At 67.8% G+C, this 56162-nt stretch carries 56 protein-coding genes (2 of these 56 cut by a window edge); 21 read left to right on the top strand and 35 right to left on the bottom strand.

Annotated features, from left to right (window positions below; all coding sequences use genetic code 11):
• Positions 1 to 783 carry the 5' portion of a radical SAM protein gene (locus Q0309_RS16420; protein WP_299443693.1) on the bottom strand. The gene continues 111 nt to the left of window position 1, outside the view, so only the first 783 of its 894 coding nucleotides appear in the window; the start codon lies at positions 781 to 783; its stop codon lies beyond the left edge, outside the window.
• Between the two features lie 28 nt (positions 784 to 811).
• Positions 812 to 1315: a cupin domain-containing protein gene (locus Q0309_RS16415; protein WP_299443690.1), complete on the bottom strand. Its 504-nt coding sequence runs from the start codon at positions 1313 to 1315 to the stop codon at positions 812 to 814.
• Between the two features lie 159 nt (positions 1316 to 1474).
• Between Q0309_RS16415 and Q0309_RS16410 the strand changes: the two genes are divergently transcribed.
• Positions 1475 to 1909, top strand: a complete 435-nt coding sequence (locus tag Q0309_RS16410) for a hypothetical protein (RefSeq protein WP_299443687.1) — start codon at positions 1475 to 1477, stop codon at positions 1907 to 1909.
• On the opposite strand, the gene Q0309_RS16405 is transcribed toward Q0309_RS16410, so the two are convergent.
• Positions 1910 to 3097: a bifunctional 2-C-methyl-D-erythritol 4-phosphate cytidylyltransferase/2-C-methyl-D-erythritol 2,4-cyclodiphosphate synthase gene (locus tag Q0309_RS16405; RefSeq protein WP_299443684.1), complete on the bottom strand. Its 1188-nt coding sequence runs from the start codon at positions 3095 to 3097 to the stop codon at positions 1910 to 1912.
• A gap of 158 nt (positions 3098 to 3255) precedes the next feature.
• Here Q0309_RS16405 and ccsA point away from each other — a divergent pair, with 158 nt between their 5' ends.
• From ccsA to Q0309_RS16340, 13 genes are all read left to right on the top strand, one after another.
• Positions 3256 to 4056, top strand: coding sequence for a cytochrome c biogenesis protein CcsA (gene ccsA / locus Q0309_RS16400; RefSeq protein WP_299443681.1), 801 nt, complete (start codon positions 3256 to 3258; stop codon positions 4054 to 4056).
• Between the two features lie 170 nt (positions 4057 to 4226).
• The gene (gene dusB / locus Q0309_RS16395; protein ID WP_299443677.1) at positions 4227 to 5249 is read left to right on the top strand and encodes a tRNA dihydrouridine synthase DusB; all 1023 of its coding nucleotides are present in this window, start codon (positions 4227 to 4229) and stop codon (positions 5247 to 5249) included.
• A complete protein-coding gene (locus tag Q0309_RS16390; protein ID WP_299443673.1) occupies positions 5246 to 6403 on the top strand; it encodes an ATP-binding protein in 1158 nt (385 codons plus the stop codon). The genes dusB and Q0309_RS16390 overlap by 4 nt, the downstream gene beginning before the upstream one ends.
• Positions 6400 to 7905 carry a nitrogen regulation protein NR(I) gene (gene ntrC, locus Q0309_RS16385; protein WP_299443670.1) on the top strand — a complete coding sequence of 502 codons (1506 nt, stop codon included), beginning with the start codon at positions 6400 to 6402 and terminating at the stop codon, positions 7903 to 7905. The genes Q0309_RS16390 and ntrC overlap by 4 nt, the downstream gene beginning before the upstream one ends.
• 164 nt (positions 7906 to 8069) lie before the next feature.
• Complete coding sequence (locus Q0309_RS16380; protein WP_299443821.1) at positions 8070 to 10328, top strand: PAS domain-containing sensor histidine kinase; 2259 nt, start codon at positions 8070 to 8072, stop codon at positions 10326 to 10328.
• 2 nt (positions 10329 to 10330) lie between these two features.
• The gene (locus Q0309_RS16375) at positions 10331 to 11797 is read left to right on the top strand and encodes a sigma-54 dependent transcriptional regulator (protein ID WP_299443668.1); all 1467 of its coding nucleotides are present in this window, start codon (positions 10331 to 10333) and stop codon (positions 11795 to 11797) included.
• A gap of 27 nt (positions 11798 to 11824) precedes the next feature.
• Positions 11825 to 13201: a Trk system potassium transporter TrkA gene (gene trkA / locus Q0309_RS16370; protein ID WP_299443665.1), complete on the top strand. Its 1377-nt coding sequence runs from the start codon at positions 11825 to 11827 to the stop codon at positions 13199 to 13201.
• A gap of 102 nt (positions 13202 to 13303) precedes the next feature.
• On the top strand, positions 13304 to 14182 hold the full coding sequence (locus Q0309_RS16365; RefSeq protein WP_299443662.1) for a D-amino-acid transaminase: 879 nt from the start codon (positions 13304 to 13306) through the stop codon (positions 14180 to 14182).
• Positions 14179 to 14889, top strand: coding sequence for an HAD family hydrolase (locus tag Q0309_RS16360; protein WP_299443659.1), 711 nt, complete (start codon positions 14179 to 14181; stop codon positions 14887 to 14889). The genes Q0309_RS16365 and Q0309_RS16360 overlap by 4 nt, the downstream gene beginning before the upstream one ends.
• A 155-nt stretch (positions 14890 to 15044) precedes the next feature.
• Positions 15045 to 15299, top strand: a complete 255-nt coding sequence (hfq, locus tag Q0309_RS16355; protein ID WP_299443656.1) for an RNA chaperone Hfq — start codon at positions 15045 to 15047, stop codon at positions 15297 to 15299.
• Positions 15300 to 15352: 53 nt separating this feature from the next.
• Positions 15353 to 16669 (top strand): GTPase HflX, encoded by a 1317-nt coding sequence (hflX, locus tag Q0309_RS16350; protein ID WP_299443818.1) that lies wholly within the window; start codon positions 15353 to 15355, stop codon positions 16667 to 16669.
• 65 nt (positions 16670 to 16734) lie between these two features.
• Positions 16735 to 17004, top strand: coding sequence for a hypothetical protein (locus tag Q0309_RS16345; RefSeq protein WP_299443653.1), 270 nt, complete (start codon positions 16735 to 16737; stop codon positions 17002 to 17004).
• A 48-nt stretch (positions 17005 to 17052) separates the two neighbouring features.
• Entirely contained in the window at positions 17053 to 17841 is a 789-nt protein-coding gene (locus Q0309_RS16340) for an inositol monophosphatase family protein (RefSeq protein ID WP_299443651.1), read from the top strand.
• A 225-nt stretch (positions 17842 to 18066) separates the two neighbouring features.
• Here the strand turns inward: Q0309_RS16340 and phnE (Q0309_RS16335) are convergent, their stop codons facing one another.
• From phnE (Q0309_RS16335) to phnC, 4 genes are all read right to left on the bottom strand, one after another.
• Complete coding sequence (phnE, locus tag Q0309_RS16335; protein ID WP_299443649.1) at positions 18067 to 19431, bottom strand: phosphonate ABC transporter, permease protein PhnE; 1365 nt, start codon at positions 19429 to 19431, stop codon at positions 18067 to 18069.
• On the bottom strand, positions 19428 to 20297 hold the full coding sequence (gene phnE, locus Q0309_RS16330) for a phosphonate ABC transporter, permease protein PhnE (RefSeq protein ID WP_299443647.1): 870 nt from the start codon (positions 20295 to 20297) through the stop codon (positions 19428 to 19430). The genes phnE (Q0309_RS16335) and phnE (Q0309_RS16330) overlap by 4 nt, the downstream gene beginning before the upstream one ends.
• 87 nt (positions 20298 to 20384) lie before the next feature.
• A complete protein-coding gene (gene phnD, locus Q0309_RS16325; RefSeq protein ID WP_299443645.1) occupies positions 20385 to 21311 on the bottom strand; it encodes a phosphonate ABC transporter substrate-binding protein in 927 nt (308 codons plus the stop codon).
• 73 nt (positions 21312 to 21384) lie between these two features.
• Entirely contained in the window at positions 21385 to 22218 is an 834-nt protein-coding gene (gene phnC / locus Q0309_RS16320) for a phosphonate ABC transporter ATP-binding protein (RefSeq protein WP_299443643.1), read from the bottom strand.
• 362 nt (positions 22219 to 22580) lie between these two features.
• Here phnC and Q0309_RS16315 point away from each other — a divergent pair, with 362 nt between their 5' ends.
• Complete coding sequence (locus Q0309_RS16315; protein WP_299443640.1) at positions 22581 to 23201, top strand: DapH/DapD/GlmU-related protein; 621 nt, start codon at positions 22581 to 22583, stop codon at positions 23199 to 23201.
• Here the strand turns inward: Q0309_RS16315 and Q0309_RS16310 are convergent, their stop codons facing one another.
• The 5 genes from Q0309_RS16310 to phnX all read right to left on the bottom strand — a co-directional run bounded on the left by Q0309_RS16310 (position 23202) and on the right by phnX (position 28434).
• Complete coding sequence (locus Q0309_RS16310; RefSeq protein ID WP_299443637.1) at positions 23202 to 23909, bottom strand: polysaccharide deacetylase family protein; 708 nt, start codon at positions 23907 to 23909, stop codon at positions 23202 to 23204.
• Positions 23906 to 25060 carry a glycosyltransferase gene (locus Q0309_RS16305; RefSeq protein WP_299443633.1) on the bottom strand — a complete coding sequence of 385 codons (1155 nt, stop codon included), beginning with the start codon at positions 25058 to 25060 and terminating at the stop codon, positions 23906 to 23908. Before Q0309_RS16305 ends, Q0309_RS16310 begins: the two co-directional genes overlap by 4 nt.
• On the bottom strand, positions 25057 to 26268 hold the full coding sequence (locus tag Q0309_RS16300) for a sulfotransferase (RefSeq protein ID WP_299443630.1): 1212 nt from the start codon (positions 26266 to 26268) through the stop codon (positions 25057 to 25059). The genes Q0309_RS16305 and Q0309_RS16300 overlap by 4 nt, the downstream gene beginning before the upstream one ends.
• Positions 26269 to 26356: 88 nt before the next feature.
• A complete protein-coding gene (locus tag Q0309_RS16295; protein WP_299443627.1) occupies positions 26357 to 27598 on the bottom strand; it encodes an FAD-dependent oxidoreductase in 1242 nt (413 codons plus the stop codon).
• Complete coding sequence (gene phnX / locus Q0309_RS16290) at positions 27595 to 28434, bottom strand: phosphonoacetaldehyde hydrolase (RefSeq protein WP_299443624.1); 840 nt, start codon at positions 28432 to 28434, stop codon at positions 27595 to 27597. The genes Q0309_RS16295 and phnX overlap by 4 nt, the downstream gene beginning before the upstream one ends.
• Before the next feature lie 325 nt (positions 28435 to 28759).
• On the opposite strand from phnX, the gene Q0309_RS16285 reads away from it, so the two are divergent.
• Entirely contained in the window at positions 28760 to 29665 is a 906-nt protein-coding gene (locus tag Q0309_RS16285) for a LysR substrate-binding domain-containing protein (protein WP_299443621.1), read from the top strand.
• Positions 29666 to 29803: 138 nt separating this feature from the next.
• Here the strand turns inward: Q0309_RS16285 and Q0309_RS16280 are convergent, their stop codons facing one another.
• The 18 genes from Q0309_RS16280 to Q0309_RS16195 all read right to left on the bottom strand — a co-directional run bounded on the left by Q0309_RS16280 (position 29804) and on the right by Q0309_RS16195 (position 47971).
• On the bottom strand, positions 29804 to 30601 hold the full coding sequence (locus Q0309_RS16280; RefSeq protein ID WP_299443619.1) for an MBL fold metallo-hydrolase: 798 nt from the start codon (positions 30599 to 30601) through the stop codon (positions 29804 to 29806).
• An 8-nt stretch (positions 30602 to 30609) separates the two neighbouring features.
• Positions 30610 to 31410 carry a TatD family hydrolase gene (locus Q0309_RS16275; protein ID WP_299443616.1) on the bottom strand — a complete coding sequence of 267 codons (801 nt, stop codon included), beginning with the start codon at positions 31408 to 31410 and terminating at the stop codon, positions 30610 to 30612.
• Positions 31411 to 31413: 3 nt separating this feature from the next.
• Entirely contained in the window at positions 31414 to 32970 is a 1557-nt protein-coding gene (metG, locus tag Q0309_RS16270) for a methionine--tRNA ligase (protein ID WP_299443613.1), read from the bottom strand.
• 49 nt (positions 32971 to 33019) lie between these two features.
• Entirely contained in the window at positions 33020 to 34231 is a 1212-nt protein-coding gene (locus Q0309_RS16265; RefSeq protein WP_299443610.1) for a DNA polymerase III subunit delta', read from the bottom strand.
• A gap of 39 nt (positions 34232 to 34270) precedes the next feature.
• Positions 34271 to 34942 (bottom strand): dTMP kinase, encoded by a 672-nt coding sequence (tmk, locus tag Q0309_RS16260; RefSeq protein WP_299443607.1) that lies wholly within the window; start codon positions 34940 to 34942, stop codon positions 34271 to 34273.
• Positions 34943 to 34975: 33 nt separating this feature from the next.
• The gene (locus Q0309_RS16255) at positions 34976 to 36145 is read right to left on the bottom strand and encodes a D-alanyl-D-alanine carboxypeptidase family protein (RefSeq protein ID WP_366940648.1); all 1170 of its coding nucleotides are present in this window, start codon (positions 36143 to 36145) and stop codon (positions 34976 to 34978) included.
• Between the two features lie 123 nt (positions 36146 to 36268).
• Positions 36269 to 37090: a septal ring lytic transglycosylase RlpA family protein gene (locus Q0309_RS16250; protein WP_299443604.1), complete on the bottom strand. Its 822-nt coding sequence runs from the start codon at positions 37088 to 37090 to the stop codon at positions 36269 to 36271.
• Between the two features lie 147 nt (positions 37091 to 37237).
• Entirely contained in the window at positions 37238 to 38548 is a 1311-nt protein-coding gene (locus tag Q0309_RS16245; protein WP_299443601.1) for a lytic murein transglycosylase, read from the bottom strand.
• A gap of 172 nt (positions 38549 to 38720) precedes the next feature.
• Positions 38721 to 39941 (bottom strand): hypothetical protein, encoded by a 1221-nt coding sequence (locus Q0309_RS16240; protein ID WP_299443598.1) that lies wholly within the window; start codon positions 39939 to 39941, stop codon positions 38721 to 38723.
• A 147-nt stretch (positions 39942 to 40088) separates the two neighbouring features.
• Positions 40089 to 41888 (bottom strand): single-stranded-DNA-specific exonuclease RecJ, encoded by a 1800-nt coding sequence (recJ, locus tag Q0309_RS16235; RefSeq protein WP_299443595.1) that lies wholly within the window; start codon positions 41886 to 41888, stop codon positions 40089 to 40091.
• Entirely contained in the window at positions 41885 to 42910 is a 1026-nt protein-coding gene (gene glpX / locus Q0309_RS16230; protein WP_299443592.1) for a class II fructose-bisphosphatase, read from the bottom strand. Before glpX ends, recJ begins: the two co-directional genes overlap by 4 nt.
• Positions 42911 to 42991: 81 nt before the next feature.
• A complete protein-coding gene (locus Q0309_RS16225; protein ID WP_299443588.1) occupies positions 42992 to 44284 on the bottom strand; it encodes a homoserine dehydrogenase in 1293 nt (430 codons plus the stop codon).
• 5 nt (positions 44285 to 44289) lie between these two features.
• Positions 44290 to 45513: an LL-diaminopimelate aminotransferase gene (locus Q0309_RS16220; protein WP_299443585.1), complete on the bottom strand. Its 1224-nt coding sequence runs from the start codon at positions 45511 to 45513 to the stop codon at positions 44290 to 44292.
• Positions 45514 to 45625: 112 nt separating this feature from the next.
• Positions 45626 to 46024, bottom strand: a complete 399-nt coding sequence (locus Q0309_RS16215; RefSeq protein ID WP_299443582.1) for a VOC family protein — start codon at positions 46022 to 46024, stop codon at positions 45626 to 45628.
• An 84-nt stretch (positions 46025 to 46108) separates the two neighbouring features.
• A complete protein-coding gene (locus Q0309_RS16210) occupies positions 46109 to 46267 on the bottom strand; it encodes an entericidin A/B family lipoprotein (RefSeq protein WP_299443579.1) in 159 nt (52 codons plus the stop codon).
• 77 nt (positions 46268 to 46344) lie between these two features.
• Positions 46345 to 46863, bottom strand: coding sequence for a 30S ribosomal protein S9 (rpsI, locus tag Q0309_RS16205; RefSeq protein WP_299443576.1), 519 nt, complete (start codon positions 46861 to 46863; stop codon positions 46345 to 46347).
• A gap of 3 nt (positions 46864 to 46866) precedes the next feature.
• Positions 46867 to 47331: a 50S ribosomal protein L13 gene (gene rplM, locus Q0309_RS16200; protein WP_299443572.1), complete on the bottom strand. Its 465-nt coding sequence runs from the start codon at positions 47329 to 47331 to the stop codon at positions 46867 to 46869.
• Positions 47332 to 47482: 151 nt separating this feature from the next.
• Positions 47483 to 47971 carry a PaaI family thioesterase gene (locus Q0309_RS16195; protein WP_299443569.1) on the bottom strand — a complete coding sequence of 163 codons (489 nt, stop codon included), beginning with the start codon at positions 47969 to 47971 and terminating at the stop codon, positions 47483 to 47485.
• Positions 47972 to 48100: 129 nt separating this feature from the next.
• Here Q0309_RS16195 and Q0309_RS16190 point away from each other — a divergent pair, with 129 nt between their 5' ends.
• Together Q0309_RS16190 and Q0309_RS16185 are read left to right on the top strand one after the other, a co-directional pair.
• The gene (locus Q0309_RS16190; RefSeq protein WP_299443566.1) at positions 48101 to 48718 is read left to right on the top strand and encodes a hypothetical protein; all 618 of its coding nucleotides are present in this window, start codon (positions 48101 to 48103) and stop codon (positions 48716 to 48718) included.
• A 73-nt stretch (positions 48719 to 48791) separates the two neighbouring features.
• Positions 48792 to 49604 (top strand): enoyl-CoA hydratase, encoded by an 813-nt coding sequence (locus Q0309_RS16185; RefSeq protein WP_299443563.1) that lies wholly within the window; start codon positions 48792 to 48794, stop codon positions 49602 to 49604.
• 7 nt (positions 49605 to 49611) lie between these two features.
• Here the strand turns inward: Q0309_RS16185 and Q0309_RS16180 are convergent, their stop codons facing one another.
• Positions 49612 to 50049 carry a hypothetical protein gene (locus tag Q0309_RS16180; protein ID WP_299443560.1) on the bottom strand — a complete coding sequence of 146 codons (438 nt, stop codon included), beginning with the start codon at positions 50047 to 50049 and terminating at the stop codon, positions 49612 to 49614.
• Positions 50050 to 50507: 458 nt separating this feature from the next.
• Between Q0309_RS16180 and Q0309_RS16175 the strand changes: the two genes are divergently transcribed.
• On the top strand, positions 50508 to 51134 hold the full coding sequence (locus Q0309_RS16175; RefSeq protein WP_299443557.1) for a CHAP domain-containing protein: 627 nt from the start codon (positions 50508 to 50510) through the stop codon (positions 51132 to 51134).
• A gap of 9 nt (positions 51135 to 51143) precedes the next feature.
• On the opposite strand, the gene Q0309_RS16170 is transcribed toward Q0309_RS16175, so the two are convergent.
• From Q0309_RS16170 to yajC, 4 genes are all read right to left on the bottom strand, one after another.
• On the bottom strand, positions 51144 to 51506 hold the full coding sequence (locus Q0309_RS16170) for an MTH938/NDUFAF3 family protein (protein ID WP_299443554.1): 363 nt from the start codon (positions 51504 to 51506) through the stop codon (positions 51144 to 51146).
• 76 nt (positions 51507 to 51582) lie between these two features.
• Positions 51583 to 52680 (bottom strand): protein translocase subunit SecF, encoded by a 1098-nt coding sequence (secF, locus tag Q0309_RS16165; RefSeq protein WP_299443551.1) that lies wholly within the window; start codon positions 52678 to 52680, stop codon positions 51583 to 51585.
• Between the two features lie 12 nt (positions 52681 to 52692).
• The gene (gene secD / locus Q0309_RS16160) at positions 52693 to 54255 is read right to left on the bottom strand and encodes a protein translocase subunit SecD (RefSeq protein ID WP_299443548.1); all 1563 of its coding nucleotides are present in this window, start codon (positions 54253 to 54255) and stop codon (positions 52693 to 52695) included.
• Between the two features lie 143 nt (positions 54256 to 54398).
• Positions 54399 to 54896, bottom strand: a complete 498-nt coding sequence (gene yajC / locus Q0309_RS16155; protein ID WP_366940647.1) for a preprotein translocase subunit YajC — start codon at positions 54894 to 54896, stop codon at positions 54399 to 54401.
• 332 nt (positions 54897 to 55228) lie between these two features.
• On the opposite strand from yajC, the gene Q0309_RS16150 reads away from it, so the two are divergent.
• Both Q0309_RS16150 and Q0309_RS16145 read left to right on the top strand, forming a co-directional pair.
• A complete protein-coding gene (locus Q0309_RS16150) occupies positions 55229 to 55894 on the top strand; it encodes a hypothetical protein (RefSeq protein ID WP_299443545.1) in 666 nt (221 codons plus the stop codon).
• Positions 55895 to 56011: 117 nt separating this feature from the next.
• On the top strand, positions 56012 to 56162 hold the 5' portion of the coding sequence (locus Q0309_RS16145) for an ATP-binding protein (protein ID WP_299443542.1). Its footprint extends 716 nt past the window's final position; the window shows 151 of its 867 coding nt (coding positions 1-151); its start codon is at positions 56012 to 56014; its stop codon lies off the right edge, out of view.

Raw genomic sequence — 56162 nt, 5'->3', positions numbered from 1 at the left:
GGCGAGGGCGTTCGAGGCGTGGTTGGAGCGGAAGATCACCGGCGCCGGCGGGTGCAGATGCTCCAGGAACAGCCGTTGTTCGGCCAGGATGGCGGCATCGTCCTGAAAAGTGAAGGACGCGCCGTCGCGCGTCATCTGCTCCAGGAACGGCCCGTGGCGTTCGGGCTCAAGGTAGAGCTGTAGCGTGGACAGGTAGGCCGGTGGCGCTTGGTTGATCAGCGCCGCCGTGGCGGTGATGTGGTCCTCCCAGCCCTCGGCGCCGGCCAGCCCCAGGATCACGGTGGCCGAGACCTTCAGTCCGGCCGCCCGAGCCTTGTTCAACGACGTGACCATGCCGTTGACCGAGGCCCCTTTGGTAATGCGCCGCAACACCGCCGGCGATCCGGACTCGACCCCCAGGTACACCAGGCTCAGCCGCGCGGCCTTCAGGCGCTCCAGGTCCTCGGGGGATTTCTTCAACAGGTTGGCCGGCGTGGCATAGGCCGACACCCGGGCCAGGTTCGGGAACCGCGCCATCAGGCGCCCCAGAATGGCCAGCAGATGGTCGGTCGGCAGCACCAGGGCATCGCCATCGGCCAGGAAAATCCGGTGTGCCGCCGGCCAGGCGCGGGCGGCCGCGTCGATGTCGGCGAATACATCATCGAGGGGGCGGGGCCGATAGACCTTGCTCCGGTACATCGAACAAAAGGCGCAGCGGTTGAAACTGCACCCCAGGGTGGCCTGGATGATGAGGTTGTTGCCTTCCGACGGCGGCCGATAGAGCGGCATGTCATAGGCGAACATGGGCGGTCCCTCCGACTCCGGTTCCGGCTCACGCGGTCAGTATGGTGATCAGATCGGTCTCGGCGGGCCAGCCCGCAAGCAGGGTCGCACGATCGCCGTGGTCGTAGTCGGCGAACTCGAACCCGGGCGCCACGGTACACCCCAGCAAGGCCCACCGTCCGCCGGGCACCAAGCGGGCGCCCTGCCAGACGCCGCGCGGGACCACGACCTGCGGGCGTTGGCCGGCCGCCAGATCCGCCCCGATCAGCACCCGTTCGGACGTCCCGTCCGGGTGCAGGTGCACCTGCTCGACCGAATCGCCGGCGTAGTGGTGGAACACCTCGTCGCTGGCCAGCCGGTGCATGGCGGAGACAGTCTCCGGCGTCAGCAGGTAGTAGATGGCCGTCGAGACACAGCGGTCATGGCTCGCCGCGCGCTCGGCGGCCCGGTACGTCTCGCGGAAGTAGCCGCCCTCGGCCGGGTGCGGTTCCAGCCCCAGCAGGCGGATCACATCGGCGGCGGTCAGGGACTCGGCGCGGTCCTGAACGGTCATGGGCACCCTCACGGCGGATCGGATGGCGCAAAAAGCCGGGCCGTTTCTCGACCATTTGCGGGATAGGGGCAAGTGCCGTAAGAGTATCGGGCCGGGCGTGGTGACGAGACCGGGGCGCCTGATCGGCGTCGCGTCGGATTTTAGCGAGCGAGGCAACCGATGTCTTTTTTGTCTTTTTTGTTCGGGGAACAGGAGAACGCGCCGCCGCCCGACCCCTATTGGCAACGGGATTCCTCGCTGAAGTTCTACCGCCTCCTGGGGTTGCGCCCGGGGCGTCCGCCGAAGCTGAAGGGCGCCGGCGGTGTCTTTGCCGTCTTCCACAGGGGCGTCAAGCCGGGGTGGGTCTATGTCGGCGCCACGCGTGACCTGGGGGCCGCCGTGGAACGGCTCCAGGATCACCCCGAGGTCTCGGAGATGGAAGCGCGGGGCGGCCTGTACATCACCTGGGCCTTTATCAAGGACGACAAGCGCGACGGCGTCGTCGCCTACCTGCGCGAACAGTTGAAGCCCGAGATCGTCGATCCGGAGATGGATCGGGAGATGGGCTGCAACCCCGACAAGGCGAAGCCCATTCCCGTCCAGCGCCCGTGGTAGCTACCCCGGCAGCGACACCGTGGCTGTCGCCTGCGCGGCCAGGCCTTCGCCGCGGCCGGTGAATCCCAGCTTTTCCGTGGTCGTCGCCTTGACGCTGACGCGCCCGCCGTCCAGCCCGAGGATTTCGGCGATCCGCGCGGCGATGGCCGCGCGGTGCGGGCCGACCTTGGGCCGCTCGCAGATCAGGGTCAGGTCCAGGTGGAGAATGCGCCCGCCCAGGGCCTCGACCAGACCCCCGGCATGACGCAGGAACACGTCGGAGGGCGCGCCCTTCCAGCGGTCGTCTGTGGGCGGGAAGTGGCGGCCGATGTCGCCGGCGGCGATGGCGCCATAGATCGCATCGGCCAGGGTGTGCAGGGCGACGTCGGCGTCGGAGTGCCCGACCAGGCCCTGGGAGTGCGGGATGGCCACCCCGCCCAGAATGACATGATCGCCGGGACCGAACGCGTGCACATCGAAGCCGTTGCCGACGCGGATCTCCCCCGGACCCTGAAAGCGGCGCTCGGCCCGCCGCAGGTCGTCCAGGGTGGTGATCTTGACGTTGTCCTCGGCCCCCGGCACCAGCCGCACCGACTCGCCGGCCGCTTCCAGCACGGCCGCGTCATCGGTGAGGGCCTGGCCGGCGGCGGCGCGGTGCGCGTCCAGGATTGGGTGGTAGTGGAACGCCTGCGGTGTCTGCGCCCGCCACAAGTCCGCGCGGTCGACGGTGCCGGTGATGCGCCCGTCAGAGTCGGCGCGCTTGAGCGTGTCGGCCTGAGGCAGGGCGGGGATGACCCCGGCGTGGTCGTCCAGGGCGGCGATGACCCGGTCGATCACGCCCAGGCTGAGGAACGGCCGCGCGGCGTCGTGAATCAGCACCTGATCGGGGGCGAGATCCTCCAGGCTCTCCAGGCCCAGCCGCACCGAGTCCTGCCGCTCGGCCCCGCCCGGCACCGGCTCCAGCAGGTCCAGCCCGCGCGCCGCCTGCTCGTACAGCGGCCGGTCGTCGGGATGGATCACCACGCGGACGGCGGTGACGTCCGGGTGGGCGGCGAAGGTGGCGAGGCTGTGGCGCAGGATGGGGCGCCCGCCCAGGGTCAGGTACTGCTTGGGCAGTTGCCCACCCAGCCGATAGCCGCGCCCGGCCGCCACCACCAGGGCGACGCGCCTGGGTCCGCCCTTCCGTTTTTCGCCCGACTCCTGCGTCATGGCCGCCCGGTTCCTTTCGGTCTTTGGGGTGTGTTTGCACGCCCGGCGCTGGGCCGGGGCGGCGCAGGGTAGTGGATTCCGCTCCGCCGGGAAATCCTCATCGCCCCCGATGAACGGCTCGCGTTGTGGAGCCCCGGGCGCCGCGCTATAGTCCCCGCATGGTGAACACGCTCGGCTTCCATCTCGCCGCCGTCTTGTCGTTGCTGCCGGCGGCTTTCCTGCCTCTGTGGCGCGCCGCCCGCCCGGCGTGGCAGGCGGCGGTCACGGTGTTGGCGGCCATGGGGCCGACCTTCTGGGTGACGTGGCAGCTCTCGGCAGGATGGCACACAGGCTTTTCAGCTACCCTTTGGGTGGCCGTCGCCACCAGCGCCCTGTTGTTCTTCATGGTGACCATGGTCAACCGGTACGCGTGGCGGCTGGCGCCGCTGATCATGCCGTATCTGGCGATTCTCGGGGTGCTGGCGACGATCTACGCCGCCGACCCGGGGCCGGTCCTGCCGATGGAGGGACGGGCGCCGCCCTTGTGGCTGGTGTTCCATATCCTGGTGTCGGTGGTCACCTACGGCCTGCTGACCGTTTCCGCCGTGGCGGCCCTGGCGGCGTTCCTTCAGGAGCGGGCGTTGAAACGCAAGCGGCCGACGCGCCTGACCCGCCTGCTGCCGCCGGTGGCCGACTCCGAGCGGGTGTCCGTCGGCCTGCTGGCGGTGAGCGAGGCCGTGTTGGGTCTCGGGCTGATCAGCGGCATGGCCGTGTCGTATTTCACGGCGGGCACGGTGCTGGTTCTCGACCACAAGACCCTGCTGTCGTTCCTGGCCTTTGCGGTCATCGGCGGCCTGCTGGCCGCGCACCGATGGGCCGGCGTGCGCGGACGTGTCGCGGCCCGTTACCTTTTGCTCGCATACCTGCTGCTGACTCTCGCCTTTCCCGGCATCAAGTTTATTTCGGCGGTGGTCGCCTGACCCCATGGACCACGCAGCCGGCCGTGAGGCGACCGGATGTGGCCAAATTTTGAACGCGATGCTGCATATTGGCTCGCCAGATGCCCAATCCCTGTGCATAATGCGCCACCAATCACACGACCCTGGTCGCCGTTGGGTCGCTGATCCATCCCGGCCAAGCAAAATCGCCCATGTCCCTTCGCATCGGCTCCGTGCATCTGGACACGCCCGTAGTCCTCGCCCCCATGTCGGGCATCACCGACCGGCCGTTCCGCCAGTTGGCGCACCACTTCGGCTGTTCGCTGTCGTTTTCCGAGATGATCGCCAGCGGCCGGGTCGCCTCGCGCCATGACGAGACCCTGCGCATGGGCGAACCCGGCGCCGCCACCGGCCCGGCCGCCGTGCAGCTGGCCGGCTGCGATCCCCGGATCATGGCCGAGGCCGCCCGGATCTGTGTCGACCGGGGGGCCGCGATCATCGACATCAACATGGGCTGCCCGGTGAAAAAGGTGGTCAAGGGGCAGGCGGGCGCGGCGCTGATGCGCGACGAGCCGCTGGCCGCCAGCATCATCGACGCCGTGGTCAAGGCGGTGGACGTGCCGGTGACGCTGAAAATGCGCGCCGGCTGGGACCCGGCCCACCGCAACGCGCCCCGGCTGGCGCGGATCGCCGAGGACCTGGGTGTGCGGCTGATCACTGTGCATGGCCGCACGCGCGACCAGATGTACGGCGGCCGGGCCGACTGGGCCTTTATCGGCGAGGTCAAGGCGGCGGTGTCGGTGCCCGTCATCGGCAACGGCGACGTCGCCACGGTCGCGGACGCGCGGCGGATGCTGGCTGTCTCCGGCGCCGACGGCGTGATGGTCGGACGCGCCGCCCAGGGCCGCCCCTGGCTGCCCGGCTTGATCGGTGGAGCGTTGGCCAGCGGTATCACTCCGCCGGAGCCCGATCTCGCGACCCGGGGAGAGATCGCCGTGCAGCACTTCGACGCCCTGGTCGCGCACTACGGCGCCTATCGCGGGCTGCGCCTGGCCCGCAAGCACATGGCCTGGAGCACGGCGGGCCTCCGCGACGCCGCGATATTCCGCCAGGCATTCAACCAGGACACCGACCCGCACCGGGCGCGTGACCGGTTGCTGGCCTTCTGGAGCTCCGCCCGGATGGACGATGACAGCGTGACCGATCCCCTCGAACCGGAGCGCGACGCCGCATGAGCCGGCCCCTGAAGATCATCGACGGCGGGCGCCCGACGCCCGAGCCTCCCCTGGATGCCGTGTCCGTCCTCAACGCCATTGCCTCGGCCGTTCTGGTCCTGGACCAAGCGGACCGGGTGGTGTTCGTCAACGCCGCCGGCGAGCAGTTGTTCGAAAGCAGCCTCGGCCACCTCAAGGGACTGGCGCTGGAGGACCTGGTGCCCCGCGACAGTCAGACCTTCGCCCTGATCCACCAGGCGCGGCGCGACAACAGCGCCGTGTCGGAATACGAGGTGGAGTTGGACACCCCGCGCACCGGGCCGCGCGTCATGACCATCCAGGTCTCGCCTCAGGTGGAAATGCCGGGGTGGGTGGTGGTGCAGTTCCAGGAGCACTCCAAGGCCCTGCGGATCGGCCAGCAGATGCTCAGCCGGGGGGCGGCGCGGTCGGTGTCCGCCATGGCCCGCCTGCTGGCGCACGAAGTGAAGAACCCCCTGTCCGGCATTCGCGGGGCGGCCCAGTTGCTCGACCAAAACGTCGCCGAGGCCGACCGCGTGCTGACCCAACTGATCCGCGACGAGACCGATCGGATCGTTGCCCTGGTCGACCGCATGGACGTGTTCTCGGACGGCGGCACCCTAAGCCGCGAGCCCATCAACATCCACCAGGTGCTGGAGCACGTCCGGCGGGTGGCGGAGAACGGGTTTGCCCGGGGCGTCCGGTTCATCGAATCCTATGATCCGTCGCTGCCGCCCGTGTTCGGCAACCGGGATCAACTGGTGCAGGTGTTCCTGAATCTGGTCAAGAACGCCGCCGAGGTGGTGCCGGCGGAGGGCGGCGAGATCGTGCTGTCCACGGCCTACCAACACGGCCTGCGGTTGGCGGCGCCGGGGTCCGGTGATCGCATGGACCTGCCGTTGGTCATCACCGTCCGGGACAACGGCCCCGGTATCCCCGAGGACATTCGCGGCCATCTGTTCGAGCCCTTCGTGACCAACAAGCCGTCGGGCAGCGGCCTCGGTCTTCCGCTGGTGGCCAAGATCGTCACGGACCATGGCGGTATCGTCGAATTCGACACCCAGCCGCGCCGAACGGTGTTTCGGGTCGTGCTTCCCATGGCGCCGAGCGAGCGACCCCCGCGCCCCCGGGAGACACACGCGGAGGGGCAGGCATGAACGAGGCGATTCAACAGCACCAACCGGACATCGTGGCCCCGTTGCTGGAGGAACCGTCGGCGTCCGGGCGTACCATCCTGATTGCCGACGACGACCGCGCCATCCGCACGGTGCTCAGCCAGGCGCTTGGGCGGGCCGGCTACGAGGTGCGCACCACCGGCACGGCAGCGACCCTGTGGACCTGGGTCTCCGACGGCGCCGGTGATCTGGTGATCACGGATGTCGTGATGCCGGACGAGAACGGGCTCGACCTGATCCCGCGCATCAAGAAAATCCGTCCCGACCTGCGCATCATCGTCATGAGCGCGCAGAACACGCTGTTGACCGCCGTCAAGGCGACCGAGCGCGGGGCGTTCGAGTATCTGCCCAAGCCGTTCGACCTGACGGAACTGGTTGGCGTGGTCCGCCGCGCCTTGTCGGCACCGCCGCAGCCCGTTCCGGGAGCGGACGGCGATCGCTCGCAGGACGAGGGGCTGCCCCTGATTGGTCGCTCCGCCGCCATGCAGGAGATCTACCGCACCCTGGCGCGCCTGATGAACACGGACCTGACGGTCATGGTCACCGGCGAGTCGGGCACCGGCAAGGAACTGGTGGCGCGGGCGCTGCACGACTACGGCAAGCGTCGCACCGGTCCCTTCGTGGCCATCAACATGGCGGCCATTCCCCGCGACCTGATCGAATCCGAGCTGTTCGGCCATGAGAAGGGCGCCTTCACGGGCGCCACGACGCGCGGTGTGGGGCGGTTCGAGCAGGCCGATGGCGGCACGCTGTTCCTGGACGAGATCGGCGACATGCCGCCGGAGGCGCAGACCCGACTGCTGCGGGTCTTGCAGGAGAACGAGTACACGACCGTCGGCGGGCGCACCGCCATCCGGGCCAACGTGCGCATCGTGGCCGCCACCCACCGCGATCTGACCCAGCTCATCCGGCAGGGCCTGTTTCGCGAGGACCTGTTCTATCGCCTCAACGTCGTTCCCATCCGCCTGCCGGCCCTGCGCGAACGGCCCGAGGATATTCCGGAACTGGTGCGCCACTTTCAGGCCCAGATCATGGACGAAGGGTTGCCCGCCAAGATCCTCGATGCTCTGGCCATGGATCGCCTGAAACGGCACCGCTGGCCCGGCAACGTGCGCGAGTTGGAGAACCTGGTGCGCCGCTTGGCGGCCCTGTACTCGCAGGAAACCATCAGTGTCGATGTCATCGAGGCGGAACTGGCCACCGCGCCGCCGACGCCGGCCAATGGCGGCGGCACCAACGAGGGCCTGGGGAGCCTCGTGGAACGGCATTTGCGCGAGTACTTCGCCGCGCACGACGAGTCCTTGCCGCCATCGGGCCTGCATGATCGGGTTCTGCGCGAGGTGGAACGCCCCCTGATCGCGCTGTCCCTGGAGGCCACCCGAGGCAATCAGATCCGCGCCGCGCAGGTCTTGGGCCTGAACCGCAACACCTTGCGCAAGAAGATCCGCGAGTTGGACATCCAGGTCACCCGGGGGGTACGGTGACACAGAGGGCAGGGGAGGTCCAAGCCCATGCCCAAGCCGAACGCGATCCCCGAAAGCCGGGCGGAGCAGGAGGGGACACACTGACGCGCGGATCGATCAAGCGGCGCCTTCTGCGCCTCCGGATCTGGGCTCGACGTGCCCGCCTGACCCGCGCCTTGACGTGGGTGCTGGCGGTGGCGGCCGTGCTGTCGGTCGGCGCGACCACGGCGGTCCTGACCGGCCTGGGGCCAACGGTCAAGGACCCGGCCCTGATGCTGGGCCTTCTCAACGTCAATCTGGCGATCATGTTGGCGCTGGGCCTGGTGGTGGCCCGTCGCGTCGCCAAGGTTTGGGCCGCGCGGCGGAGCGGCGGCGCCGGGTCGCGGCTGCACGTCCGACTGGTGGTGCTCTTTGGCGTGGTGGCGATCACGCCGGCGATTCTGACCTCGGTGTTCTCGATCCTTGTGTTCCAGGTCGGGGTCCAGGGGTGGTTCTCCACCCGTGTCTCCACGGCCCTGGACGAGTCCGTGAAGGTGGCCCAGGCCTATCTGGCCGAACACCAACAGACCATCGCCAGCGATGTCATGGCCATCGCCAATGATCTGAACCGGGACTGGTTGCAGATCAGCCGCAATCCGGACCGCCTCAACCGCATCCTCAATGCCCAGTCGGCGCTGCGCAATCTGACCGAGGCGGTGGTGTTCGGCCAGGATGGCAAGGTGATCGGCCGCGCCGGGTACACGTTCTCCCTTCAGTTCGAGCAGGTGCCGTTCTGGGCCATGGAACGGGCCGACAGTGGCAACGTGGCCATCCTGACCGGCGAAAACGACGACCGGGTGCGCGGTCTGGTCCGGCTGGACACCCTGACGCCGCTCTATCTGTATGTGGGCCGCTTCGTGGATCCACGCGTTCTCGGGGCCATCGAAAGCACCGAACAGGCGGTCGACCAGTACCGCGAGCTGGAAGGGCGCCGGTCGGGGTACGAACTGACGCTCACCATGATCTTCGTCATGGTGGCGGTTCTTCTTCTGCTGGCCGCCGTGGCGGTCGGGCTGACGCTGGCGACCCGGCTGGCGCAGCCGATCATGAGTCTGGTCGACGCGGCGGACCGGATCCGGCAAGGCAACCTGCGCGTGCGGGTCAAGGAAACCGCCAACAACGACGAGATCGCCCTGCTGTCGCGCGCCTTCAACCGCATGACCGCGCAGATCGAAGCGCAACAGCGCAGTCTGCTCGATGCCAACAGCGAACTGGACGAAAAGCGGCGCTTCACCGAGACGGTCCTCGCCGGGGTCTCGGCCGGTGTCATTGCCCTGGACCGTGACGGGCTGATCGAGTTCGGCAACCGCTCGGCCAGCGACCTGCTCGGTGAGAGCCTTGACGCCTGGGTCGGTCGGCCCATCGACCGACTGATCCCCGACCTGAAGACCCTGATGGACCAGATCCGGGCGCGCCCCGACCGGCCCGCCCAGACCGAGTCCGCCTATACCCATGGCGGCAAGACGCTGACCCTGCTGGTGCGGCTCAGCGCGGAACGCGGCGCCGAGGGGGCGGTGCTGGGGTACGTGCTGACCTTCGACGACATCACCGAGCTGCAACAGGCGCAGCGCAAGGCCGCCTGGGCCGATGTGGCGCGCCGTATCGCGCACGAGATCAAGAACCCGCTGACCCCCATCCAACTCTCGGCCGAGCGGCTGAAACGGCGCTACCTGCGGCAGCTGACCCAGGATCAGGACACGTTCGTCCAATGCACGGATACCATTGTACGCCACGTCGGCGACATCGGCCAGATGGTCGATGAATTCTCGGCCTTCGCCCGAATGCCGGCGCCCACCATGCGCCCGGAAACACTGAACGACATCGTTCGGCAGGCCATCGTCTTGCAACGCACGGCCTATCCCCGCATCACGTTCCAGGCCGAGGTGCCGGACCACCCGGTGCGTCTGGCCTGTGATGCACGCCAGGTGGCGCAGGCCCTGACCAACCTGCTGAAGAACGCGGTTGAGGGGATTGACGCGAGATTGGAAAAAGAAAAGGATCAATCCTCGGCGTTGCCCGGGAGCATCATTGCCCGCCTGGACGACGCGCCGGAGACGGTGACGATCATCATCGAGGACAACGGAAAGGGCCTGCCGACGGCGGACCGCAATCGCCTGACCGAACCCTATGTGACCACCCGGAGCAAGGGGACCGGCCTGGGTTTGGCGATTGTCCGCAAGATCCTGGAGGATCATCGTGGCACGCTGGTTCTCGGCGACAGGCCCGGGGGCGGCGCCCGGGTCGAGTTGGTGTTCCCGCGCGGCGGCGAGCATGACGGGGCCGCCGAAAGTGAAGGGGAACCGCAGGATGCCAAACACGTGGCGCCAGACGCCATGACGGCTACCATGGATGACAACATGACCAACAAGAATGAGGATCCGGGCTCTGATGCCCTGTCAGCCTGAGCATGGCGCACGATATCCTGATCGTTGATGACGAAAGCGACATCCGCATGGCCGTGGCCGGCGTCCTGGAGGACGAGGGCTACACGTGCCGCGAGGCCGTCGACAGCGACACCGCGTTGGCGGCCATCGCCGAGCGGAAACCGAGCCTTGTGATTCTCGACATCTGGCTGGAAGGCAGCCGGCTGGACGGTCTGGAGCTGCTGGACGAGGTTCTGCGCGACCACCCGCTGATGCCCGTGCTGATGATCAGCGGCCACGGTACGATCGAGACCGCCGTGGCGGCGATCAAGAAGGGCGCCTACGACTTCATCGAGAAGCCGTTCAAGACAGACCGCCTGTTGCTGATGGTCGAACGCGCCATTGAGGCCTTTCGTCTGAAACAGGAAAACGCCGAGCTGCGCATCCGCATCGGCGCCCAGAGCGACTTGGTCGGGGAAAGTGCGGCGATCGCCCAACTGCGCGCCGCCATCGCCAAAGTCGCCCCGACCGGCTCGCGCGTGCTGATCACCGGCCCGGCCGGCACCGGCAAGGAAGTCGCGGCCCGCATGGTCCATGCCCACAGCCGGCGCGCCGACCAGGCATTCGTGGTGGTCAACTGCGCCGCCATGCACCCCGACCGCATGGAAACAGAGCTGTTCGGCACCGAAGCCGGCGCGGACGGCGCCGACGCGCCGCGCAAGGTCGGACAGTTGGAGCAGGCCAACGGCGGCACGCTGCTGCTCGACGAGGTCGCGGACATGCCTCTGGAGACCCAGGGGAAGCTCGTTCGGGTGTTGCAGGAACAGACGTTCGAGCGTGTGGGCGGCAGCCGTCGGATCTCGGTGGACGTGCGGGTCATCGCCACCAGCCACCGTGACCTTCAGGAGGAAATCCGGCGCGGCCGTTTCCGCGAGGATCTGTTCTACCGTCTGGCCGTAGTGCCGTTGAAGGTGCCCGCCCTGATGGATCGGCGGGGGGACATTCCGGTGCTGGCGCGTCATTTCATGGAGACGGCCGCCCGCTCCGCCGGCATTCCACCGCGCCCGCTTGGCGAGGATGCCATGGCGGCCCTGCAGGCCTATGACTGGCCCGGAAATGTGCGCCAGTTGCGGAACATCATCGACTGGTTGTTGATCATGGCGCCTGGCGAGGCGCGGGACGCCATCCGCGCCGACATGTTGCCCAACGAGATCAGCGCCCTCACGCCGGACACGCTGCGCCTGGAAAAGTCGCCCGAAATCATGACCCTGCCCCTGCGAGAGGCGCGGGAGATCTTCGAACGGGACTACCTGCTGGCCCAGGTCACCCGCTTTGGCGGCAACGTCTCGCGCACCGCCGAGTTCGTGGGTATGGAACGGTCGGCCCTGCATCGCAAACTGAAGAGCCTGGGCGTCGCCAGCAGCGGAGCGAACGCCTCCACCGCCAGTTCCGGCGGCGACGGCGCGGCCGAACCCGGCCTGACTCACTCGGCGCGCGGATCGGCCTCCTGACGCTACGGGCACAAAGGTCCCGGACCCATGAAAGTCATTGTCTGCGGCGCCGGCCAGGTCGGCTTCAGCATCGCCCGCTATCTGGCGTCCGAAGGCAACGACGTGACCGTCGTCGACCAGCGGCCAGACCTGATCCGACGGATCTCCGACAGCCTGGATGTGCAGGCCCTGGTGGGCTACGCCTCGTATCCCAGCGTCCTGGAGGCCGCCGGGGCGGCGGACGCCGAGATGCTGATCGCGGTGACCCACGCCGACGAAGTGAACATGATCGCCTGCCAGGTGGCGCACTCGCTGTTCCATGTGCCGACCAAGATCGCCCGCGTGCGGGCCCAGGACTACCTGCAGGACGAGTGGGCCAACCTGTTCAGCCGCGAGAACATGCCCATCGACGTCACCATCTCGCCGGAGATCGAGGTGGCCAAGGCCGTCATCCGCCGCCTGCGGGTGCCGGGGGCGATGGAACTGATTCCGCTGGCCCACAACAAGGTGCGCCTTCTGGGCGTGCGCTGCACCGACGACACGCCGGTCGTGTTCACGCCGTTGCGGCAGCTTTCGGTGCTGTTTCCCGAACTGTCCATCGTCGTCGTCGGCATCGTCCGCCAGGACCGGCCGATGGTCCCGTCTCCGGACGATCAGATGCTGCCGGGCGACGACGTCTATTTCGTCTGCGCGACGGAGCACCAGGCGCGGGCGTTGGCGGCATTCGGGCACGAGGAGCCGGAGGCGCGGCGCATTCTCGTTCTGGGGGGCGGCAATATCGGCCTGTTCCTGGCCCAACGCCTGGAGAGTGATTTCCCGCAGGTGTCGGTGAAGGTGGTCGAGCAGGATCGCGCCCGGGCGGAGTTCGTGGCCAAGACGCTGTCGCGCTCCGTGGTCATCAACGGCGATGTGCTCGACCAGGAGATCCTGGACGAGGCGAACGTCGAACAGACGGAAACCGTGGTGGCGGTTACCAACGACGACGAGAACAATATCCTGGCCTCACTGCTCGCCAAGCGCCACGGCTGCCAGCGGGCCATCACCCTGATCAACAAGTCCGCCTACAACCCCCTGGTCTCGACCCTGGGCGTGGACGTCGTCGTCAACCCGCGCAGCATGACGGTGTCGACCATCCTGCAGCATGTCCGGCGCGGCCGCATTCACAGCGTCCATTCCCTGCACGAGGGGTTCGGCGAGTTGATCGAAGCCGATGCGCTGGAAACCTCGGGGCTCGTCGGCCGACCGCTGCGCGAGGCGCGCCTGCCGGCCGGCGTCATCCTGGGCGCCGTGGTGCGCGGCGATCAGGTCATCAGCCCGCGCGGCTCGACCGTTCTGAAGGCCGGAGACCGTGTGGTGCTGTTCGCTTCCTCCGGGGCGATCAAGAAGGTCGAGAAGATGTTCTCGGTGCGGCTGGAGTTCTTTTAAGCGCCGAACGCAGGGCAGACCTGCCGCCGCGCTGTTTCATTGCCGGCCATTCTGGTCTAGATCCGGACGCACACGCCCGATCGCCGCCCCCCAGGAGGACCCATGTCTCGCGTTGCCTATGTCAACGGCCGATACCTGCCGCACGCCGAGGCGGCGGTTCACGTCGAGGATCGCGGCCTCCAGTTCGCCGATGGCGTCTACGAGGTCATTGCCATCGTCAACGGACGCCCGATCGATCTGGGCGGTCACATGACCCGCCTGGCCCGCTCGCTGCGGGAGTTGCGCATGGCCATGCCGATGCCGGCGCGCCCGCTCAGGATTGTCTTGCGCGAGGTGGTGCGGCGGAACCGTGTCCGGAACGGAATCGTCTATCTGCAAGTCAGTCGGGGCGCCTACAAGCGCGACCATCCCTTTCCGCCGCCGTCTGTTTTGCCCTCTCTGGTAGTCACCGCCCGCTCTGGCGTCGCCCCATCGGCGAGCATGGTGGAGAATGGGGTGGGCGTCGTCACCGTGGCGGACCAGCGGTGGGCAAGGCGCGATATCAAGTCGGTGTCGTTGCTGCCCAACGTGCTGGCCAAGCAGCACGCCAAGGACATGGGGGCCTATGAGGCCTGGCAGGTCGACCGCGACGGCTTCGTGACCGAGGGGACCTCCACCAACGCCTGGATCGTCACCCAGGATGGAACCCTGGTCACCCGCCCCCTGGGCCACGACATCCTGGCCGGCATCACGCGCGACGCGGTCCTGCGGTTGGCGCGGGAGGCCGGCCTAACGGTCGAGGAACGCCCGTTCACGGTGGACGAGGCACGGGCGGCACGGGAAGCGTTCATCTCCAGCACCACGGCGGCCGCGCTGCCCATCGTGCGGATCGACGACGCCGTGATCGCCAACGGCGTGCCGGGCAGCATCACGCGCCAGGTCTGGGACCTGTACGAGGGCTACATGGCCGGCCCCGGCGCCGAGGACTGGATCGACGGATGAGTGACATCGGCGCCAAACCTGGGCGCGCGCCGGCCGGGCTGCCGACGCCGCGCGCCATCCTGTTCGACTGGGACAACACCCTGATCGATTCCTGGCCCGCCATCCATCGGGTGATCAACACCTGCATGGCGCACATGGGCCATCCGCTGTGGACGTTCGAGGAGACCAGGCGCCGTGTGGGCCGTTCCATGCGGGATACGTTCCCGGAGATGTTCGGAGAGCGGTGGACCGAAGCGCGGGACGTGTTCCTGAATGCCTTCAAGACCGTGCATCTCGAGATGCTGACCGTGCTGGACGGCGCCGAGCCCATGCTGCGCGGATTGGCGGCGCGGAACGTGCCGATGGGTCTGGTGAGCAACAAGACCGGCGCGCTGTTGCGCCGCGAGGTGGAGGCGCTCGGCTGGGGATCCTTGTTCTTCGCCCAGGTGGGGGCAGGGGATGCTGCCCGCGACAAACCGGCGCTGGAGGCGATCGAGCTGGCGCTGCGGACCGCGCCGATCGAACTGCGCCCCGGACCGGAAATCTGGCTGGTCGGCGATTCGCCCACCGACATGGCGTGTGCCTATGCGTGCGGTCTGACGCCGGTGCTTCTCCGACCCTGGGCGCCGGAGGCGGACGAATTCGGCCCGTATCCCCCCCTTGTGCATCTTTCTCGCGGCGACCAACTTTTGGACATGCTCGACGACACCCGGACGGCGGCACCGTGACACGCCGCGTTTGAGCCGGGGAAAATGCGAGCGGGGGGCACGGTTCTTTCGAGTGCGGATGGAGAGTCGAAACGACTCGGTGTACAGGGACGTGCATGGCGGAAGAGCTAATAATAACAACCTAAGAGAAAAAACAGAAAAAGAGGAGCCTCGACATGCCCAACGAGAAATCTCAGAATGTTCAGGACGTCTTCCTGAACTATATCCGAAAAAACAAAACGCCGGTGACGGTGTTTCTCGTCAATGGGGTCAAGCTGCAAGGTATTGTCACTTGGTTTGACAATTTTTCCCTGCTTCTCCGGCGGGATGGGCATACCCAACTCGTCTACAAGCACGCCGTCTCGACCATCATGCCCAGCACGCAGATCCAGCTCTTCGAAAACAAACCCGAGGACGGGGCCGAAGCCTGACCGTGGCTAGCAAACCATTCGAGTACGAGGGGCCGCCGGCCCCGACCCGGGCCTTGGTCGTCCATCCCCATCTGCGCGGCGCGGCCGGAGCCGGTCAGACGCGCGATCCCGGCGCCAGATTGGAGGAAGCCGTCGGCCTGGCCGGCGCCATCCACCTGGACGTGGTCGCAGCGGAAGTGGTGCCCATCACCAAGCCGCGTCCGAGCACCCTTTTGGGCGGTGGCGCGGTCGAACGGCTCGGGGAGTTGATCCGGGCCGAGGCGATTGAGGTGGCCATCATCGACAATCACTTGTCGCCCATTCAGCAGCGCAACCTTGAACGTGCGTGGTCGTGCAAGGTGATCGACCGCACCGGGCTGATCCTGGAAATCTTCGGCGAACGGGCGCGCACCCGGGAAGGCCAGTTGCAGGTCGAACTCGCGCACCTGTCCTACCAACGCAGCCGCCTGGTGCGCAGTTGGACCCACCTGGAGCGGCAGCGCGGTGGCCTGGGTTTCATCGGCGGCCCCGGTGAGTCGCAGATCGAAATCGACCGCCGGCTGATCGGCGAACGCATCGTCCACCTGCGCAAGCAGTTGGAGGAGGTGACTCGCACCCGCGAACTGCACCGCGCCGCGCGCCGCCGGGTGCCGTACCCGATTGTCGCCCTGGTGGGCTACACCAACGCCGGCAAGTCGACCCTGTTCAATCGACTGACCCGGGCGGACGTGCTGTCGAAGGACATGCTGTTCGCGACTCTCGATCCCACCATGCGCGGGTTGACGTTGCCGTCCGGCCGGCCGGTGATCCTCTCCGACACCGTCGGCTTTGTGTCCGACCTGCCGCACGAACTGGTCGCGGCCTTCCGGGCGACGCTGGAAGAGGTGATGGAGGCGGACGTCATCGTCCACGTGCGGGATGTGTCGGCCGTCGATTGCGAGGCCCAGAAGGCCGATGTCGAGGCTGTGTTGCGCGAACTGGATGTCGGCGCCGCCGTGGAGGCGGGCCTCATCGAGGCGCACAACAAGATCGACCGGCTGGGCGGCGAGGGGCGGGCGCGGCTGACCGCGTCCCTTCGCGAACGCCACCGGCAGGTTCCGGTCTCGGCGGTGACGGGCGACGGCATGGACGATCTGGTGGCGGCCATCGACCGGACCCTGGCGGCCGGACGTGTCGAGATGGACGTGGACCTGGATGCCGCCGACGGTGCCACGTTCGCGTGGGTCCATCGGCGCGGCGAGGTGTTGGCGCGCAGCGACGACGAGGCGGGGGTTCACCTGCGGGTTCGCCTGGACCCGCCAGACGCCGAGCGGCTGCGACGCCGCCTGGGCCTTGATCCGGCCGAGCCGGCGCCTTCTGACGCGGTGGCGTCGGGGGCCTGGGCGCCCTGAGCGTTGCGTGCGCGTGCGATCTACTAGTAGACTGGGCGCAGCGAAGGCGGCGGGCGAGGGGACCCATGGCCAGCACGGAGTCGCAACGCCGGTGGCGCGGCAAGAACCATCTGGTGAAGCGCCAACTCAACGTGATGGCGCGGGGACTCGTCCACGACTACCTGGATGAGATCGCCGCCGCGACCGATCTGCGCGGCAAGGGCGAGGCGGTCGCTTTCGCCGCGTTCGCGGTCCGCCTGCTGATGCAACAGGCGGCGTACGACCCGGCGGCGGCGCAACGCCTGGCCGACCTGTGCGAGACCTACCGCCGCGACCGGGATCTGTATCAGGGGTGAGGCCGGCCGGCGCTTGTGACCCGTCCCCCCTTGCCGTAAACAGCCCTGATGGTGCTTTCGATTTCCATTGCCGCCGTGGCGGACATCCTGCGCGAGGTCGCGGCGGCCGAGGTCCTGCCCCGCTTCCGCAACCTCTCTGATGCCGACATTCGCGCCAAAACCTCCCCCCAGGACCTGGTGACGCGGGCCGATCTGGAGGCCGAGCGGGTGCTGGGACAGCGGCTGCCGGACCTGTTGCCGGGGTCCGTGATGGTGGGCGAGGAGGGAGTGTTCGCCGATCCCTCCGTTCTCGACCGCATGAGTGGGGACGCGCCGGTCTGGGTGGTCGATCCGGTGGACGGCACCGGCAATTTCGCGCGGGGTGAGCCCACGTTCGCGCTGGTCGTCGCCCTGGTGCACCGGGGGCAGACCGTGGCCGGCTGGATCCTGGACCCTGTGGGCGAGTGCCTGGCCGCGGCCGAGCAGGGTGGCGGCGTCACACTGAACGGCCGTCCCGCCCGCCTGGGGCCAGAGCCGGTTCGCCTTGGCGCGCTGCACGGCTGTGCCTATGGCCGGCGCGGCAAGGCGCTCAAGGGGCGGGTGCGGCGCCTGCACTACCCGGGCAGCGCGGCCCATGCCTATCTGCGTCTGCTGGACGGTCGCTATCACTTCGCCGCCTTTTCCCGGCTGATGCCGTGGGATCACGCGGCCGGGGTGCTGATGCTGTTGGAGGCCGGCGGCGTCGGGCGGCTGATCGACGGCACGCCGTATGCGCCGACCAGGCGCGATGGCGAGTTGCTGCTGGCGTCGACGGGAGAGACGTGGACGGACCTCGCGGCGATCCTGACGCGCGGATGAGCGCGCGGACTCATACCAGCGGACCGAAGCAATGACTCTTCCCCATTCGCCGGGCGCGGTGCCGACGCGGGAGATCCCTCGGCTCGCTTCGCTCGCTCGGGATGACGATTTTCTTTAAAAAACAATTACATACGTCATCCCGAAGCGTCCGTTAGGACGCGAGGGATCTCCCAAGGTCGCGTGCCGATGGTCTGGAAACCGTGTCACGATTTCCGTCGCTTGGTATCACCCCTGGATCAGCCGCCGCCGCAGCCAGCCCGACACCGCATCCATGGCCACGACCAGCAGAATGGTCAGGATGATGATGTACAGCGTGTTCTCCCAGTCGCGCGAGGTGCGCATGGTCTCCACCAGCATCAGGCCGATGCCGCCGGCACCGAGGGCGCCGATCACCGTCGCCGAACGCATGTTGGATTCCAGATAGTACAAACCCTGGGAGACGAAGACCGGCAGGATCTGGGGGATGACGCCGAAGCGGTAGCGCTGCCAGCGGTTGGCGCCGGTCGCCTGGACACCCTCGACCTGGTTCTTGTCGATGTTCTCCAGCGCTTCGGAGAACAGCTTGCCCAGCGTGCCGGTGTCGGTGAAGGCGATGGCCAGGGCGCCGGTCAACGGCCCCAGGCCGAAGGCGCGGATGAAGATCAGCGACCAGATCAGCATGTCGATGCCGCGCAGGAAATCGAACAGCCGGCGCAGGGCAAAGCGGACGACGCCGACCTTGTTGAAGGTGTGGGCGGCGGCGAAGGCCAGCGGCAGGCCGACGAACGCCGCCGTGAACGTGCCCAGCACGGCCATCAGCACGGTTTCGAGCAAGGCAATGGCGACGGCGCGATGCTGCCATTCCTTGTTGTGCCAGAAGGTGTCGAACATCAGCGAGAGGTTCGACTGTTCGGGATCCAGCCTTTCGTCGGAAAACGCCAGGTCGACGAGGTCACCGGGGGACCGGCCATGAAGCTCCGAGTCGAACGGAAAGAAGAAGTGTTCCCACCCGAAAAAGTACCGGTGCACCTCGATCTTGGAGCGCGTCACCTGTACCCGCTTGTCGATGGTCGGCCGGGCGTCGAACTTGACGAGGCTTTCCGTTTGCACGTTGTAGCCCTCGCGGACCCAGTCCGGCTTGTCACCGCTGTAGGCGATGCTCACCCCGTCCTCGCCGGGAGTGACCCGGATGGGCTCGGTCTCCGGCCCGGTCATGGTGACCTGTGTGCCGTCGATGCTGACGGTGTAGCCGTCGCCGAGATCAATGAACACCTGCTCGGCGTTGGCATCGGCTTCGACCCACGGTGGCGGCGTTTCGTAGGTGGCGGTGCGCTCGCCCTCGACGGCCACCTCGAATCCCGGGTTGCGTAGGCCCTTGGTGACGTGAACCTTGTGGACCACCGAGTCGGTGGCCAGCAGAACGGCCCGTTGCGGCTCGGCGGTGGCAATCAGGCGCGGGATGTCGAACGCGAACCAAGCGTAGATGAGATAGGCCAGAACCAGCATCAGGCAGGCGATGGCGGCGCGACTGCCGCGCACGGTATGGCGCACCGCGCCGGCATGGCGGTCCAGCAGCGCGTCCCGGTCGTAGGGCGTCGTGGTCGCGGTCATACCAGCACCTTGCGGGCCAGGAGGTTGCCGGATACCAGGCTACGCCGGACCATGCCGGACACCTGGTCGATGATCATGATGGACAGGAACAGCAGCAGCAGCAGGGCGGCGGTCTCCTCTCCGCTGCCCCAGCCGATGGTGCGCCGCAGTTCGGCACCGAGACCGCCGGCACCAACGAAGCCGAGAATGGCCGAGGCGCGCACGTTGATCTCGAAGCGCATCAGGAAATAGCTCGTGTAATTCGGCAGCACCTGCGGGAGCACGCCGAACCTCAAACGTTGTAGCCACCCAGCGCCCACAGCCTGAAGACCCTCCACCGGGCGGCGGTCGATGTTCTCATTGACCTCGCTGAACAGCTTGCCCAGCGCGCCGACGGTGTGAAAGGCGACGGCGATCATGGCCGGGACCGAACTGGCGCCCAGGACGAAGATCAGGAACAGCGCCAGGATCAACTCGGGGAAGGCGCGCATAATGTCCATCAGGCGGCGCGACACCGGGATCAGCGGTGGCCAGACATCCAGGTTTCGGGTGCTGAGAAAGGCGAAGATGGTGGCGAACAACCCGCCAAGAATGGTCGCGGTGGCGGCGATGTTCAGCGTCTCGATCAAGGCCGGAATGAAGCGCCAGACGATCCCCCAGAACGCCCAGCCGGCGGCCCAGGCTTCCTCGATCACGTCGCCCGGGTAGTCGAAGAACTGGCGCAGCCCATGCATGAATCCGCCGGAATTCATGGACTCGGCCTCGGTGTAGCCGGAGACCATGATGATCGCCACCACCGCGATCGTCAGGAAGGAATACAGCCGTCGCCGCTGTTCCTGGGCCACGATGCTGGCGTGTTGGTCGGAACTGTAGGTGAGGGACGTCATGGCGGTTGAACTTGCCAGTCGGGGCGAAACGGAACCGGGGGGCGGTCCGGGCGGACCGCCCCCCCCCAGGACGGGACAGGCTGGGCTTTAGTTGCCCATCTTGGCCTTGCGGGCCTCGATCACGCTGACATACGCCTCATGCGTGATCGGGTCGATGTCCTTGATCTCGCCGGCCATGAAGCCGTAGGCGCACTCGGCGTCGATATTGACCAGGTCGTCGATGAAGGCGGTGACCTTCTCCTTGACGTCGGCCGGCAGGCCCTGGCGCAGCACGATCGGGCCTTCGGGGATGACGTTCGAGCGCCAGATCTCGACCAGCTCGGTCATGTCGACCAGACCGGCGTCGACGGCCTTGCGGAAGGCGCCGCTGTTGAAGCCGTCTTCCCACTCGCCCAAGCCGTCGGCCCAAGTCACGCCGCCATCGTAGTCGCCGTTGTAGACGCCGACGATGGTCTGTTCGTGACCGCCGGAGAACACCACGTCGCCGAAGTACTCGCCCGGCTCCATGCTGTAGCCCTTCTGCGGGATTTCGATGGACGGGATCAGGTAGCCGGAGGTGGAGTTCGGGTCACCGAAGGCGAAGACCTTGCCTTCCATGTCGTCCAGCGAGGTGATGCCGTTGTCGGCACGGGCGAAGCCGATGGAGTGGTAGCCGTAACTGCCGTCGACGTTGATCTTGACCAGCACCGGCTCGACCGCGTTCGGGTCTTCCAGGTAGGTCTTGGCGTAACCCGAGGCGCCCAGCCAGGCTAGGTCCAGGTTGCCGCCGATCAGGCCCTCGATCACGCCATTGTAGTCGGCCGGGGCGAACAGCTTGGTCTCGACGCCCAGCAGCTCCTCGACCTTGCTGCGCAGGCACTCGTTGGAGCGCAGGCGGTCGGAGGCGTTCTCGCCGCCCAGGATGCCGATGCGGAACTCGTCGATGGACTCGTCCTGAGCCTGGGCGACGGTGGTGGCGGCCGCCAGGATGGCGGCGGAGCAGGCGACGGCCTTGATGGACAGGGACAGATTCACGGGACCCTCCTTGAAGTCTCGGGATGGGGCAAGAAACGGCCCCGTGCGGGAGGCACGGGGCCGAAAGGAACACTCAGGCGCCGGCCGCCGCTTCGGCGGGCCGCAGGTAGGCCACGGCGTCCGACGCTTTGGCGGGGTCGTTCAGCGAGGTCGAGGTCACCCCTTCGTCGAACGAGTCGTCGGCGCCGTAAATCTCGCGCGCGACATCGGTGGTCACGGCATGGGCGGGACCGTCGAACACGATCTCACCGGCCCGCATTCCGATCACGCGGTCGCAATAGGTGCGGGCCGTGTCCAGGGTGTGCAGGTTGCAGATCACGGTCAGGCCGTCGCGCTCGTGAATCTGGCGCAACGAGGTCATGACGATCTGCGCGCTCATCGGATCGAGCGACGCGATCGGCTCGTCGGCCAGGATCATGCGCGGTTCCTGCGACAGGGCGCGGGCGATGGCGACGCGCTGCTGCTGGCCGCCGGACAGGTCCTCGGCGCGTTGCATGGCCTGCTCGGCGATGCCCAGGCGTTCCAGGGCGTGCAGGGCGCGGGCGATGTCCTCGCGGCTGAACATCTTCAGCAGGCTGCGCACGGTGCCGTGGCGGTTCAGACGGCCGAGCATGACGTTGGTCAGCACGTCCAGGCGCGGCACCAAATTGAACTGCTGGAAGATCATGGCGCAGTCGCGCTGCCAGGCGTGGCGATCCTTGCCGCGCAGCGTCAGAATGTCGCGGTCGTCGATCAGGATCTGACCCGAGGTCGCCGGCGTCAGGTGATTGATCATCCGCAGAAGCGTGGATTTGCCGGCCCCGGAGCGGCCGATGATCCCGATCATCTGGGCCCCCGGGACGTCGAACGAGGCCCCCTTGACGGCGACCACGGACCCGAAGGCCTTTCGAAGCTCGATGACCCGCATTCAGTACCTCTCTGTCAGGCGCGGGGGGGCCGGTCCGGAAGGCCGGACATCGCCTCGTGTTTCGGTCCCTCCTGGCCCGGGAGTCGAAACCGCGTCCCCCTTGTGCGGCAGCCCCTTGTGCGTCAGCACGTGGCCGCCAGCGCGGTTCGAACGAGCCGGAGACTAACAAGGCGGCGGCGAAAATAAAGCCTTGGCACCCCGCGCGGCGACAACTTCATCGTCTCGACATGCACAAATAACTGTAGGGAAACATTTCTGACACTGAAGTGTCATAGAACCTGCTGTCGCCCTGGTGGAGGGGTGCGCTATAGTGCCCCTGCGCCGGAACGGCCTTTTTCCCAGATCACGCGGAAACGCCTGCCATGCCCAATATATTGTCCCAAGAACCGACGGTACACCCTACATCTATTACTCGAAACTGCACGCTCGGGGCGTGGACCGAGATACAGGACCGCGTCGTCCTGAACGAGGTCACATTGGGCGACTACAGCTATATCTGTAATGATGGGCAGGCCGATTACACGACCATTGGAAAGTTCTGTTCGATCGCCGCCCAGTGTCGCCTGAATCCCGGCAATCACCCGATGGAGCGGGCCACGCAACACCATTTCACTTATCGCGCGGCGCAGTTCGACCTTGGCGCGGATGACCCCAGCGTTTTTGCATGGCGGCGCAGCGCTCCGGTGGTCATCGGCCATGATGTGTGGATCGGCCACGGCGTGCTTGTCATGCCGGGCGTCACGGTGGACGACGGCGCCGTGCTGGGGGCCGGGTCGGTGGTGACGCGAGACGTGCCGGCCTACACCATTGTCGCGGGGGTGCCGGCGCGGCCGCTTCGCCGGCGGTTTCCGGAGGACATCGAGGCCGCGCTGCACCGCATCCGCTGGTGGGACTGGTCACATGAGGCCATCAAGGACGCCCTGGAGGACTTCCGGCGCCTCGATATCGCGGCCTTTTGCGCGAAATACGATCCGGGCGCCTGATCACGCCGCTTGGGGCTGGTCTCCCAACCGTGCGATCAACCGGCGCAGGTCTCCGGCCAGGCGATAGGACAGGTCGTGCGGGTGGATGGCCACCCGCAGAGGCGTCTTCCAGAAGGCCGCGTGCCCGAGGTTCATCGCGTTCCACACCCGCACCGGGCCGACGCGGACCAGCGTATCGGCCTCGAACCCGACCATGGGGACCAAGCGCCAGCGGCCGCTGTCCGCGTCGATCAGGCCGCTGAAAACCTCATAGCGCCGAAAGGGCAGGGCGCGCAGCCGAGCGCGCGGGATTGCCCCGAGCGCCCAGGCGGGCGGGACGTAGAGCTCGGGCGAGGGCAGGTCATGGGCTGAAAACCAGGCATGGCAGCGCGTGACAAGGTCGGCGATCCCATCGGCGTCCAGCGCCAAATGCTCGGCCACGTCGCGGGAGATCAGCAGGCTATGCAGGCGATGCCACGGGCCGTTGATCCGGGGGGCTTTGTGGGTCCAGCCGTGGCCGGCGAGACGGTGCCCCGCCTTGGCCCAGGCTTGCAGTCGCGCGATCTGGTCCGGCCGCCAGTCCAGTCCGGGCACGACCAGAAGGTCCACACCGCCAACGCCGTGGCCGTCCAGCAGGGCCAGCATCTCGGCGACGCGGTCCATCGAGCCTGGCATGACGTCATGGATGGACACGACCGCGCGGTCGCCGAGGGCGGACCGGCTGCTCACGCGTCACCTTTCGATGTGGCATGGTTGGCCAGCACGTTCAGCCAGCCCTGAATGGCCCAGGCGTTCATCTCCCGTGCGCCCTCGGCCCCCATGGCGGCCTTGCGTCGGCGGATGGTTGGGTCGAGGCTGGCCACCCGCGACAGCGCATGGGCGACCGTCTCGCCGTCCCCGATGCGGAACAGGGCGCGGTCCAGCATCGGCCATTCGGTGATGCCGCATTCGCCGGAGACCAGGACGTTGCGCCCCCGCGCCAGCGCCTCCAGGGCGATGGTGCCGAGGCTTTCCACATGCGAGGGCAGCACCAGCACGTCGTTCTCGTCCAGTGTCGCCGGCAGACGCGACCGGGGCACCCATCCCGGCAGGTGCAGATTGGGCAGCGAACCGGCCTGCTCATCCAGGCTGGCCCGCATCGGCCCGTCCCCGACGATGGTGAAGGTGATGTCGGGCAGTTCGCGAGCGGCGTCGACCACCGTCTGGACGTTCTTTTCGGGCGCCAGGCGGCCGGCGAACACGACGCGGGACACACTGTCGCGCAACGGCGCCGGTTCCGGGTCGATGAACGATCGTGGAATGGGCGTCCCCATCAGGTCCACCGCCTCCGCGCCCAGGTCGCGGGCGGCCTCGGCCATGGCGTGGGAGTTGGCCAAAACAACCGCGCAGCGCTCGAACAGGAACCGGTTCGCCATGCGCATGTACGAGCGCGGAATGGCGCCCAAAGCGCTGCTCCAGTACAAATCCGCCAGTTTCTCATAGTGGGTGTGGAAGCCGACCACCAGGGCGGCGCCGAGACCGCTGGCCAGCCGCGCCCCCAGCAGGCCCCAGGGGCCAGGGGTCGGCACGATCACCACATGCGGCCGCAAGGCCAGCAATCGGCGGCGCACCGTGACCAGGTTCGGCAGCCACAGTTTCTGCGTCGAGTCGCCCGGCAAGGGCAGGGCCACGCTGCCAAGGCTGCCGTCTCCTCCTGGACCCAGAACATCGACCTCAGCGACATGGGCGCGCAGGTGCTCGACCAGATCCGTGTAGTACGCCCCGACACCGTTTCGCTCAGGCTCGGCGTCGGTGACGATGGCCACGCGCCAGTCGGCGCGATGTTGGCTGTGTCCGTCCCGCGACGGGCCGGAGGGCGAGGATACGTTTGACATCGTCATGGCCCCTGCTGTCCGGCGGGTACGGGCGGTGCAATGGGCTTGGCAGCGGAAGCGTGGCCGTGCGTCCCTCTCCGATCCTGGACCGGGGCGAACTGGGCCGCAATGGCCGTCTCATCGAGGCCGAAGTCCTGGGCCGCATAGCGGTGGCGCGAACGATAGACCCGGGCCGCGCGCGCCTCGTCCTCAAGGCTGTCGGCGAACGCTGCCGCCAGCGGCAGCCCGAGCGTCGAGTATACCTCGCGAACCGTGGCCGCCAAGTCGCTCTTGAACCGCGCCATGTCAAGCACGACGTGCCGGTCACCGCCCGCTCGGGGCAAGTGCCGATCCAGGTTGTCGTAGTAGGATCGCAGCACGTCGGTCATGCGCGCGGTGAAGACACGGTTCGCCGGATCGCTGTCGAACAGGGACACGCCGCCCTGGATCGCCGACAACTGCGACGGCACGACGGCTTGGGGATCGCGGTGACAACGCACGAACCGGGCGTCTGGAAAGGTCTCGCGCAGGGCACCGACCATGCCGGCGAAGGCCGCGTTCTTCGACAGCAGGCGCTTATCCGGGCCGTGCACGTACAGGTGCCGCTGCAGCAAACGGCGGTAGAACGCCATCAGGCGGTGCTTGCGGCCGGCCGGCATGTCACGGTCCACCGTCGCCATGCCCCAGAGCGGTTCGGCGGTGGGGAAGGGGATCACCAGCACGAAGCAGGCCATGACCGGCAGAAGGGCCAGGTAGTCTTCCTCCGGCGCCGAAAGGTCCATGGGGTGCACATCGTCGAGTCCGCCGAAGACGCGGGTTTCGATCAGCGACAACAGGCGCGCCAGCGGCCGTCCGATCGCCGCGTCAAGGCGGATCAGGCCGCGCACGAGCTTGCGCTGTGTGACCGAGGGCGCCACCAGGCATTCCCAGGTGCTGAACGTCGTCAGGTTGGGGTCACGGGCCAGCACTCGGTGCATCAGCGTGGTGCCGCTCCGTGGAACGCCCACCACGAACAGGGGCTCCCGCACCGGCACGCGCCGGTAGGCCGGAAACAGGATCTCGTCCAGCAGCAAACACACCCAGTGAACAAACTGCGCCGCCGTGAACAGCGGCACGAACCCGACCATGACCAACAGCCGACGTGCCGACGGCCGCCGCCGGCCCGGCGGCGGGCGGATGGCCGCGCCGAGCAGGCTTCCGTATCGCGACAGGCTATCGCCCAGCAGACCGATCACAATGCGCCTCGCTCCCTCTCACCGGGTCCGCGCGCCCCCACGCGCCCCCACGACGTCAGTGTCAAGGGAACAGGCGGGCGAGGGGGAGTCAACCGGCACGCTTGTTGGCGCGGGCATCGGCGCACCGCTGAAGGAACGCCGGGTCGACCGGATCAACGGGGCCGAACCGATCCGGGCGGAACGCCGACAGGTCCCATGGCGCGGGCGCGCCAGCGGCCAGGGCGGCCGCCGCGCGTCCGACGCCGCCACTGGCGGCAATGCCGGCGCCGGAACACCCGGTGGCCGCGACAAAGCCGTCGACGCCGGGCCAGGCGCCGATGACGAACTGGCCGTCCGGGGTGTATCCGGACGCCGCCGAGATGTAGTGCGCCACCGGAACGTCGCCCAGCCCATCCCAATAGGGCCGGAACGCCTGCAACGCCTCGTGCAGCGACTCCCAACCGTGGTCATCGTGTCCAAAAGCGAACCCGGCCGGGTCGGCCGGGTAGACGCGGGGATCGGCGGCCACGCACACGCGGTCGCGGAAGCCGTACAACAGGCCGCCCACCTCCGGACGCGAGTAGAACCGGCCGTCCGGAATGAACACCATCACCTGATCGCGCGGGAACCGCTGTTCGTCCGGCGCGGTGATCCAGTAGTGGCTGCGCACCGGCGCAAGGGGAAGAGACGCGCCGGCCCACTGCCCCACCAGCGCCGACCACGGGCCGGCGGCGCACACCACAACGCCGCAGGCGATGCGCCCGGCCGTGGTTTCGACACCGGTGACGCGGTGGCCATTCAGGGTCAGGCCGGTGACCGCGACCCCCTGGTGAATGGCGGCGCCGGCCTGCTTGGCGGCGCGGGCGTAGGCGGTCCCCAGCCTGTACGGATCGATGAACCCGTCGTCGGGGAAGAAGGCGTACCGCCAGTCCGGATCGGCCGTCATCCACGGCACCTTGGCGCGCACCGTGTCCGCCGTCAGCCAGTCGGCGCGGTCCCCTTCGGCATGGGCGGCGTCCACCTGCGCTTGAAGGGCGGCGCGGGTGGCCTCCGATGAGGCCACATGCAACGCGCCGACCCGGTGAAGCTGGAGATCCTCGTCGAGGGCGGATTCGAGGTGCGCGATGGCCGCGTAGGTCTCGCGCACCATGACCCGCAGCGTGGCGGAGGAACGGGCGCGCGGCATCAGGGCGGCGCCGTGGCTGGTGGTGGCGGCGGACAGGCTGCCGCGCTCCAGTACCACGACGTCGGCGCCGTGGTGGCGCCGCAGCGCCTCGGCCGTCGCGGCACCCCAGATGCCGCCACCGACGACCACGACATCGGCGGAGGCGGGCAGGGCGGTCGGGCTCATGGCTGCTCCCCGCGCGACAGGTGGGCCTCGATGGCGTCGATCACCGGCAGCAGGTCGGCCACGCCCGGAATTGTGAAGTGGGCCCCGGCTCGCGTCAGCCGATCGGCGGCCGCGAGTCGCCGCGCCGCCTGCTCTTCGGGACGCAGGGCCTCGAAATCGGCGAGGGACAGTCCCATCTCGCTGCCCGTGTCGGTCACGGCGACGGTCCAGGTGCCGGCGTTCAGGCCTTCCTCGATATCGGCCACGGTATCGCCGATCTTGACCACGGCGGCGGGGGGCCAGGCATCCAACGTCATCATGGCCTGGAACAGCATCCCCGGGGCCGGCCGGCCCTTGCCGGTGATGTCGTCGGCGCAGACGGTCACGTCGGGCGCGTACCCCTGGGCGGCGGCGCAGGGCAGGATCGCCGCCATGATCTCGCGTGTGTAGCCGGTGGTCGATCCGATGCCGATCTCCCGCGCCCGCAACGCCGCGACCGTCTCCACGACGCCCGGCACAAGGTCGGCGTGGGCCGCCGCCACCTCGATCTGGCGCGGCAGGAAATCACGATAGACCTCCTGGGCGTCCTGCTCGGTGAAAGGCGTGCCGTGCGCCTTTTGCCACCGGTCGGCCACCGCCGGCATGGCGCCGATATCGCGCACATGGTCCAGCTTGGCGCGACCCATGGGGCCTCGCGCCTCGGCCTCGGTGATGGCGACGCCGAACGCGGCGAAGGCGGCCTGGAACGCGCCGGTGGGAGCCAGGCTGCCATGATCGGTCATGGTGCCGGCCCAGTCGAACACACAGGCCAGAACAGGCCCACGGTAGCTGCGACGATACACAAAGGAAGCGGACATGCCGCGTGCGACTCCTGAACTCTGACACGGGTGGATGAGGCGGCTCGGTCGTGTTACCCCCGGATATACGGTGGCTCGCGTCAGAACAAGACACGCGAGGCGGCCGGCCGTGGGTTTTCCGCCGAGCGCGGTGGGGGGACACCCTTGTTCGAGCTCGCCTCGAGATCAAATCACAGTTTCGCGAACGAAAGGTTATAGTTCTGTGTAACAAAATAATAATTTGTTATAATGAGCGTGTGAGCATAATTGTGCCGACCGATCAACGGTTTGGCTGATCGCTCCCGTCTCCCGAAGCCTCCCCCAAGAAACTCTGATAGGTCCGACATTGGTTGCCACGTTCGGACAACTCAAGGCCTTCAATGCCGTCGCGCGGGCCGGCAGTTTCACCCGGGCCGCGCAGCGCCTCGCCGTCAGCCAGCCCGCCATCACCGCGCAGATCCGCCGCCTTGAGGTGGACCACGATGTGGTCCTGTTCGAGCGCACGGCCAGCGGCGTGCAGTTGACGGCCCTGGGTCGGCGCCTGTTCCGTATCACCCAGAACCTCGATGATCTTGAAGAAGCCGCAGGCGTGCTGCTGGGGGGAGGGGAGGACGTCGTCCCTCAGGTCCTGCGGATCGCCACGGCCTCGCCACAGGTTTTCATGCCTGTTGTGGCCGCGTTCTCGCGCCGGCACCCGGAGGTGGAGCTTGATGTCGCGGTGGGAAGCACAGGGGACGCCCTGCGGCGCCTTCTGGACCGGGAAGCGGACATCGCGCTGACCCCGATGTTTCGCGCCGACGACCGCCTTGATCACATCGTCTACCGGCGCCATCGGCTGGCCGCGCTCGTGCCGGCGGACCATCCGTTCTCCAAACACGAGTCCGTGTCCGTGAACGACGTCGTCGCCGAACCGCTGATCATGCGCCTGGGCCTGTCCATGACGGAGAAGGTCGCCGATCAGGCCTTGGCCATGCATGGCCTGCGGCCGAGACCCGTCCTGCGGCTGGAAACACGCGAAGCCGTTCACGAGGCGGTGGCCAACCATCTTGGGGTGGCGTTCGTGCTTGAGCATGACGTGCCGCCGGACACGCGCTTTCGCGTGGTGCCGGTGTTTGATTGTGATGGTTTCGCGGAGGAGGCCGTCGTCTGGCTGCACAGCCGCCGGTCGCTCGGGTTGATCCGCGACTTCATCGCCGTGGCCGAAGGGATGCGCGACGGGGACGGGCCGCCGTTGCCGCCAAGGGCATCGTGATCATCTTAGTGGGATATCAAGGGGTTGGGCGACAGCCGCGTGGCTACTTGTCGCATAATGTATATTATGAATAGTAAAGCGATGGAAAACGACGGCAATGAGATTGCCCCGGATATCTACTAGTAGATTGGAGCCTCGTTACCCCGGCACGTCCAGGACCATGCCGTCATAAGCGGGCTCGGCGTCGGCCGGCAGTTCCCGCCGCAGCGTCTCGTAATCCAAACCCAGGCCCAGGTGGGTTAGAACCACGCGTCGCGGCTGGATGCGGTCGGCCCAAGCCATCACCTGGGCGACGTGCGCGTGGGTCGGATGCGCCTCCCAGCTGATGCAGCCGACAATCCATGTGTCGATCCCCGACAACGCCTTAAAAGCGGCCTCGTCCAGGGTCACGACGTCGGTGCTGTAAGCGAGCCCGTTGTCGAACCGAAAACCGAGCGTCGACATGACCTTGTGGTCCTGAACGAACGGCACAACGCTCATGCCGCCGGCTTCGAACGGCCCATCGACGGTGTGCGGTACCAGCAACGGCTTGAAAATCCACCGCACACCCTCCGGCTGCGATGTCAGGACATACGGAAAGCGGTCGGCGATCACACGCAGCGTGTCGGCATCGGCATGGATATCCAGGGGGCCGCGCAGAACCCGGTTGACCTCCCGCAGGTCGTCGAGCCCATGGAGGTGATCGGCGTGCGCGTGGGTATAGAGCACCGCCGACAGGGCCGCCGCGCCCGCGTCCAGGAGCTGTTCCCGCAGGTCGGGCGTCGTGTCCACCAGCACCGGCGGTGGCGCGCCCTGCCCCATCGACTGCACCAGGATCGAGGCCCGGCGGCGCCGGTTGCGCGGATTGGCCGGGTTACACCGACCCCAACCGTTGGCAATGCTGGGAACACCCGGCGCGGCACCGCAGCCCAGGATGGTCGCGCGAAGAGCGGCCACGGCCTAAGCTATTCCGCCGCCGCCACGGCGGCCGGCCGGCGCGCCTTGGTGAACAGTCGGAAGAAGTTGTCGGTGGTGGCTCGCGCCAGGTCGGCCTCGCTGATCCCCTTGACCTCGGCCACGGTCGCCGCCGTGTACGCTGTGTAGGCCGGCTCGTTGCGCTTGCCGCGTTTCGGCACCGGCGCCAGGTAGGGCGCATCGGTCTCTACTAGTAGATAGTCCAGCGGTATGGCGCGGACGGTCTCCCGCAGCGCCTCGGCCTTCTTGAAGGTGACGATGCCGCTGATCGACACCATCATGCCAAATTCCACTGCTTTTTCAGCCAGTTCCGGGCTTGAGCTAAAGCAATGGATGAGCCCCGTGAACGGCCCTTTGGCCTGTTCTTCCTCCAGAATCCGGATGGTCTCCGGATCGGCATCGCGGGTGTGGACGATCACAGGTAGCCCGCTTTCGCGCGCCGCGCGGATGTGCTCGCGGAAGCTGCGCTCCTGCGCGTCGCGGGGGCTGTGCTCGTAGAAGAAGTCCAGCCCGGTCTCGCCGAAGCCGATCACCTTCGGATCCTGGGCCAGTGTCATCAACTCTTCGGCCGAGGTTTCCGGTTCGTTGCCGGCCTCATGCGGGTGGATACCGACTGTGCAATCCACATCCTCGAACCGGCGCGCCACCGCCAGCACCCGCTCGAACCGGGTGACGTGGGTGCAGATGGTGAGCATGTGGCCGACGCCGGCCTGACGCGCGCGCGCCACCACCTCGTCCAGGTCCTCGGCGAGATCCGGGAAGTCCAGATGGCAATGACTGTCCACCAGCATGGCTCAGGCCTCGGTTTCCGGGTCCACGTAGCGCGGGAAGATCCCTTGCGGTTTGGGCAGCGGCGTGCCGGGCACCAGCGCCCCGCCCTCGCCCAGCGCGGTGAAGTCGCGCGCCTCCGCCGCCACGCCCAGTTGGTCCAGCATCCGCGCTGCCGAGTCCGGCACCACCGGCTGGATCAGAATGGCGACATGGCGAATGGTCTCGGCCAGCACGTACAGCACGGTGGCCATGCGGGCCGGCTCGGTCTTGCGCAACGCCCACGGCGCTTGCCGGTCCACGTAGGCGTTGGCGGCGCGCACCACAACCCACAGCGCCTCCAGCGCCTCGTGGAAGGCTTGCCGGTCCAAAGCGCCGCGCACGGTCTCCAGCAAGCTGTGCGCTTGGTCGAGCAGCCCCGTGTCCTCGTCGGTCAGTGGTCCCGGCTCCGGCACCGCGCCGCCGCAGTTCTTGGCGATCATCGACAGCACCCGCTGGGCCAGGTTGCCCAGGTCGTTGGCCAGTTCGCCGTTCATGCGGTTGACCATGGCCCGGTGGGAGAAATCGCCGTCGTTGCCGAACGGCACCTCGCGCAGCAGGAAATACCGGACCTGATCAAGGCCGTAGCTCTTCACGAGATCATACGGGTCGATGACATTGCCCAGGGACTTGGAGATCTTCTGCCCCTCGTTGGTCCACCAGCCGTGTGCGAACACGCGCTTCGGCGGCTCCAGCCCGGCGGCCATCAGGAAGGCCGGCCAATAGACGGCGTGGAAGCGCAGGATGTCCTTGCCCACCATGTGCAGGTCGGCCGGCCAGTGGGTGGCGTACTCGCCTGTCTCCGTCTCCGGATAGCCGACGGCGGTGATGTAGTTGGTCAGCGCGTCGAGCCAGACGTACATGATGTGCGCGTCGTCTCCGGGCACGGGCACGCCCCAGGAGAACGTCGTACGCGAGACGGACAGATCGTTGAGGCCGCCCTTGACGAAGCTCATTACCTCGTTGCGCCGGCTGTCTGGCGCCACGAAATCCGGCCGGCGTTCGTACAGATCCAGCAGCGGTTCGGCCCACTTGGAGAGGCGGAAGAAGTAGCTGGGCTCCTCGACCCAATCCACCTCGGCGCCGCTGGGCGCCCGCTTCTTGCCGTCCGGGCCGGTGGTCAGCTCGTCCTCGCCATAGAACGCTTCGTCGCGCACCGCGTACCAGCCGGCGTAGCTGCCCAGGTAGATTTCGTCGCGGTCGAGCAAAACCTTCCACAGCGCCTGACAGGCGCGCACGTGCCGGTCCTCGGTCGTGCGGATGAAGTCGTCGTTGGAGAAGTTCAACGCGGCCGCCAGGTCGCGGAAGTTCCCCGACACCATGTCGGTGAACGCCTGCGGGTCCATCCCCTTGGCCTGGGCCGATTTTTCGACCTTCTGGCCATGTTCGTCGGTGCCGGTCAGGAACTTGACGTCATAGCCGTCGAGCCGCTTGAACCGGGCCATGACGTCGCAGGCCAGGGTCGTGTAGGCGTGCCCGATGTGTGGGCTGTCGTTCACGTAGTAGATGGGCGTCGTGATGTAGTACGGGGGGCGGCCCGGCATGGGGACAGGCTCCGAGGCGGAAGGTCTTGGGCGGACCGCAACAGACCCCTTACGACCGCGCCGCGGCGCGGTCGATCAGCAGCAGCACGGCCAGGGCCGCCTGTTTGCGGTCCAGGTTGACGGCGTCGGTCCGACCCAGCAGGTGGTTGGTCTTTTCCCACACGGTGACCCAGCGATCAAGGGCGCCGGCCCGGCTCAGGCGTTGCATCACCGCATGCTCGCCCTCATCCACACCACCGGCGGGCCGATCGCCGAGCGCGCCCACCCGGCCGAGGCGCGCCAGCCACCCTGGCACCAGGTCCCTGAACAGGTGCCACGCCGCGTCGTCCTTCGCCACCCGGTCGCCCAGCGCGTGGCACTTGGCCACGTCCATGCGTGGGGCCTGCGCGACCAGGGCCATCACATCGCCGTACAGGTCAAGGCCGCCCTTGCGGGCCAGATCGAGCGCGCGGCCGATGCTGCCTTGCGCCAGGCCGATCAGGGTCGCTCGCGCCGACTCCTCCAGATCGGGCCGGTAGGTCGCCAGCAGCTCCCGCATCACCGGCGGCGGCAATGGACGCAGCGCCAGCCGGCGGCAGCGCGACGGGATGGTCGCCGGCAGCCGCGCCGGTGTATGAGCCAAGAGCACCAGCACGGACCGGGGCGGCGGTTCCTCCAACACCTTCAGCACGGCGTTGGCGGCGTTGCGGTTCATCTCGTCGGCGGCATCAATCACGACGACCCGCCACCCGCCTTCCGCTGGCGTCAGCGACAGAAAGGCGCCGAGATCGCGCACATCGCCGACCACGATCTCGTCGCGGCGCCGCGGCTCGCGGCCGGCGTCGAGGTCCCGCTGCGCCTGCTTCTCGTCCGAAGAACCACGTTCGATCACCCGCAGATCGGCGTGGCTGCCAGCCCGCACACGGCGGAACACCGGGTGCTCCGGGGTCATCGCCAAGCCACCGGACGGCGCCGAGGGACCCGCCGGCGGGGCGGGCGGGTCCCCGAACAGGGAGGGGCCGGGATCAGGGGCCGTTTGGGCGGGCTCGACCGCGCCACCGGCCAGAATGAACCGGGCCATGCGGAACGCCAGCGTGGCCTTGCCGATGCCCCGAGGGCCGGTCAACAGCCAGGCATGACTCAGGCGCCCGCCCTCCCAGGCGCGCAGCACCTCGGCCTCTGCCTCGGCCTGGCCTGCCAGCAGGGCGTTGGCGCGCGGCGGCACGGCCGCGTCCGACCCTTCGGTCGACGAGTCGCTGGAGGTCGTCCCGCCCTTCGCCATACCTTTCCCTTGCTGTCGCGACGCGCCCACCGGGCCGCGCTAAAGGTCCCTGCCCTCGACCGCGTCGGCCTCGGCGGCCCAGGCCTGGATCCGGTCCTCGACCGCCGCCAGGACACGGTCGGCGACCACCGCCTCGTCGTCCGCCGCGTCGACCAACACGCACCGTTCCGGCTCCCGCGCCGCGATGTCCAAAAACCCAAGGCTGACCCGATGGTGGAACGCGAGATCCAGAGTCTCAAACCGGGTCACACCACCGCGCGAGCGTGCCCGCGCCAGGGCGGTCTCCGGATCCATGGTCAGGACCAGGGTCAGGTCCGGACCGAACGGTCCCGCCGCCAGATCGTACAACGTTTCCAGGACATCCAGGCCGAGCCCGTGACCATACCCCTGGTACGCGGTGGTGGAGTCCGCGAACCGATCGCACACCACCCAGGCGCCGCGCTCAAGCGCCGGGCGGATGGTGTGGCGCAGATGGTTGCGGCGCGCGGCCGAGACGATCATGGCCTCACAGAGGGGATCCCAGCACTCGGCCGTGGCGTCGATCAGCACCTCCCGCAGACGTTCCGCGCCGGCGGCCCCACCGGGCTCGCGGGTTTCCACCACCTCGCGGCCGCGCTGGCGCAGCGCCTCGGCGAGACGGCGCACCTGGGTCGACTTGCCGACGCCCTCGCCCCCTTCAAAGGTGATGAACCGGCCACGTTGCGTGTTCATGGGGTCCCGCTCGTCATGCATTCGATCACGGGGTCACGTCCCCTCACCGGCCGGCGCCGCCGAAGACTCCGGATCCGGCATGGCCAGCCCGACCACGATGTAGCGCAGGGCCGCGAATATCCGGTTGATGACTCCCATGCGCTCGACATTCGTGCCGGCTTGCAGGGGAAACGTCAGCGGCTGGATGTCGGGCGCCTCAATGACAAGAGTCGCAACCTCCTGGCCGCGTTCGATGGGGGCCGGGATTGGCCCCTCGTAGCGCACGGTGACTGTCATGGTCCGCCGCGCATTGCGCGGCAGAGTCACCGTCAGCCCGTCCGGCAGCACCAGCGGTACCGTTTGCGTCTGGCCCAACCAGACCTCCGCCTCGGTGACGGTGGCGCCGGGCTTGAACATCTCGACGTTCTCGAACGTGCGGAAGCCCCACGACATCAGGCGTTCCGATTCCTCGGTACGCGCCCGCGTGCTCTCCAGGCCGTTCAGCACAAGGATCAGGCGGCGGCCGTTGTTCTCGGCCGACGCGGTCAGGCCATAGCCGGCCACACTCGTATGCCCGGTCTTGAGCCCATCGGCGCCAATGTTCTTGTACAGCAGCGGGTTGCGGTTGTGCTGGGTGATACCGTTGTAGGTGAACTCCTTCTCGGAATAGTACGGATAGTACTCCGGGAAGTCGGTGATGATGCGCTTGGCCAGCGTGGCCAGGTCGCGCGCGGTCATCAGGTGTTCGGGATGCGGCAGGCCGGTGGAGTTCTGGAAGATGCTGCGCGTCAGGCCGATCTCGCGTGAGCGCCGGTTCATGGCCTCGGCGAACGCGTCCTCGGTTCCCGCCAGGTGCTCGGCGACGACGATGCAGGCATCGTTGCCCGACTGCACGATGATTCCGCGCAGCAGGTCCTCCAGCCGCACGGAGGAGTTCGGATCCAGGAACATGGTGGACCCGCCACTCGCGGCCCCGCCCTTGGTCCAGGCGTTCTCGCTGACGGTGAAGGTATCGTCCAGCGACAGCCGCCCGGCCTTGAGCTGCTCGAACACCATGAAGGTGGTCATCAGCTTGCTCATGGACGACGGCGGCATCAGCGTTTCCGCGTTCTTTTCCAGCATCACGGTGCCGGTGTCGAAGTCCATCAACAGGGCCTCGCGCGCCGTCGTCTCTATGGCCCAGGCGAACCGCCCGAACGGCACCGCCAGTGCCAACACAAGCACAACCGCTGCCACCAGGGCGCGGGCGCGTCCCGAGATTTCCTGACCTGATTTGATAAGAAACATCGCCAACCCACTGTTCTGAGGCGAATGTCTTGCCCTTGGCGTGTCAATCCGAGCGTTCGATCAGTCCGCGACAAGACGGGCTTCAGGATAGCCCGAAGCCTGAACCGCCCGCAACAGGCGGGCGGTCTCGGGCGAGTCAGGCAACGGGCCGATTCTCACGCGGGTCAGAGGGCGGCCGTCCCGCAGGGTGCCGGACAGATGCGCCGGCCCCAGTGAAGCGAGACGCGAGACGACGCGTCGGGCGTTGGTGGCGTCGGTAAAGGCCCCGGCCTGAATATACCATGCGCCCACGGGGGTGTCGGCGCTCGTCGCCATCTGGGCCGCCTGCGGCGTCCCGCGCACCGTTGGCGGGCCGCCCGATGCCTCGCGCAGGGCCAGGCTTTCCTCCGCCAGGATGGAGACCCGCACGCGCGCCTTGCCCTCCCTGCGGAACCCAAGCAACTCCGCCGCCCGTTTCGAGACGTCGATGATCCGGTTCTTGGCGAACGGACCACGATCGTTGACCCGAAGGTCAACGGAACGACCGTTCTGCAAATTGGTCACCCGCACCATCGACGGCAGCGGCAGGGTCGGGTGCGCGGCCGTCAAGGCGTTCTGGTCGAAGCGTTCACCGTTCGCGGTGCTGCGGCCGTGGAACTTGGGACCATACCAGGACGCCATACCCACCTCTTCGTAGGCCATGTCCTCGCGCGGCGTATACGAGCGACCGTTGATGGTGTACGGCCGTCCGACCTTGTAGCGTCCCACCCGATCGGCGTCGGACGCCCCGCCGTCCGTCAGCGATTTCGCGGTCTCGATGGTCAGTGTGGCTTCGGCACAGGCGCCGAGCATCACCACGGCCGCGAGGGCCACCCCAAAGGCAAAGCGAGTCCGTCCTCTCATGGATCCTCGGTTCTCCCTGGCCTCACCCGACGCGGCCTCGGCCGCCCTCCCGGTTGCGACATCTGGTGGCGCAGGCCTGAGCAAGGCTTACATGTTGGGCCTGGAACCTCACTGTAGCGGGACCCGCCCCCTCCGGCAAGGGAGCGCTCAAAGGCCGCCGTCGCTCCCCTGCCCTGCGGCAAGGCGCTGGACATGGCGAAGAAGCGCGGGATCGGCGTGCCCGTCCGCCGGCAGCCCCTGCGTCGCCTGGAAGCGGCGGATCGCACTCCGAGTCGAGGGCCCCGCCAGCCCGTCCACCGGGCCGGCCTCGAACCCAAGGTGATTGAGGAGGTGCTGGAGCGTTCTAAGCTCCGAGTAACGCAAGGGGTCCGGCGCGCGGTCGAAGACGCCGACCAGGGATCCGTCCCCGGCGATTCGGTCGGCCAGCCGACCGACCGCCAGCGCGTACAGGCTGGAATTGTTCCACCGCATGATGACGCGGAAATTGTCGTACACCAGAAAGGCCGGTCCCTCATGCCCGGCCGGCAGCAGCAGGGACGCGGTCATGCCCGGGACCACCGGCAGCGCCTGCCCGTCCGCCCGCGCCACGCCCAGTGCCGCCCAGTCGGTCAGCGGCTTGCGGACGTCAAGATCCGACTGGGTCAGGTCGAACCCCGGCGGCAGCCGAACCTGTCGGCCCCAGGTCTGATCCGCGCGCCAGCCGAGATCGGTCAGGAACCCGGCGGCGGACTCAAAGGCGTCCTTCAGGTCTGTCCAGATGTCCTTGCGTCCGTCGCCGTCGCCATCGACGGCGTGGTCGCGGAACGTGGTCGGCATGAACTGCATCTGGCCCATGGCGCCCGCCCACGACCCCACCATGGTCTCCGGCGCGATGTGGCCCTGGTCCAGGATGGCCAGCGCTGTCAGCAGTTGTTCCCGAAAGAAAGCGCCGCGGCGCGCATCGTGCGCCAGCGTGGCCAGGGCCTCGATGACGTTGAACCCGCCTAGATTACGGCCGTAGTTGGTCTCGACGCCCCAGAAAGCGACGATGACCTGCGGCGGGATCCCCGTGCGGCGGTACAGGTCGTCCAGCAGGGCGCGGTGGCGGGCCAGCATCGCCCGGCCGTCGCGTACGCGGTCCGGCGAGACCGCCCTGTCGTAGTATCCCCAGAACGTGCTGGTGAATTCCGGCTGGCGGCGGTCGAGTTCCAGAACGCGGGGGTTCGGCGCGACATCGCGGAACGCCCGCGCCAAGGTGGCCTCGGAGATGCCGCGTTGCCGCGCCTCGGCCTTCAAGGCGCGCAGCCAGGCGGAAAACGCTGGCCCGCCGGCCTCGTCGGCGCTGGTCGCCGCCGCCGGCGCCGGTTTGGGCGGCGGCACAGGCGCCTGTGCGCAGGCAGGCAGCGTCAGCAGGACCAAGCCGGCGGCGAGGACCGCGACACCGCGACCTTTAGAGTTGAGAGCGGCTTCACGCGCCAAATGGACATCGCGGCGCGATTCCGATTTGGCGCGATCCGCTCTAAGCGGCGACAGGACCGAAACGGATCGCGACATCTTGCGCCTCTCAGAATGCGTCTGCGCTTCATGTGGACCATTTCGCGGGTTTGCGCAATGGGTCTGTCGGTCCGATCAAGGTCGAGGACGGCGCCTGTCACAGCGACTTGGCGAAATGCTCGGGCGAGGACCGCCACGCCTGGAAGATGACCCGAATCCGGTGTTCGAAATCGGTCGGATCATCAGGGTCCGCCCGTACCTGGGCGGCCTTCTGGGCGAAGATGCGGGCCAGGCGGGGATTTCCGCGCGACCCGAAGATGGCCTCGAACTCGTCGCGGTTCATGATGCCGTCAGCGCCGCGCAGGAAGGGCGCGATCTGCCGCCGTTGCAGGTTGCCGACGATGCTGTCGACGCTCTCCGCGCCCATGCGGTCCAGATGCGAGGCCATTTCGGCGATGTCGGCGGTGCTTTTGGTTTTCAGGCTGTCGATCAGCGCCGTCTCGACGAAGACCTTCCACAGGCGCGGCCCCATCTGGTCGTACAGCCCGTTCAACAGGCGTTCGTATTCCTTGGGGCCGGCATGGATCAGTCCCCGGGCCGCGCGTGGATCGGTATCCAGCATCTCGCGCGACAGTTCCCCGGTCATCCGCTGTGCCGTGTTGAAGTCGGCGCGGCCGATGCCCAACAGAGATTCCAGGTCCTCGGGCGTGCGCAGGCTCAACAGCCCCTCGCCCAGTTCCTCGATCAGGGACTGCGGCAACGCCGCATAATAGGGAATCAGGGGAACCTGCCAGCGGTGGCGCAGGTAGGGGGCGATCGCGTCGTAGAACACGTCCGCCCCGCTCTTGGCCTTTTTGGGCGCCGGTCGGGGCGGTGGCTTGAGCGGTTTGCCCTGCCACAAGCGCGACACAAGGTCGAACAGGCGGTTGAGCAGGCCCGCGTTCACCGGCCCGTCCGAGCGTTCGCTGTGCTCCTTGACGTCGCCAAAGCGGTCGCCGTGGGTACGGAAGTACTTCTTGGCCGTCGTGCGGACGACAAGCAGCCGGATGTCATTGATCGACCGGCCGCACCACAGCGGCGTGTCGTCATCGCTGACCGGCTGTTGGTCCGCGTCCACAAGCAGTTTCCGGAACAGGTCCCGCTGCTTGTCGAACAGCATCATGCACCCGTCGACCACCTCGGGTGAGGCCAGGACCTCCTCGTACGACAGGGGTTCCAGCTTGGGCAGGAGTCCCTTATAGACGTCCAACACCGGACCACTGAGCTGCTCGTTGATCGTGCGGATGGTCCGTGCGCGTTTCGCGCGAGCCGCACCTGATGTGCCCGCCTCGGCTCCGTCGGTCGCGTGACTGCTATTGGCAAGCGGTGTGGTCGCCATGGTCGGTCCGAAGTCCCCTCAGTGTCCCTCCGCGGCTGTACAGACTTCCGAGCGTCACCCTGGAGATCGCTACCGTTGGGCACGCCGATCCGCTCTGAGGGGTGACCATACCCGAAGTCGTCGCCATCTGGAAGGGAAGCGGTCGCGTCAGCCCGCCAGCGTCATGTCGCTGATCACGATCTGGGGGCGTGCCTGCCCCTGCCAGCGATCCATGCGAATCGTGCCGGCCACGTGAACGACCGATCCCGACGCCCGCAGAAGGGCCTGGCCAAGCTCGCCGTCCGCCGCGCGAAAGGCGATCCCCTTGAGCCGCCCTCCCCCCTGGCCGCCGAGTTGGCACCGCACGTGGCCGGATCCGACCACATCCGCGAACAGCAGACGGGCTCCGGTCACGGCGAACACCGGCTCGGGATTGCCGGCGCCATAGGGGGCCACGTGCTCCAGTTGATCCAGCAGCGCGCCGCCGGCTCCCTCGACCGCCAAGGTTCCGTCCAGATCGAGGCACGGATCCGGCAGTCCGCCGTCCCCCGCCTGCTCGCTCAGGCGCGCCGCGACAAAGGCCCGAAAAGCCTCGATCCGATCCGGGTGAAGGCTGAACCCGGCGGCCATCGCGTGGCCGCCCCCCAGGGTCAGCAGGCCCGCCTCGCGCGCGGCGATCACTGCCGACCCCAGGTCCAGCCCGGGCACCGACGAGCGCCCCGAGCCCTTGGCTTGGCCGCCCTCGACCGCCACCACGCAGGCGGGCAGGTCGTAGCGATCCTTCAGGCGGCTGGCCACGATGCCCACAACGCCCGGGTGCCACCCCTCGCCCACCGCCATGACCAGCGGACCATCGACAGCCTCGCGTGCGCCCTCCACCTGCTCGATGGCCTCCAGCAGGACCTGGGCCTCGATCTCCTGGCGATCGCCGTTGAAGGCGTCAAGCGCCTCGGCCAGACGACGCGCCTCGTCGGGGTCGGCGGTGCTCAGCAACCGCATTCCCATCGACGCCTCCCCTACCCGACCGCCGGCGTTGATCCGGGGACCGAGCACGTAACCCAGGTGATAGGCGGTCGGCGCCTCGGCGAGCCGGGCCACATCCGCCAGGGCGACAAGGCCCGGATTGCCGCGCCGCGCCATGATGCGCAGACCCTGGGTCACGAACGCCCGGTTCAGGCCGGTCAGGGGCACGACGTCGCACACCGTGCCCAGGGCGACGAGGTCCAGCAGGGCCATCAAGTCCGGTTCGGGCCGCGCGGTGTACCAACCGCTCTCCCGCAAGGCTCGATTGAGGCCCACGACGAGCAGGAACGTCACGCCAACGGCCGCCAGATGGGTGTGCGGGGTTGTCTCATCGCGTCGTTTCGGATTGATCACGGCGACCGCCGGCGGCAACGCCTCGCCGGCTTCGTGGTGATCGACGACGATGACATCCAGCCCGGCGTCCCGCGCGGCGGCCAGCGGGTCATACGCCGTCATGCCGCAGTCCACGCAGACGCAAACGCCGGCGCCCTGCCCTTTCAAAGCCAACAGCGCCGGCGCATTGGGGCCGTAGCCTTCCTCCAGTCGATCGGGGATATGCACCAGCACCGTGGCGCCGGCGGCCTCCAGGTAGCGGCGCAGCACGGCCGCCGAGGTCGCCCCGTCGACGTCATAGTCCCCGAACACGGCGATGGTCTCGCCGTCCCGCACGGCCGCCACCAGCCGGACCACCGCCGCGTCCATGTCCCGCAGATGACTGGGATCGGGGAGTTGTTCGCGCATGGTCGGACTGAGAAAGCCTTGCGCCGTCTTCAGAGTGACACCGCGCCCCGCCAGGACCCGGGCCACCACCTCCGGCAGATCGAACCGCTGGGTCAGGGCCGTCGCCAAGCGCTCGTCGATGTCCCGCAGCCGCCAGCGCCGCCCCAGCACGGAGCGCTCGACACCCAGCAGCGGTGCCGCCTCCAGAACGGGGCCACCGTTCACGCGGGCTCGTCCGCGCCGGCCACACCCAGCTTGCGGCGCAGGTCATGGCGCGCCTCGATGCGCCGCACGGTGCCGGACTTGGTGCGCGCGACCAGAGAATGCGTCGAGGCGCCGCCGGGCCAGCGGCGCACCCCGCGCAACACCGCGCCATCGGTGACCCCCGTGGCGGCGAACATGATGTCGCCTTTGACCATGTCCTCCAACGCCAGCGGGCGCTCCGGCTTGTCCAGCCCAAGGCCGCGAAAAGCCGCCCGGTCGGCCTCGGACCGCACCAGGGGGCGGCCCTGCATCCAGCCGCCGAAGCAGGCCATGGCCGCCGCCGACAGGATACCCTCGCGGGCGCCGCCGCTGCCCATCAGGATGTCCACGCCGCTGCCCGGCTCGGTGGTCGCCATGATGCCGGAAACATCGCCGTCCTGGATCAACTGGATGCAGGCGCCAGCCTTGCGGACCGCCCAGATGAGGTCCTCATTGCGGGGCCGGTCCAGAATGCAGACCACCAGGTCGCCCGGCGCCACCCCCTTCGCCTTGGCATAGGCCAACACGTTCTCATCGGGCGGCGCGTCGATATCCAGAACCCCGGTCGGCACGCCGGGACCGACGGCGATCTTGTCCATGTACAGGCCGGGCGGGATGGCCAAGAAGCTCCCGGCCTCGCCCAGGGCCAGCAGCGACAACGAGTTCGGCGTGCCGGTGGCGCAGACGGTGGCCCCCTCCAAGGGCTGGGCGGCGATCTCGACACTGGGGCCGCTGCGCGTGCCCACGGGCATCCCGTCGCCCAGGCCGAGCGCCTCATCGGCCTCGCCCTCCTCTCCCGGGTGCTCATCGCCGATCACGACGCGGCCGGTAATCCCGACGCCGTTCAAGGCCGTACGCATGGCGCGGCTGGCCGCGTGCACGGCGGCGCGCTCGTCGCCGCGCCCCATGTGCTGCGACGCCGCCAGCGCGGCGGACTCCGTCACCCGCGCCATTTCCAGCGCGAGATTGCGTTCCAGAACGTGATAAGGCTCTTTTTGTGTCATGGCTTCCCATCCCCGGACCCGATGGACCCGGCGATCCTACCACGGAGAGGGTCGCACGTGGGCATAACCCCAATGCCCAACTTAAAGGTCTTCAATGCGGATCATGCAGGGCGGCTCGACCACCGCCCCGATGTCGGCGATGCGCGCGAGCGCCCGCGTGGCGGCGGCCTCGACCGTCGGGTGCAGGGTCATGACCACGGGGACGATCTCGCCCGGGTTCTGTCCGTGCTGCAGGATGGATTCCATGGACACCTGCGCATCCCTCAGGGCGGCGGCGATCTCGGCGAAGACGCCGGGCCGGTCCACCACCATCAGGCGCACGTAGTAGGCCCCGACATGGGTATCGATGGTGGCCGCCGGCGTGGCCTTCAGGTGTTGCACCGGCACGCCGAAGGTGAAGGCGCCCCGCCCGGTCGCCAGGTCCATGATGTCGGCCACAACCGCCGATGCCGTGGGTCCCGCGCCCGCGCCCTGCCCCTCCAGCTTGGTGCGGCCGACGTGGTCGCCTTCCACAACGACCGCGTTGAACACGCCGTCGACCGAAGCGATGGGGCCGTTCTTCGGCACCATGCACGGGTGCACCCGTTGCAGGACCCCGTGTTCGGTTTCCTCCGCCACGCCCAGCAGCTTGATACGATAACCGAGTTCATCGGCGTTGGCGATGTCCCGGGCGGTGACGTGACGGATGCCCTCCAGGCAGACGGACGGAAAGTCCACCGGACGGCCGAACGCCACGCTGGTTAGCAGCGCCAGCTTGTGGCCGGCATCGATGCCGTCCACGTCGAAGGTCGGATCGGCCTCGGCGTAGCCCAGGTGCTGGGCCTCGGCCAGCACGTCCTGGAAGTCGCGGCCCGTGGCCTCCATCGTCGTCAGGATGTAGTTGCAGGTGCCGTTCAGGATCCCATAGACGCGCTGAACGCTGTTGCCGGCCAGCCCTTCGCGCAGCGCCTTGATGATCGGGATGCCGCCGGCGACGGCGGCCTCGTAGGCCAGATGCTTGCCCGCGCCTTCGGCCGCCCGCGCCAAGTCGGTGCCATGCACGGCAAGCAAGGCCTTGTTGGCGGTCACCACGTCCCGGCCGGCACCCAGGGCCGCCCGCACCGTCTCGCGCGCGACACCGTCGGACCCCCCGATCAGTTCCACGATCACATCGGCCTCGGCCTCGCGCGCCATGGCCACGGGATCGTCGTACCACGTGGCCATGGAGACGTCGCAGCCCCGGTTGCGCCGCCGGTCCCTGGCGCTGACCGCCGTGATCTCGATGGGACGGCTGCACCGCGTGGCGATGGTCTGTGCGTGCTCCTGCAGAAGCTGAACCGTTCCGACCCCGACCGTTCCCAGGCCGGCAATGGCAATCCTCAACGGCGCCGCCATACCCCTCACACCTCCGCGCGTTTGCGTTCCGATTGTTCAAGCAACGTATCGTAATTGGACAGGAACGTCTTGATATTCCTGGCCGCCTGTCGAATGCGCTGGCGGTTTTCCACCAGCGCGATGCGCACATGCTGGTCACCGTGCTCGCCAAAACCGACGCCCGGCGACACCGCCACCTTGGCCTCTTGCAACAGCAGCTTGGAGAACTCCAGCGAGCCCATATGGGCGAACGCCGGCGGCACCGGCACCCAGGCGAACATGGTCGCCGGCGGAGACGGCACCGTCCAGCCGGCCTGATCGAACGCCTCGACCATGGCGTCGCGGCGGTCCTTGTACATCTGCCGGATCTCGCCGACGCATTCCTGCGGGCCGTTGAGGGCGGCCGTGGCGGCCACCTGCACCGGTGTGAAGGCGCCGTAGTCCAGGTAGGACTTGATGCGCGTCAGTGCCCCGATCAGGTGCCGGTTGCCGGCGGCGAAGCCGATGCGCCAGCCGGGCATGTTGTAGCTCTTGGACAGCGAGGTGAACTCGACCGCCACGTCGCGCGCACCCGGCACCTGCAGCACCGACGGCGGCGGCTGGTCGTTGAAGTAGATCTCCGAATAGGCCAGATCGGACAAGATGTAGATGCCGTGATGGCGGCAGAAGTCCACCACCTGCCCATAGAAATCCAGGTCGGCCACGTAGGCCGTCGGGTTGGACGGGTAGTTCAGCAGAACCGCGATGGGCTTGGGCACCGAATGCCGCACGCCGCGCTCAAGTGCTTCCAGGAAGGTATGATCGGGCTCGCACGGCACATGGCGCACCGAGCCGCCGGCGATGATGAAGCCGAAGGCGTGGATCGGATAGCTGGGGTTGGGCGCCAGCACGATGTCGCCCGGGCTGGTGATGGCCTGGGCCAGATTGGCCAGGCCCTCTTTCGAGCCCAGGGTGACGATGGTCTCGGTCTCGGGATCCAGCTCGACATTGAACCGCCGCTCGTAATAGGCCGCCAGCGCGCGGCGCAGGCCGGGGATGCCGCGCGAGGCGGAATAGCGGTGGGCGCGCGGGTTGGCGGCGGCCTCGGCCAGCTTGTCGACGATGTGCTGCGGCGTGGGCTGATCGGGATTGCCCATGCCCAGGTCGATGATGTCCTCGCCGGCGGCGCGGGCGCGCGCCTTCATGGCGTTCACTTCGGCGAAGACGTACGGCGGCAGCCGCTTGACGCGGTAGAATTCGGTCTGGAGCATGGCACCTGGGCCCTGAGTGGAACGCCCCGGCGGACGAACCACGCGCCGGGGGCGCAGGACAGTGGCGCAGGGGGCCGGCGGGGTCAAGTGCCGCAGTCTTTCCGGGCTCGGATCAATCGGCGCCCTCGGTCAGACGGGACACATGCTCCCCGAAAACCAATCGATTGCCGTCGGGGTCGGTGACCTCGAACTCGCGCATGTCCCACGGCTGGGTTTCCAGCGGACAGGTGATCTGCCCGCCCCCCCTTTGCACCGCGTCGTGGTAGGCTTCGACCCCGTTCACGAACACATAGGCCACGGCCCTGGACTCCGCCGTGCTGGCCGACAGATGCAGCTGGCAGGACCCATGGCGGACGATGGCATAGCTCAAGGGTCCATCATCGGTATCGGACCATTCGAACGCCAAGTCGAACCCCAGACAGCCCGTATAGTAATCGCGCGCGGCGACGACATCCGCGACCGGGAAGACCGGCGCGACCACCTCAAGACTGAATGCTCTGCCCTCGGTCATCGCGCTGCCTCCGTCCGGTGATCTCGCCACGATATCGAAACGAAAGTCACGCGAAAAGAAAAAGCGCCGGCCAGGGACAGCCCCCTACAGCTCTTCCTTCACATCCCGGGCGGTGTCGGAGAGGATCCGACCGCCCGCGTTGATGTCCTTGCCGATGCCCTCCACCGTGCTGCACGAGGCAAGCACGAGGGCACCGAATACCACGGCGGCCACGACGGGCATGGAAGAGCGTTTGGGTGTCATGGTTCCTTGCCTCCGTTCCCGGTCCATCGGCAACACGTGTCGCCGATGGTACCCCGGAAAACGGTAACACCGTGGCCCTAACGCTTCGAGAACTGGAAGCTGCGGCGGGCTTTCGCCTTGCCGTACTTCTTACGCTCGACCACGCGCGAATCGCGGGTCAGGAAGCCCTGCGCCTTCAGCGGCGGACGCAGCGCCGGGTCCCAGCGGCCCATGGCGTGCGACAGGCCGTGGCGCACGGCGCCCGCCTGGCCCGACAGCCCGCCGCCCTTGACGGTGCAGATGACGTCGAACTGGCCCTTGGTCTGGGTCACCACGAACGGCTGGTTGATGACCATGCGCAGCACCGGGCGCGGGAAGTAGTTGACGATGTCCCGCCCATTCACGGTGATGCGACCGGAGCCGGGCTTGACCCACACGCGGGCGACGGCGTTCTTGCGCCGTCCGGTGGCATAGGCGCGGCCGAAGGCGTCCCGCAGCGGCTGGCGGGCCTCGCCCGGGTCGTCGGCGGGGGCCGGCGCGCCCGTCGTGGTGGTCTGCGCGGCCTGACCGCGCATGGCGTCCTTGAGGCCCTCCAGGCCCACGCGTTCATCGGCCATGGCCTAGTGACTCCTCTTGTTCTTGGGATTGCGGGCCGCGAGGTCCAGGACCTCCGGCTGCTGCGCCGCGTGCGGGTGCGTTTCCCCGGTGTAGACGCGCAGCTTGCCGAGCTGCGCCCGGCCCAGCGGACCCTTGGGCACCATGCGCTCGACGGCCTTTTCGACCACCCGCTGCGGGTGCTTGCCGCCCAGGATCTGCTCCATGGTCTTGCTCTTGATGCCGCCCGGATAGCCGGTGTGCCAGTAGAACCGCTTCTGGGTCAGCTTGCGGCCGGTCAGGCGCACCTTGTCGGCGTTGATGACGATGACGTGATCGCCCGTGTCGATGTGCGGCGTGTACATGGTCTTGTGCTTGCCGCGCAGAATGGTGGCGACGGTGGCGGCAAGGCGGCCCAGCACGACGCCGTCGGCGTCGATCACGTACCACTTGCGCTCCACCTCGCTGGGCTTGGCGGAATAGGTTTTCATTCGGCTCTCCGTCCGCGAACTGTCGCAGGCCTGTCGGAATCGGGCAGGCCGGGGCGATCGTGCCGCCGGCCCAGGAGCGCGCACTATGCCACCGAAATCCGGCGTGTCAACGCGAAAAACGCGGCGATTTCAGAAGCGTGCGCCGATGGTATCAGGATACCTTGTCCCAGCTCCCAGCCTCAATGGCCTTTTCCACCGCCGCCGATTCCGGCAGCGGCGGCGCCGAGTAGGTGCCGACCGTATGCGCCACCAGCAGGCGTTCGCCGTCCGGGTCGCTGGTCCCTGAATACAGTTCGACCTCGACCACGATCAGGCGGCGGCCGCCCTTCAGCGCGTGCGCCTCGGCGATGACGTCGCCGGGCGCCGGCTTGCGCAGGAAATTGATCGACAGGTTGGTGGTCACCGCCAGTTCCACCGGCCCCAGAAGGCTGAGAACGACGGCATACATGGCGACGTCGGCCAGGGCCATCATGGCCGGTCCCGCCACCGTGCCGCCGGGCCGCACCAGGTCCGGGTTGAAGGCCATGCGCAACCGCCCCCGGCCGTGCTCGATCGCCTCCGTGCGGATGCCGAGCAGTCGGGTGATCGGCAGTTCCCGATCCAGGATGGCGGTGAACTCGGGCAGTGAAATTCGGGACATGGGCGGGTATAGTCCATGGGCGGCGGGGGTCGAGGCCGTCAGACTACATCCAAACGGCACCGTATGGAACCGGATGCGGCGGAGGCACCCGGGCCACGGTCATGGCAACGTTATGGGGGACGAGTGGTCATGATGACCTTGAGCCTGACGCGGACCCTTTTGGTGGCGGGTGTGATCGCCCTTTCCGGCGGCCTGCTGATCGGCGATGGCGCCCGCGCCCAGTCGGGCAATGCCGCCGCAGAGGCGCGCGCGGCCGTGGCCCGGGCCGCCGAGAGTGTCACCGCCGGCCGGCCCGCCGAGGCGGTGGAGGCGTTGCGCGAGGCGACGTTGGCGGTGTGGAGCGCCGCGCCCTTCGATCTGACCCGGGTCGAGGCCACGACCGAGGTCGCCGCCGGCTTCCGCGCCTTTACGCCGCGCGAGCCCGGCCCGTATGCGGCCGGTGAAACGCTGCATCTTTACATTGAGCCGATCGGCCTCGCCTATGAGTTCGAGGACGGGGTCTACACCCTTGGCATGACGGCCGATTTCCTGGTGCTGGACACCGATGGGACGGTGCTGGGCGGACAGCGCAACTTCGCCGACGTCCCCTTTTCCTTCCATGCGCCGTCGACCCGCGTCTACATGACCATGTCGCTCGGCACCGAGCGGCTGCCGGCCGGCGACTACGTCATCCAGCTCACGGTGCACGACGCCGTGGCCGGCGATACCGTCACGCGCGAGGTGCCGTTCTCGGTGGCCGCACCCTGACGCGCCCCCTTGACCGATGGGGGGCGGCGGGTGACATGAGACGGGCGCACGGCTCATTCACGGAGGCTTTCCCATGTCCACCCGCGCCACCGCCGAGACCACGACGTCCGAGCCGATCCTTCTGCGCGAGGACGCCGGCGGCATCGCCACGCTGACGCTCAACCGGCCGACGGCCCGCAACGCCCTGTCGGTGGCGCTGATGACGGACCTGCAGGCGGCGCTCACCGCCGTTGCCGAGGACGACTCGGTGAAGGCGGTGATCCTCGCCGGCAACGGACCCGCCTTCTGCGCCGGTCACGACCTGAAGGAGGTGCGGGCCAATACCGGGCGGGACTTCTACGAAAGCCTGTTCCAGCAGTGCTCCAACCTGATGCTGGCCATCACCCGCCTGCCCAAGCCGGTGATCGCCCGCGTGCACGGCATGGCGACGGCGGCCGGCTGCCAGTTGGTGGCCACCTGCGACCTGGCCGTGGCGGTCGAGGACGCCCGGTTCGCCACACCGGGCGTGAACATCGGCCTGTTCTGCTCCACGCCGATGGTGGCGCTGACCCGCAACGTGGGGCGCAAGCAGGCCATGGAGATGCTGTTGACCGGGCGCCCGATCACGGCCGACGAGGCCCTGGCGGCCGGGCTGATCAACGCCGTCGTGCCCGACGAGGCGGAGCTTGACCGGCGCGTGACCGCCCTGGCCGGCACCATCGCCGCCAAGTCACCGCTCACCCTGGCCATCGGAAAAGAGGCCTTCTATCGCCAACTCGACATGCCGCTGGCCGACGCCTACGCCTACGCCAGCGATGTCATGACCACCAACATGCTGGCCCGCGACGCCGAGGAGGGCATCGACGCCTTCCTGGAAAAGCGCGAGCCCAAATGGACGGGGGAGTAGCCGCCTTTTAGCGGTGACCGCGCCGCTCGACGATCAGGTTCCGAAGTGGCGCGATCTCTTTCAGAAACGGATGCCGGAGGAGCGCGCGCTGGCGCCAGCTCAGATCCGGCCACGGGCGGTCGAACGCCGGACGCAGGGGCTCGGGCGGAGAGTGAACGTCGTCCGACGTGTCGAACACGCCGCCAAGCTGGGCCATCGCCTTGTCCAGGTGAGCCCAAAGGTACGGGTGAAGCGGAATCGGCGTGCAGACCGCGATCCGGTGATCGGTGCGCTCCCAGTGGAGAAGCATCGCCCGCGCCTGGGCGGTCTCCACACAGGTGAGGTCGTCATCCTCATCGTACGCCGACTTCAGGTCGAGCCCGGTGCGGTCGCGCAACGCCGCCACCACGGCATCCAGGGGCGGGCTGCCGGCCTCGAACGTCCATGCGCCACCTTGAAGACCCATGCGATCATCTCCCCTGACCTATGATACTCACAGTTCACCGCCAGTGTTCGCGTGAGCCGACAAGACGGAACAGAACCCCTCCCCAACCCTCCCCGTAAACGGGGAGGGAGTCCGGACTGCACCCGTTCCGCGGCCTGCTCTCCGGCCTACCGAAAAATGCGAACCAGACTCCTCTTCCATTTATGGGGGAGGTCGGGAGGGGGTTCAGGCGGAAGGCGCCGCCTTCACGGTTGTGTGAATCGGGTAGCCCCGTGACGGCGGGTTAGGTCGTCGCCGCCGCGCCGCCCAGCACGGTGATTTCGTTACCCAACCTGACGCCCAGGCGCAACAGTCCGGGCGATCGGTCCCATTTGTATAATGGATTTTTCCCATTGAAAACAATGCATTAGATAGGTATACTATCCTTAATTCTTAGAATAAGACCGTAGAGGCTTGGGATGACGTCAGAGATTCCCAAAATGGCAGGACCGCGAAGCCCCCTCCCCTGCCCCGCCAAGAAGGCGGCGCTGGTCGGGGTCGTGTTGCTGACGCTCGCGGCGTGCGGAACGGTGGACGTCGGCGAGGGATTGGTGCCCGTGCCGGCCTACAGCGGCGACGAGGATTTCGTCTGGTGTGTCCCCTACGCGCGGGAGATCTCCGGGGTTCAGATCCGGGGCGACGCGGACACGTGGTGGGATCAGGCCGCCGGGCGGTACCGACGCGGCAGCCGGCCGGCGCCTTACGCCGTGCTGGCCCTGAAGCCCGACAGCCGCCTGACTGACGGCCACATCGGCGTGGTCACGGGCATTCTGGGGCCGCGCGAAATCCGCGTCAGTCATGCCAACTGGGGTTGGAACAGCCGCACGCGCGGGCGCGTCTACACCCACATGCCGGCGATCGACGTGTCGCCGGGCAATGACTGGAGCCGGGTGCGCTTCCATCACCCGGACACTGGCGGGTACGGGCGGGTCTATCCGGCTTTGGGCTTCATCTACCCCGATAACCGGACGATCCCCGACATCCGCGTGGCCGAGGCGGAGACGTCGCCTCCTCCGCCTTCACCCGCACCGAACGCGGCCGCCACGGCCATGCGACAGTTGTTCTGACGCCGGCCGCTATACCGCCACCAGGGCCGCCGCCGCGCGGCGGTCCTCGGCCAGCAACACGTTCCAGGTGCGGCAGGCGGCGCCGGTGTCCATGGGCTCGGTGACGATTCCACGCTCGCGCAAGGTCGTCCGCACAGCGGCGGGCACGACCGTCATGGACGCCCCGCACCCCACGATCAGCACCTCGACCTCGTCGGACGCTTCCAGAATGGCGCCCAGGCCCTCGGCACTGATCTCGCCCGACCAGGGGACGATCCGATCGCGAAAGGTGATCAGCGACCCGACGTGCTGCTGGCCGGCAATGCGGAATGCGCCATCGCCGTAGGCCTGAACGATCGGCCGGCCGGCGGGAACGAGGGGCGTGATGTCCATGGGCGCGTCGCCTTTTTGTGCCGGTCTGGGTGGAGCCCCTCACGTGGGATCCGTGGCCGGTCCGTCAACCCGACCGTCACCGCCGCTTGGCCCGCCCCTTCTTGGGCTTCTTGCCGCTGTAGCCGGACGTGGGCGCGGGCCGAGGGGCCGCCGGCGCGGGCTCCGGTTCGGCGGGCGTCGAAGGCTCGTGTGGGATCTCGGCCTCTGTGTCTTTCTCCAGCACGACCCCGTCCGGCGCGTCCCCGTCCTCGGGCTGTTCCTCGCCGGTGATCGCCTCGCGCCGCAGGTCGAAGTACACCAGGATCGGGACCGCCACGTAGATGGTCGAGTAGGTGCCGATGATGATGCCGAAGGCCAACGCGGCGCTGAAGTTGCGTAGGACGTCGCCGCCCAGGATCAGCAGCGACAGCACCGCGATCAACGTCGTGACCGAGGTCAGGATGGTACGCGACAGGGTCCTGTTGAGCGACAGGTTGAGCAGGTCAACCAAGTCCATCTTCTTGAACTTGCGCAGTTTCTCGCGCACCCGGTCGTACACCACCACGGTATCGTTGATGGAATAGCCGGCCAGGGTCAGCAACGCCGCCACGGTGGTCAGGTCGAACTCCAACCGCAGGATGGAGAACAGGCCCAGCGTGATGAGCACGTCATGGACCAACGCCACCATGGCGCCAACGGCGAACTGCCACTCGAACCGGAACCAGATGTAGAGAACGATCGCCAGGATCGACAACGTCACCGCCCAGATGCCGGCCTCGATCAGTTCGCCGCCCACCTTGGGGCCGACCAGTTCGACGCGGCGGTAGTCCACGCCCTCGCCGAGCACGCCCTGAACGGCGGCCAGGGTGGCGTTCTCCTGTTCCTCGGTGGCGTCGTCCGGTTGCTGCACGCGGATCATGACATCGCGCTCGTCATCGCCAATGTGCGTCAGCGAGACGGCGCCCATGCCGAGGGTGTTCAGGCGGTCGCGTAGCTGCGCCATGTCCGGGGCCTCGGGCAGGCGCGCCTCGACCAGCACGCCGCCGGCGAAGTCGATGCCGAAGTTGAGCTGCTGCACGCCCAGAGAGACGACAGAGGCCACCATCAGCACGCAGGACAGGATGAGCGCCACCAGGCGGCGCTTCATGAAGTCGATGTGGGTATCGACGGGAATGAGGTTGAGCAACGCGGGCATGGTGGCGGGTCCTCAGATCGGCAGGGCTTTGGCATGGCCGCGGCGCAGCCAGGTGACGACCATCAGGCGGGTGACCATGACGGCGGTGAACATCGACGAGACGATGCCGAGGCTGAGGGTCACCGCGAACCCCTTGACCGGCCCGGAGCCGAAGTAGAACAGCAGGCCGGCGGCCACCAGGGTGGTGACGTTGGCGTCGACGATGGCCTTGAACGCCTGCCGGAAGCCTGTCTCGATGCTGTTGCGCAGGGTGCGGCCGTTGCGGGCCTCCTCGCGCATTCGCTCGAAAATCAGAACGTTGGCGTCCACCGCCATGCCCATGGTCAGCACGATGCCGGCGATGCCCGGCAGTGTCAGGGTTGCGCCCAACAGGCTGAGCGCGCCCAGCAGCAGAAACAGGTTCACGAACAGGGCCGCCACGGCCATGCCGCCGAACAGGCCGTAGGTGGCAAACATGAACACCACCACCAGGGCGAAGCCGAGCAGGCTGGCCAGGGCGCCGGCCCGGATCGAGTCGGCGCCAAGGCCGGGGCCGACGGTGCGTTCCTCCAGCACCGTCAGCGGCGCCGGCAGAGCGCCCGCCCGCAGCAGCAACGCCAGGTCCTGCGTTTCCTGCACCGCGAAACTGCCGGAGATGATGCCGGAGCCGCCCAGGATCGGCTCCCGGATGACGGGGGCGCTGATGACCGCGTCGTCCAGAACGATGGCCAGGTTCTTGCCGACGTTGTCCTGGGTGACCCGGCCGAAACGGCGACCGCCGGCCGTGTCGAAGCGGAAACTGACGACGGGCTGGTTGTCCTGGAAGCTCGGCTGAGCGTCCACCAGCCGGTCGCCCGACACCTCGACGCGCTTGCGGACCGGATAGGTGGGCGGTCCATCGGCGTTGTTCTCCGCCGCCGGCAGGATCACGGTGCCGGGCGGCACCTGACCACTGGCGAGTTCCTCGGGCGAAACCCGTTCGTCCACCAGATGGAAGGTCAGCTTGGCCGTGCGCCCGATCAGGTCCTTGATGCGCTGCGGATCGTCGACGCCGGGAAGCTCGACGATGATGCGGGTCTGCCCTTGCCGCTGGATGGTGGGTTCGCGGGTGCCGGTCTCGTCCACGCGCCGCCGCACGATCTCGATCGACTGCTCGACGGCCTGATTGCGGCGCTCCGCCATGGCCTGTTCGGTCAGCGTCATGACGAACCGGCCGTCGTCCTCGGCCGTGACCTCGACGTCATCATCAAGACCGGCGAGCAGACGGCGCGCGGCGTCGCGTTGCCCGGCGTCGGGAATGGAGACCACCGCCGACGTGCCCTCGACCCCCAGCCCCAGATAGCGGATCCGGGCGGTGCGCAGTTCGGCGCGGGCTCCCTCTACCAGGGCCTCCAGCTGCTCGGCCACCACGACGTCGGTCTCCACTTCCAGGAGGAGGTAGGACCCGCCCTGAAGATCAAGGCCGAGCGTGACCGGCTGCCACCAGTCGGGCAGCGTATCGGCCGATCCCCGGATCGCGTTCGGCGCGGAAAAGAAGACACCCGCCAGACAGATCAAAACGATGAGGGTGGTCTTCCATTTGGCGAAATAGAGCATCGCGGGGTGATCCCGTTTGCTGGAGCCCGAGGGGGCACACGGTCATGGAGTGCGGACGAGGGCCGACGGCGGGCGGACCGACTTTGGCCGGACCGGCGCGGGACGGACGACGCCCTGCCATCCGCCGCCAGCGGCGGCCAGGACTACTTTTTGGACAGCAGGCCCTTCAGCTTGCTGGCGGAGCCGCCCGAGCCGCCGGAGCCGCTATTGTCCGGAGGCGTATCGCCGCCGTTGGCGTCGTCGTCGCCGTCGTCCGTGTCGTTGGCGGTCGCCTGGCGTCCCTTGCCGCCCTTGCCCTTGTCGCCGCCGCTGGCGACGGGTTCGGTCTTGGAGGCGACATCGGCCACCATCTCGCGCATGACCTTGACGCGCACGTTGTCTGCAATCTCAACCAGAAGCTCTGAGTCGTTCGTGACCTTCACCACCGAGCCGACGATGCCGCCGTTGGTGACGATGCGATCGCCCCGCCGGATGGCGGCCAGCATGGCCTTGTGGTCCTTCATCCGCTTCTGCTGCGGGCGGATGATCAGGAAGTAGAAGATGACGAAAATCAGGATCAGGGGCAGGAAGGCCCCCAGGGCATCCAACGTGCCACCGGCGGGGGGGGCCGCAGCCTGGGCAAAAGCGGGACTGATGAACATCCGCGCGCTCCTTGTGTGCGGGGTGTCGGGACTCAGGAGCCGGGACTATACTCATCCACGCCCCCGATGCAAACGCAGCGGCGCGCGCTTTGATGTGTCGGACCCGGCAGAGATGACCCGGTTCCTCCATCAAATCCGGCAGGTTTTTCCGACACGCGAAACAACTCGCCTCACACTGCAATGCGTTGTGAAAGCTGTTGAATGGCAGGCGATCGGAAAACGAAGGGTCGGTCATGATTGCGTCAAAAAGTGGCACGCATCTTGCGGCGACGTTCGCGGTATGCGCCCATCCATACTGAACCGAAGCCACGGCTCGAAAAGGAGTGACGAAGATGGATGTCACGGCGACTGCGAATTCTGTTTACCAACAATACAGCGCTGTCCTCGATCAGTTGAAGAGCGGTAAGATCAGTGCCCGGGACGCCTACGACCATTATACGGAAGCGTTTGCTGAGATCCGAGGTCTGCAGTCCTTCGTTGCGCGGCGGGGCGCCGACCTTACGACATCCGAACTGACCCCTGAAATGAAGACACGGCTATCCGAAGTGCGACAAGTCCTGCTCGCACAGCAGGAGCGCGCGAGCGCAGACATTGGCGGCTCCGCCGTGACTCATGCGTCCGAACCGCCTCCCCTCCCACACGCGCCGATCCTGCCCCACATTGGCCCCGCCGTCGATGCTGTCCAGCGGTTTGCCGACGAATTCGGGGGGCTCGATGAAGCCGCTTTCAAGGACCATGTTCTTTCGTTGATGGAGGCCGCACAGGCGGGCATGGCGGAGTTCTCCCCCTTCGTCCATGAGATGGAAAAGGCTGGCGTTACCATCAAGGAACTGGCTGGGTCCCTGATTTACCGGGGCGACGACGGGGATTTCAAGGTCGTGGGTGAAGGCCAGTGGGCACGGGATGTCGAGGCGTTCATCAATGGAACCCCCGGAGTGAAGGCCCTCTACGAAAAAAACTGGAGCGACCAGTGGAAACCGGTGAACGAACGCACCTGATGCAAACGCGGGCGGATGAGAGTTTGACCGCCCCGCCTTGCCGGTCCGCGCGGCCATGGTATGGTGCCGCCCCCGCTCCACCGGAGCGAAGACCGAGGAGGGAGCCCCGCGTTGACCATGCCGGACCTGGATCGCATCGCGCACAGCCTGGACCGTATCGCGGAGAGCCTGGAGCGGCTGGCCCCGGCACCGCCGCCGGAAGCCCACCTGGACGGTGCCGATGCCTTCGTCTGGCACGCGGACCGGGCGTGGCTGGAGCCGGTGACAC

Origin of the sequence: uncultured Rhodospira sp. (assembly GCF_937138205.1) — a bacterium.
In the GTDB taxonomy this organism is placed as follows: Bacteria; Pseudomonadota; Alphaproteobacteria; order Rhodospirillales; family Rhodospirillaceae; genus Rhodospira.
The sequence above is the reverse complement of the archived record's forward strand: the minus strand, read 5'-3'. Positions and strand labels throughout refer to the sequence as shown.

Excerpts from the sequence above, each read along its gene's own strand:
- Q0309_RS16415 (WP_299443690.1), bottom strand. The coding sequence starts at position 1,315 with ATGACCGTTCAGGACCGCGCCGAGTCCCTGACCGCCGCCGATGTGATC.
- Q0309_RS16410 (WP_299443687.1), top strand. The coding sequence starts at position 1,475 with ATGTCTTTTTTGTCTTTTTTGTTCGGGGAACAGGAGAACGCGCCGCCG.
- Q0309_RS16405 (WP_299443684.1), bottom strand. The coding sequence starts at position 3,097 with ATGACGCAGGAGTCGGGCGAAAAACGGAAGGGCGGACCCAGGCGCGTC.
- ccsA (WP_299443681.1), top strand. The coding sequence starts at position 3,256 with ATGGTGAACACGCTCGGCTTCCATCTCGCCGCCGTCTTGTCGTTGCTG.
- dusB (WP_299443677.1), top strand. The coding sequence starts at position 4,227 with ATGTCCCTTCGCATCGGCTCCGTGCATCTGGACACGCCCGTAGTCCTC.
- Q0309_RS16390 (WP_299443673.1), top strand. The coding sequence starts at position 5,246 with ATGAGCCGGCCCCTGAAGATCATCGACGGCGGGCGCCCGACGCCCGAG.
- ntrC (WP_299443670.1), top strand. The coding sequence starts at position 6,400 with ATGAACGAGGCGATTCAACAGCACCAACCGGACATCGTGGCCCCGTTG.
- Q0309_RS16375 (WP_299443668.1), top strand. The coding sequence starts at position 10,331 with ATGGCGCACGATATCCTGATCGTTGATGACGAAAGCGACATCCGCATG.
- trkA (WP_299443665.1), top strand. The coding sequence starts at position 11,825 with ATGAAAGTCATTGTCTGCGGCGCCGGCCAGGTCGGCTTCAGCATCGCC.
- Q0309_RS16365 (WP_299443662.1), top strand. The coding sequence starts at position 13,304 with ATGTCTCGCGTTGCCTATGTCAACGGCCGATACCTGCCGCACGCCGAG.
- Q0309_RS16360 (WP_299443659.1), top strand. The coding sequence starts at position 14,179 with ATGAGTGACATCGGCGCCAAACCTGGGCGCGCGCCGGCCGGGCTGCCG.
- hfq (WP_299443656.1), top strand. The coding sequence starts at position 15,045 with ATGCCCAACGAGAAATCTCAGAATGTTCAGGACGTCTTCCTGAACTAT.
- Q0309_RS16345 (WP_299443653.1), top strand. The coding sequence starts at position 16,735 with ATGGCCAGCACGGAGTCGCAACGCCGGTGGCGCGGCAAGAACCATCTG.
- Q0309_RS16340 (WP_299443651.1), top strand. The coding sequence starts at position 17,053 with ATGGTGCTTTCGATTTCCATTGCCGCCGTGGCGGACATCCTGCGCGAG.
- phnE (WP_299443649.1), bottom strand. The coding sequence starts at position 19,431 with ATGACCGCGACCACGACGCCCTACGACCGGGACGCGCTGCTGGACCGC.
- phnE (WP_299443647.1), bottom strand. The coding sequence starts at position 20,297 with ATGACGTCCCTCACCTACAGTTCCGACCAACACGCCAGCATCGTGGCC.
- phnC (WP_299443643.1), bottom strand. The coding sequence starts at position 22,218 with ATGCGGGTCATCGAGCTTCGAAAGGCCTTCGGGTCCGTGGTCGCCGTC.
- Q0309_RS16315 (WP_299443640.1), top strand. The coding sequence starts at position 22,581 with ATGCCCAATATATTGTCCCAAGAACCGACGGTACACCCTACATCTATT.
- Q0309_RS16305 (WP_299443633.1), bottom strand. The coding sequence starts at position 25,060 with ATGACGATGTCAAACGTATCCTCGCCCTCCGGCCCGTCGCGGGACGGA.
- Q0309_RS16295 (WP_299443627.1), bottom strand. The coding sequence starts at position 27,598 with ATGAGCCCGACCGCCCTGCCCGCCTCCGCCGATGTCGTGGTCGTCGGT.
- phnX (WP_299443624.1), bottom strand. The coding sequence starts at position 28,434 with ATGTCCGCTTCCTTTGTGTATCGTCGCAGCTACCGTGGGCCTGTTCTG.
- Q0309_RS16275 (WP_299443616.1), bottom strand. The coding sequence starts at position 31,410 with ATGCTGGTGGACAGTCATTGCCATCTGGACTTCCCGGATCTCGCCGAG.
- metG (WP_299443613.1), bottom strand. The coding sequence starts at position 32,970 with ATGCCGGGCCGCCCCCCGTACTACATCACGACGCCCATCTACTACGTG.
- Q0309_RS16265 (WP_299443610.1), bottom strand. The coding sequence starts at position 34,231 with ATGGCGAAGGGCGGGACGACCTCCAGCGACTCGTCGACCGAAGGGTCG.
- tmk (WP_299443607.1), bottom strand. The coding sequence starts at position 34,942 with ATGAACACGCAACGTGGCCGGTTCATCACCTTTGAAGGGGGCGAGGGC.
- Q0309_RS16250 (WP_299443604.1), bottom strand. The coding sequence starts at position 37,090 with ATGAGAGGACGGACTCGCTTTGCCTTTGGGGTGGCCCTCGCGGCCGTG.
- Q0309_RS16240 (WP_299443598.1), bottom strand. The coding sequence starts at position 39,941 with ATGGCGACCACACCGCTTGCCAATAGCAGTCACGCGACCGACGGAGCC.
- glpX (WP_299443592.1), bottom strand. The coding sequence starts at position 42,910 with ATGACACAAAAAGAGCCTTATCACGTTCTGGAACGCAATCTCGCGCTG.
- Q0309_RS16225 (WP_299443588.1), bottom strand. The coding sequence starts at position 44,284 with ATGGCGGCGCCGTTGAGGATTGCCATTGCCGGCCTGGGAACGGTCGGG.
- Q0309_RS16220 (WP_299443585.1), bottom strand. The coding sequence starts at position 45,513 with ATGCTCCAGACCGAATTCTACCGCGTCAAGCGGCTGCCGCCGTACGTC.
- Q0309_RS16215 (WP_299443582.1), bottom strand. The coding sequence starts at position 46,024 with ATGACCGAGGGCAGAGCATTCAGTCTTGAGGTGGTCGCGCCGGTCTTC.
- Q0309_RS16210 (WP_299443579.1), bottom strand. The coding sequence starts at position 46,267 with ATGACACCCAAACGCTCTTCCATGCCCGTCGTGGCCGCCGTGGTATTC.
- rpsI (WP_299443576.1), bottom strand. The coding sequence starts at position 46,863 with ATGGCCGATGAACGCGTGGGCCTGGAGGGCCTCAAGGACGCCATGCGC.
- rplM (WP_299443572.1), bottom strand. The coding sequence starts at position 47,331 with ATGAAAACCTATTCCGCCAAGCCCAGCGAGGTGGAGCGCAAGTGGTAC.
- Q0309_RS16195 (WP_299443569.1), bottom strand. The coding sequence starts at position 47,971 with ATGTCCCGAATTTCACTGCCCGAGTTCACCGCCATCCTGGATCGGGAA.
- Q0309_RS16190 (WP_299443566.1), top strand. The coding sequence starts at position 48,101 with ATGATGACCTTGAGCCTGACGCGGACCCTTTTGGTGGCGGGTGTGATC.
- Q0309_RS16185 (WP_299443563.1), top strand. The coding sequence starts at position 48,792 with ATGTCCACCCGCGCCACCGCCGAGACCACGACGTCCGAGCCGATCCTT.
- Q0309_RS16180 (WP_299443560.1), bottom strand. The coding sequence starts at position 50,049 with ATGGGTCTTCAAGGTGGCGCATGGACGTTCGAGGCCGGCAGCCCGCCC.
- Q0309_RS16175 (WP_299443557.1), top strand. The coding sequence starts at position 50,508 with ATGGCAGGACCGCGAAGCCCCCTCCCCTGCCCCGCCAAGAAGGCGGCG.
- Q0309_RS16170 (WP_299443554.1), bottom strand. The coding sequence starts at position 51,506 with ATGGACATCACGCCCCTCGTTCCCGCCGGCCGGCCGATCGTTCAGGCC.
- secF (WP_299443551.1), bottom strand. The coding sequence starts at position 52,680 with ATGCCCGCGTTGCTCAACCTCATTCCCGTCGATACCCACATCGACTTC.
- secD (WP_299443548.1), bottom strand. The coding sequence starts at position 54,255 with ATGCTCTATTTCGCCAAATGGAAGACCACCCTCATCGTTTTGATCTGT.
- yajC (WP_366940647.1), bottom strand. The coding sequence starts at position 54,896 with ATGTTCATCAGTCCCGCTTTTGCCCAGGCTGCGGCCCCCCCCGCCGGT.
- Q0309_RS16150 (WP_299443545.1), top strand. The coding sequence starts at position 55,229 with ATGGATGTCACGGCGACTGCGAATTCTGTTTACCAACAATACAGCGCT.